The organism is Sphingomonas sp. RIT328 (genome assembly GCF_000632225.1).
Lineage (GTDB): Bacteria > Pseudomonadota > Alphaproteobacteria > Sphingomonadales > Sphingomonadaceae > Sphingomonas > Sphingomonas kyungheensis.
On the sequence record NZ_JFYV01000014.1, the window covers coordinates 1 to 57,671 of the forward strand.

The 57,671-nt window shown below is 66.8% G+C and carries 40 protein-coding genes and 1 pseudogene (1 of these 41 running past the window's edge); 19 read left to right on the forward strand and 22 right to left on the reverse strand.

The features are described from left to right. Nucleotides 1–34 precede the first annotated feature (34 nt). A protein-coding gene (locus BW41_RS08265; protein ID WP_152542201.1) for an IS3 family transposase occupies nt 35–1,206 on the reverse strand; the annotation gives its coding sequence in 2 pieces (ribosomal slippage) (nt 35–942 and nt 942–1,206; 1,173 coding nt in all). A gap of 36 nt (nt 1,207–1,242) precedes the next feature. Here BW41_RS08265 and BW41_RS08275 point away from each other — a divergent pair. Genes BW41_RS08275 through BW41_RS08285 form a run of 3 tightly spaced genes read left to right on the forward strand, consistent with a single transcriptional unit; the run spans nt 1,243 to nt 3,578 of the window. Further along, nucleotides 1,243–1,698 carry a TonB-dependent receptor domain-containing protein gene (locus tag BW41_RS08275; protein ID WP_152542202.1) on the forward strand — a complete coding sequence of 152 codons (456 nt, stop codon included), beginning with the start codon at nt 1,243–1,245 and terminating at the stop codon, nt 1,696–1,698. Between the two features lie 12 nt (nt 1,699–1,710). Continuing rightward, the gene (locus BW41_RS08280) at nt 1,711–2,604 is read left to right on the forward strand and encodes a VOC family protein (protein WP_037533563.1); all 894 of its coding nucleotides are present in this window, start codon (nt 1,711–1,713) and stop codon (nt 2,602–2,604) included. Nucleotides 2,605–2,612: 8 nt separating this feature from the next. Further along, nucleotides 2,613–3,578 (forward strand): ABC transporter substrate-binding protein, encoded by a 966-nt coding sequence (locus tag BW41_RS08285; protein ID WP_051583364.1) that lies wholly within the window; start codon nt 2,613–2,615, stop codon nt 3,576–3,578. A gap of 162 nt (nt 3,579–3,740) precedes the next feature. Here the strand turns inward: BW41_RS08285 and BW41_RS08290 are convergent, their stop codons facing one another. The 5 genes from BW41_RS08290 to BW41_RS08310 form a co-directional block, all read right to left on the reverse strand. After that, complete coding sequence (locus tag BW41_RS08290) at nt 3,741–4,520, reverse strand: hypothetical protein (RefSeq protein WP_081792984.1); 780 nt, start codon at nt 4,518–4,520, stop codon at nt 3,741–3,743. 526 nt (nt 4,521–5,046) lie between these two features. Next, a complete protein-coding gene (locus tag BW41_RS08295; protein WP_443027642.1) occupies nt 5,047–8,181 on the reverse strand; it encodes a PAS domain-containing protein in 3,135 nt (1,044 codons plus the stop codon). 553 nt (nt 8,182–8,734) lie between these two features. After that, on the reverse strand, nt 8,735–11,428 hold the full coding sequence (locus tag BW41_RS08300; protein ID WP_161773121.1) for a TonB-dependent receptor plug domain-containing protein: 2,694 nt from the start codon (nt 11,426–11,428) through the stop codon (nt 8,735–8,737). A gap of 66 nt (nt 11,429–11,494) precedes the next feature. Beyond that, on the reverse strand, nt 11,495–12,511 hold the full coding sequence (locus BW41_RS08305; RefSeq protein WP_235199697.1) for a hypothetical protein: 1,017 nt from the start codon (nt 12,509–12,511) through the stop codon (nt 11,495–11,497). 17 nt (nt 12,512–12,528) lie between these two features. Next, on the reverse strand, nt 12,529–13,707 hold the full coding sequence (locus BW41_RS08310) for a cytochrome P450 (protein ID WP_037533571.1): 1,179 nt from the start codon (nt 13,705–13,707) through the stop codon (nt 12,529–12,531). Nucleotides 13,708–13,771: 64 nt separating this feature from the next. Here BW41_RS08310 and BW41_RS08315 point away from each other — a divergent pair, with 64 nt between their 5' ends. From BW41_RS08315 to BW41_RS08325, 3 genes are all read left to right on the forward strand, one after another. Beyond that, on the forward strand, nt 13,772–14,764 hold the full coding sequence (locus tag BW41_RS08315; protein WP_037533573.1) for a LacI family DNA-binding transcriptional regulator: 993 nt from the start codon (nt 13,772–13,774) through the stop codon (nt 14,762–14,764). A gap of 72 nt (nt 14,765–14,836) precedes the next feature. Then, nucleotides 14,837–15,799: a hypothetical protein gene (locus tag BW41_RS08320; protein WP_235199698.1), complete on the forward strand. Its 963-nt coding sequence runs from the start codon at nt 14,837–14,839 to the stop codon at nt 15,797–15,799. 19 nt (nt 15,800–15,818) lie between these two features. Next, nucleotides 15,819–16,700 carry an alpha/beta hydrolase gene (locus BW41_RS08325; RefSeq protein ID WP_051583353.1) on the forward strand — a complete coding sequence of 294 codons (882 nt, stop codon included), beginning with the start codon at nt 15,819–15,821 and terminating at the stop codon, nt 16,698–16,700. A 322-nt stretch (nt 16,701–17,022) separates the two neighbouring features. Here BW41_RS08325 and BW41_RS08330 read toward each other — a convergent pair whose 3' ends face one another. Beyond that, the gene (locus tag BW41_RS08330) at nt 17,023–17,880 is read right to left on the reverse strand and encodes an SUMF1/EgtB/PvdO family nonheme iron enzyme (RefSeq protein ID WP_037533574.1); all 858 of its coding nucleotides are present in this window, start codon (nt 17,878–17,880) and stop codon (nt 17,023–17,025) included. Next, nucleotides 17,877–19,661 (reverse strand): arylsulfatase, encoded by a 1,785-nt coding sequence (locus BW41_RS08335; protein ID WP_037533576.1) that lies wholly within the window; start codon nt 19,659–19,661, stop codon nt 17,877–17,879. Before BW41_RS08335 ends, BW41_RS08330 begins: the two co-directional genes overlap by 4 nt. Before the next feature lie 167 nt (nt 19,662–19,828). Here BW41_RS08335 and BW41_RS08340 point away from each other — a divergent pair, with 167 nt between their 5' ends. From BW41_RS08340 to BW41_RS08350, 3 genes are all read left to right on the forward strand, one after another. Continuing rightward, complete coding sequence (locus BW41_RS08340; protein ID WP_037533639.1) at nt 19,829–22,204, forward strand: TonB-dependent receptor; 2,376 nt, start codon at nt 19,829–19,831, stop codon at nt 22,202–22,204. 298 nt (nt 22,205–22,502) lie between these two features. Continuing rightward, nucleotides 22,503–24,338, forward strand: coding sequence for a cation:proton antiporter (locus tag BW41_RS08345; RefSeq protein ID WP_037533578.1), 1,836 nt, complete (start codon nt 22,503–22,505; stop codon nt 24,336–24,338). Further along, complete coding sequence (locus BW41_RS08350) at nt 24,335–24,991, forward strand: OmpA family protein (RefSeq protein ID WP_051583354.1); 657 nt, start codon at nt 24,335–24,337, stop codon at nt 24,989–24,991. The genes BW41_RS08345 and BW41_RS08350 overlap by 4 nt, the downstream gene beginning before the upstream one ends. Nucleotides 24,992–25,195: 204 nt before the next feature. Here the strand turns inward: BW41_RS08350 and msrA are convergent, their stop codons facing one another. Then, nucleotides 25,196–25,600, reverse strand: coding sequence for a peptide-methionine (S)-S-oxide reductase MsrA (msrA, locus tag BW41_RS08355; RefSeq protein ID WP_081792985.1), 405 nt, complete (start codon nt 25,598–25,600; stop codon nt 25,196–25,198). A 39-nt stretch (nt 25,601–25,639) separates the two neighbouring features. Here msrA and BW41_RS21205 point away from each other — a divergent pair, with 39 nt between their 5' ends. Next, complete coding sequence (locus BW41_RS21205; protein WP_153810793.1) at nt 25,640–25,804, forward strand: hypothetical protein; 165 nt, start codon at nt 25,640–25,642, stop codon at nt 25,802–25,804. Here the strand turns inward: BW41_RS21205 and BW41_RS08360 are convergent. The 3 genes from BW41_RS08360 to BW41_RS08370 are packed head-to-tail and all read right to left on the reverse strand — an operon-like array spanning nt 25,794 to nt 28,692. Beyond that, on the reverse strand, nt 25,794–27,140 hold the full coding sequence (locus BW41_RS08360; protein WP_037533582.1) for an ATP-binding protein: 1,347 nt from the start codon (nt 27,138–27,140) through the stop codon (nt 25,794–25,796). The genes BW41_RS21205 and BW41_RS08360 overlap by 11 nt on opposite strands. Next, complete coding sequence (locus BW41_RS08365; protein ID WP_235199703.1) at nt 27,137–27,868, reverse strand: response regulator transcription factor; 732 nt, start codon at nt 27,866–27,868, stop codon at nt 27,137–27,139. The genes BW41_RS08360 and BW41_RS08365 overlap by 4 nt, the downstream gene beginning before the upstream one ends. A 2-nt stretch (nt 27,869–27,870) precedes the next feature. After that, nucleotides 27,871–28,692: a TolC family protein gene (locus BW41_RS08370; RefSeq protein WP_235199699.1), complete on the reverse strand. Its 822-nt coding sequence runs from the start codon at nt 28,690–28,692 to the stop codon at nt 27,871–27,873. Between BW41_RS08370 and BW41_RS21785 the strand changes: the two genes are divergently transcribed. Both BW41_RS21785 and BW41_RS20060 read left to right on the forward strand, forming a co-directional pair. Beyond that, a complete protein-coding gene (locus tag BW41_RS21785; RefSeq protein WP_235199700.1) occupies nt 28,669–28,974 on the forward strand; it encodes a hypothetical protein in 306 nt (101 codons plus the stop codon). The two genes, BW41_RS08370 and BW41_RS21785, sit on opposite strands and share 24 nt — an antisense overlap. Nucleotides 28,975–28,999: 25 nt before the next feature. Then, a complete protein-coding gene (locus BW41_RS20060) occupies nt 29,000–29,701 on the forward strand; it encodes a MobA/MobL family protein (RefSeq protein ID WP_051583356.1) in 702 nt (233 codons plus the stop codon). A 271-nt stretch (nt 29,702–29,972) separates the two neighbouring features. On the opposite strand, the gene BW41_RS20065 is transcribed toward BW41_RS20060, so the two are convergent. From BW41_RS20065 to BW41_RS08415, 7 genes are all read right to left on the reverse strand, one after another. Further along, nucleotides 29,973–30,251, reverse strand: coding sequence for a DUF1622 domain-containing protein (locus BW41_RS20065; protein ID WP_235199701.1), 279 nt, complete (start codon nt 30,249–30,251; stop codon nt 29,973–29,975). Between the two features lie 230 nt (nt 30,252–30,481). Next, entirely contained in the window at nt 30,482–31,876 is a 1,395-nt protein-coding gene (locus tag BW41_RS08390; RefSeq protein ID WP_235199702.1) for a L,D-transpeptidase family protein, read from the reverse strand. A 615-nt stretch (nt 31,877–32,491) separates the two neighbouring features. Beyond that, nucleotides 32,492–34,405, reverse strand: coding sequence for an alpha-L-fucosidase (locus BW41_RS08395; protein ID WP_037533589.1), 1,914 nt, complete (start codon nt 34,403–34,405; stop codon nt 32,492–32,494). 24 nt (nt 34,406–34,429) lie between these two features. Next, the gene (locus BW41_RS08400; RefSeq protein WP_051583357.1) at nt 34,430–36,868 is read right to left on the reverse strand and encodes a glycoside hydrolase family 95 protein; all 2,439 of its coding nucleotides are present in this window, start codon (nt 36,866–36,868) and stop codon (nt 34,430–34,432) included. A gap of 46 nt (nt 36,869–36,914) precedes the next feature. Next, entirely contained in the window at nt 36,915–40,151 is a 3,237-nt protein-coding gene (locus tag BW41_RS08405; RefSeq protein ID WP_037533591.1) for a TonB-dependent receptor, read from the reverse strand. A gap of 109 nt (nt 40,152–40,260) precedes the next feature. Then, nucleotides 40,261–41,283 carry a FecR family protein gene (locus tag BW41_RS08410; protein WP_051583358.1) on the reverse strand — a complete coding sequence of 341 codons (1,023 nt, stop codon included), beginning with the start codon at nt 41,281–41,283 and terminating at the stop codon, nt 40,261–40,263. Further along, on the reverse strand, nt 41,280–41,807 hold the full coding sequence (locus BW41_RS08415; protein WP_051583359.1) for an RNA polymerase sigma factor: 528 nt from the start codon (nt 41,805–41,807) through the stop codon (nt 41,280–41,282). The genes BW41_RS08410 and BW41_RS08415 overlap by 4 nt, the downstream gene beginning before the upstream one ends. Before the next feature lie 244 nt (nt 41,808–42,051). Between BW41_RS08415 and BW41_RS08420 the strand changes: the two genes are divergently transcribed. Beyond that, a complete protein-coding gene (locus BW41_RS08420; protein WP_037533593.1) occupies nt 42,052–43,131 on the forward strand; it encodes a sodium:calcium antiporter in 1,080 nt (359 codons plus the stop codon). Nucleotides 43,132–43,193: 62 nt separating this feature from the next. Here BW41_RS08420 and BW41_RS08425 read toward each other — a convergent pair whose 3' ends face one another. Beyond that, complete coding sequence (locus tag BW41_RS08425) at nt 43,194–45,020, reverse strand: DUF885 domain-containing protein (RefSeq protein ID WP_037533595.1); 1,827 nt, start codon at nt 45,018–45,020, stop codon at nt 43,194–43,196. Nucleotides 45,021–45,190: 170 nt separating this feature from the next. Here BW41_RS08425 and BW41_RS08430 point away from each other — a divergent pair. The 4 genes and pseudogenes from BW41_RS08430 (at nt 45,191) to BW41_RS08445 (ending at nt 51,502) form a co-directional block, all read left to right on the forward strand. Beyond that, nucleotides 45,191–47,077, forward strand: a pseudogene (locus BW41_RS08430) (gamma-glutamyltransferase family protein). An 11-nt stretch (nt 47,078–47,088) separates the two neighbouring features. Then, nucleotides 47,089–48,102: an acetamidase/formamidase family protein gene (locus tag BW41_RS08435; protein ID WP_037533648.1), complete on the forward strand. Its 1,014-nt coding sequence runs from the start codon at nt 47,089–47,091 to the stop codon at nt 48,100–48,102. A gap of 69 nt (nt 48,103–48,171) precedes the next feature. Then, the gene (locus tag BW41_RS08440; RefSeq protein WP_037533597.1) at nt 48,172–49,599 is read left to right on the forward strand and encodes a M20/M25/M40 family metallo-hydrolase; all 1,428 of its coding nucleotides are present in this window, start codon (nt 48,172–48,174) and stop codon (nt 49,597–49,599) included. 67 nt (nt 49,600–49,666) lie between these two features. Beyond that, complete coding sequence (locus tag BW41_RS08445; protein WP_037533600.1) at nt 49,667–51,502, forward strand: DUF885 domain-containing protein; 1,836 nt, start codon at nt 49,667–49,669, stop codon at nt 51,500–51,502. A gap of 28 nt (nt 51,503–51,530) precedes the next feature. Here the strand turns inward: BW41_RS08445 and BW41_RS08450 are convergent, their stop codons facing one another. Further along, complete coding sequence (locus BW41_RS08450; RefSeq protein ID WP_037533601.1) at nt 51,531–53,174, reverse strand: M28 family peptidase; 1,644 nt, start codon at nt 53,172–53,174, stop codon at nt 51,531–51,533. A 48-nt stretch (nt 53,175–53,222) separates the two neighbouring features. Beyond that, nucleotides 53,223–53,705 carry a hypothetical protein gene (locus BW41_RS08455; protein WP_037533603.1) on the reverse strand — a complete coding sequence of 161 codons (483 nt, stop codon included), beginning with the start codon at nt 53,703–53,705 and terminating at the stop codon, nt 53,223–53,225. Between the two features lie 232 nt (nt 53,706–53,937). Between BW41_RS08455 and BW41_RS08460 the strand changes: the two genes are divergently transcribed. Then, a complete protein-coding gene (locus BW41_RS08460) occupies nt 53,938–56,955 on the forward strand; it encodes a TonB-dependent receptor domain-containing protein (RefSeq protein WP_037533605.1) in 3,018 nt (1,005 codons plus the stop codon). Nucleotides 56,956–57,055: 100 nt separating this feature from the next. Continuing rightward, nucleotides 57,056–57,671: the 5' portion of an aspartyl/asparaginyl beta-hydroxylase domain-containing protein gene (locus BW41_RS08465; RefSeq protein WP_037533607.1), read on the forward strand. Its footprint extends 638 nt past the window's final position; the window shows 616 of its 1,254 coding nt (coding positions 1–616); the start codon lies at nt 57,056–57,058; its stop codon lies beyond the right edge, outside the window.

Sequence of the window (57,671 nt, forward strand, 5' to 3'; positions counted from 1 at the left end):
TGAGCAGCCCCCACCGGGTGGTCCGGGTTTATCGTTAGTGCATTGTTGTCTCGGCCGCCATTGCCGGGCGTAGGTGGAGCGAAGCGGAACCGGAGGCCGGTAATGGCGGTGTTGCCGCTTCCGGAGCCGGCGGTCGGTAGCCCAGGCTGCTATGCGGCCGGACGGTGTTGTAGTGGCGCCGCCACGCCTCGATCAGCACCCTGGCCTCCGCGAGGCTGTAGAAGATCTCACCATTGAGCAGTTCGTCGCGAAGCGACCCGTTGAAGCTCTCGTTGTAGCCGTTTTCCCATGGTGAGCCTGGCGTGATGTAGAGCGTCTTCACGCCGATCTGCCCAAGCCATTTCTGGACGGCGGTGGCGATAAACTCGCTGCCGTTGTCCGATCTGATATGTGCAGGCGGACCCCGGTCAATGAACAGCTCGGCCAAGGCCGCCAGCACATCTTCGTGGCGGAGCTGCCGGGCGACCACCAGCGCCAGGCACTCGCGGCTGGCCTCGTCGATGATCGTGAGGATGCGGAACTTACGCCCGTCGTGCGTCCTCGCCTCGACAAAGTCATACGCCCAGACATGCCCAGGATACTCCGGTCGCAGCCGAATACACGAGCCATCGTTCAACCACAGCCGACCGCGTTTTGGCTGACGCTGGGGCACCTTCAGCCCTTCGCGCCGCCAGATCCGCTCCACCCGTTTGTGGTTCACCGACCAGCCGGCCGCATGCAGCAATGCCGTCACCCGGCGATAGCCGTAGCGCCCGTACTGCCTGGCCAGCGCGACGATGTCGTCCGTCAGCGCCTCCTCGTCATCTGCCCCACACGGAATTTTGCGCTGTGTCGACCGATGCTGGCCGAGTACGCGGCATACCCGCCGCTCGGACACATCCAGCACCGCCCGCACCTGGTCGATGCAGCGTCGGCGCCGTGCGGGGCTCAGAAGTTTCCCTTTGCCGCCTCCTGCAGGATCAGCTTGTCCAATGTCAGGTCCGAGATCGCGCGACGCAGCCGAAGGTTCTCTTTCTCCAGATCCTTCATCCGCCGGGCCTGATCTGTCTTTAGGCCGCCATATTCCTTGCGCCAGCGGTAATAGGTCTGCTCGCTGACTGCGATGCGCCGACATGCCTCGGCAGTCGTTCCGCCCTGGCCCAGCATGATCTCAACCTCACGCAGCTTGCCGATGATCTCCTCGGGCTTGTGCTTCTTGGCAGGCATTCGTTGTCCCTTCTTTGATCCAGACTGTCATAGTCCATGGACCACTCAGAAGGGGGCAGCTCACCGTACAACCAATGCTATCGCAATTCAAACGGGACGCTCCAGAACCTGCAGGATGTGCGGCTGCCGAACGCGCCACGCTGGCGCGGCAACGTCAGCGTCCGCTACGATCAGGACATTCCCGGTACTGCCTTGGCCGGTTTCGTGCAGGTCACGGGCAACGCGCAGACCGCCGTCGGCTTCTCGTTCGAACAGGACCAGGCGTTGCGGCAGCGTGGCTATGCGACGGTCGATCTGAGCATCGGCGCGCGCACGCAGGATGACCGCTATCAGCTGACGTTGTTCGTCCGCAACCTGACCGACAAGGCCTATGCGCTCGGCCTGCAGCGCGACAACATCATCACCAATGCCGCCAATCCCGGCAACCTGCTCTACTTCACCGCCAAGGAGTCGTCGCGCTACGCCGGTGCCACGTTCCGCGCGAAATTCTGACGGGGCTCGCCGATGACCGCCTTCGATATTTCCGGGCTGCGCAGCGTCGATTTCACCGTGCCCGATCTTGGCGCGGCAGTCGAATTCTACACCGCAGCCTGGGGGCTGACCCTCGCTGATCGCCGCAGCGATACGGCATGGTTGCGGGGCACGGGCGAGGATAGGCAACTCTTGGCCCTGCATGCCGGCGAACGGGCGGCGATCCGGTCGATGACGTTCCGAGCAACGGATCGGGAGGCACAGGCACGGCTGTCCACCCGGCTGCAGGGGATCGGCTGTCGGCTCACATCGATTCTTCATACAACGGATGAACCCGGTGCCGGCGTCGCCTTCGCCGTTACCGACCCCACCGGCCGGACGATCCGTATCGTCGCCGACGACGAACGCCGCATCGCCGACCCGCCCGCGGTGGATCGCGCCGAACGGCTGGCACACGTCAATATCAACAGCGACGACGTCGCGCGCGACACCGCGCTGTTCGTCGACGGGCTCGGCTTTCGCCTGACCGACCGGTCGAAGATGATGGCCTTCGTGCGGACCAACAGCGACCATCATTCGATCGTGATCGCGGAAGCGCCGGTCAATACGCTCAACCACGTCGCCTTTTTGGTGCCGACGTGGGAGGGGGTCATGCGTGCCTCGGGACGAATGGTCGACCATGGCTTCGCGATCGGCTGGGGCGTCGGGCGGCATGGTCCCGGCGACAATGTCTTTGCGTACTTCGTCGATCCGTTTGGGTTCGTGATCGAACAGACCGCCGAGGTGTTGCAGGTCGATGACGACTATCGCGTTGGTAGCCCCGCCGACTGGACCTGGGCATCAGGTCGTACCGACCAATGGGGGATCGCGCCGCCCAAGTCCGACGCGTGCAAGGCGGCGCAACTCGCCATCCCGTTCGCCGGATGAGCGACGTGATGCACGAAGGGCGCCCGACGCTGACGATCGGCTGTACCTTCTCCGACCGGATCGAGGCCCTGCTGGACGGCCGCGTCCATATCGAAAGGTTCGAATCGATGCTTCGGTGCGTCGAGGCGCAGACGCTGTTCCGCGCGACGCTGAACGAAGCCGCGTTCGACATCGCCGAACTGTCTATGGGCAGCCACATCGCCGCGGTCGCGCAGCGGCGACGCGACTATGTCGGCGTGCCGGTGTTCCTGTCGCGCAGCTTTCGCCACGCCAATCTCTACGTCCGCACCGATCGCGGTATCGACGGCCCGGCGGACTTGGCCGGCAAGCGGATCGGACTGGTCGATTTCCAGCAGACCGCGGCTTTGTGGCTGCGCGGCATGCTCGCCGACGATCATGGCGTCGCGCGCGAGAGCATCGACTGGGTCACGGCGGGGCTGCATGCGCCTGTGTTGACCGATCGCATGGCGATGGACCTGCCCGCCGCGATCCGCGCGACCCGATCATCGTCGACGCTGGACGCGATGCTCGCCGACGGCAGCATCGATGCCGTCATCAGTCCGACCGCGCCATGCTGTTTTACGACCGGATCCGCCGCGGTACGACGCCTGTGGTCGGATTATTGTCACGCTGAGACCGACTTCTGGCACCGGACGCGCCTGTTCCCGATCATGCACATACTGGTCGTGCGACGCTCGCTGACCGTTCGGTACCCGCACCTGACCACGGCCGTGTACGACGCGTTCGCGCGCAGCCTGGAGCTGGCGCTTGCCGATCTAGCGACGCGGGACTTTCCAAAATGCGCGATGCCCTGGCTCGCACATTGCGTGCAAGACGGTATTGATGCGTTGGGCGAACAGCCGTGGACCTATGGTCTCGAACGCAATCGTGCCGTGCTGGGCAATATGCTGCGATACGCCGTCGCAGACGGGCTATGCGACGATCGAATGTCGGTCGAGGCGTTGTTCGATTAGTCCGTTATCCAGCGCTCATGGTGTGTGATGCGGGCGAGGATGACGCCAATTCGGGACGACAACTGAAGCTGAACGAACGGCGGAAGTTGGTCGATGCCATAGCGCTGCTGAGTGACCGGATATGGGTCAAGCTAGCCACCGTCGTCACCTTGAACGGCCCAGCTACATCGGCGGCGTCAGGCCATCCTTGCCGATCGCGACGAACTGCGCGTTCTTCTGATCGTCGGCCAGCTTGATGAACAGCTTCTGGCCTTTCGCGAGCGATGTCTTCTCGGTCGGTACGAAACGTACGACCGGCGTTCCTTCCGGGACGCTCACCTGCGCGGTTCCGCCCTTGTAGCCGACGGTCAGTTTCGTCGTTGCCGAGCCATTCTCGGCCGCAGTGACAGTGCCATTGGTCATCCCGCTCTGCTGCACGGTTCCGTTGGTCATGGCGCTCTGCTCGACCGTGCCGTTCGTCATCGTGCTCTGCGTAACGGTGCCATTGGTCATCCCGCTGGCGGCCCCGCTCGCTTGCCCGGCTGCCTGCTTCACTCCGGGTGTATCCCAGCCGTAATGGCCCTCACCGGCTCCGCGCATGGCCTCGGGAAAGATCACGATTTCGACCGCTTTCAGGTCGCCGTCCGGGCCGGTCGTCGCGGTGCCGATGAAGTCGCCGTTCTTGAGCGTGGCGAGGCTGGATTTGACAACCCAAGCGTATTTCGTCTGGCCGTTAAGCAGCACCGGCATCGACGCGCCGTCGTAGGTGGTAACCGTCATGGTATTCGAATCGATGGTGGCGAGCGTGCCGCGCAGTCGGCCGGGGCCGTTGGCGGGCATCGCCGCTCCGTCGGCCGAACCGTTCGACGCGGTCCGCGCAGTCGAACCCGTGGGCGTTTGATCGCAGGCTGCCAAGCCAGTCAGCGCCAGTCCGATTAGCCCCAGAGTCGCCGTTTTTGCCATCGTCGAGTTCCTCGCAAAGCTGTTTTAGCCACCGCATCCAACGACCTAAACATCTCGCGGCCGACATCGTGCCCTGCGCACGGAACAGGGTGACTTCGCATCAGGACGATGGAGATTCGAATATTCAATCCCGGCAGAGCAGGCTTCCTGCATCGTGAAGGGGATTTTGCCACTTAGGTCGGCGATGGCCGAGACGAACAAACAACCGAAATCGGGGAGCCGCAAACAGTCCGCGAACGTCTGCAAATGGGTCCTCTTGGTCGCCTTGTCATCGGAGCTAAGCTGATCGATCTTTGACCTTTGCGGTATGAGAAAGGGCCGCTGCGATTATCGCGGCTAAAGCTTCCTCAGCCTGCTGGCGCCCGGCAGGATCTTTAGCGAGCAGATCGTGCCTGATCCATTCGGGCGCTCGACGTAGGACGCTCGTGACCGAAGCAAGCTGCTCATCAGACATTGCGTTTGCAGCACTCTCTCGTTCGTTTGCGATCGGGTGTGAATGGATACACCCCTGCGGCTAGACCTTAACTTATCCTGCCACTTTGTCGGTCGACGTGGTGGGAACGGGCTCATTGCTGCGGCCAAAGCGTATGGCTGACGCCAACGCTGTGGCGTTGTATGGCTTCGGCAGAACTACACAGTCGATCTCGTTCGCCACGGCTCCGGGATCGCCGGTCGCGAATATGACGATGGCATCCGGCCGCAACGCGCGTGCTTTTTCGGCGAGCTCGCGTCCGGAAGCTCCTGGCAGGTTGAGGTCGGTGACCAGAACGTCGACAGGGGCCGTCTGCAGCGCCATCAATGCTTCTTCGGCGCTGGCGGCCTCGACCACGACGAAGCCGGCCTCCTTCAGCATCTCGCCAGTGTTGCCGCGGATCAGATCGTCATCTTCGACCAATAGGGCGGTCTGACGGATGGTCGCCGAAGATGCGATCGGCGCGGAGCAGGTGGTGACAAGTTCGGCGTTTGCAGCTGTCGTGGCAAATGTTTGCTTCCGCTGGCGCTGATTGGCCAGCACGTGCCGAAACTTTCGAGCCAACGCATCGCGCGTGTATGGCTTGGAAAGCAGCTCGACCCCTTTGTCGAGCTTGCCGCCGTGCACGATCGAGTTTTCGGTATAGCCGCTGGTGAATAGCACAGCGAGGTCGGGTAGCCGCTCACGGGCCTTGCGAGCGAGTTCCGGGCTCTTCAATGCTCCCGGCATGACCACGTCAGTGAATAGCATGTCGATTGCGACACCGCTTTCGATCACCGCCAATGCGCTGGTCGCTTCGGGCGCCTTGAGGACGCTGTAGCCAAGATCGGTCAGCATCTCGACGACAGTGGCACGAACCTCCTCGTCATCCTCCACAACGAGCACTGTTTCCGTGCCGCCAGTGACCGGTCCTGCATCGCTGACGACCTCAAGGTCCTCGGCCTCGGTCGCGCGCGGCAGGTAGAGCCGGATGGTCGTGCCCTCGCCGGGTTCCGAGTAGATCTTTACGTGACCGCCGGATTGTTTGACAAAGCCATAGACCATCGACAGGCCAAGACCTGATCCCTTGCCCTCGGCCTTTGTCGAGAAGAATGGTTCGAACACCTTGGCGATGATCTCGGGCGACATGCCCGACCCAGTATCGCTCACCGCCAGCATGACGTACTGGCCCGGCGTCACCTCGTCATGGGAGCGCGCATAGGCGTCGTCGAGATGCGCATTGGCCAGCTCGATGGTCAGCTTGCCGCGACCTTCCATCGCATCGCGTGCGTTGATCGCGAGGTTGAGTAGTGCGTTTTCGATCTGAGCGGGATCGATGAAGGTGTTCCACAGCCCGCCGGAGAAGACGGTTTCCACCTCGATTGCCTCACCGATCGCACGGCGCAGCATGTCGTCCATTCCCTGCACGAAGCGCGTGACGTTAACGACTTTGGGCTCGAGCGCCTGGCGGCGCCCGAAGGCCAGGAGCTGCGCCGCCAGCTTTGCACCACGTGACACGCCGGCCATCGCGTTGCTGACGCGTTTCTCGGCGCGCTCGTTACCGGCAACGTCGCGGCTGAGCAGCTGAAGATTGCCGCCGACCACCTGGAGCAGATTGTTGAAGTCGTGCGCGACGCCGCCTGTCAGCTTGCCAACCGTCTCCATCTTCTGGGATTGAGCAAGTTTAGCCTCAGCTTCTCGCCGATCAGCAATTTCCTGGATGACACGGCTTTCTAGATTTTCATTGAGATGTCTGAGCTGATCCTCTGCCCGTTCGCGATGCCGGACCTGCCGTGAGAGGCTTTCGGCATGCTCGCGCAAGCTCGCCTCCGCCGCGCGCTGATGTGAGATATCGGTATGGACGCCGACCCACTCGGAAATCTCGCCGGCATCGTCGAGGATGGGCAGGGCCCGAATAGCAAAGGTCCGCCATTCCCCGTCGTAACGGCACACGCGATGTTCATGCACGAACATGCTGCGGGCAGAGACGGCCTGATTCCACGCGATGACGGTTGCCGCCGCGTCATCCGGATGAACGGCCGATGCCCAGCCAAATCCCTGATATTGGTCTTGGCTCTGCCCGGTGAGCGCACTCCAGCCTGGCTGTTCGCCCACCATCCGGCCATCGGCGCTATTGGTCCAAAGCACGCCGTGCACGGCCTCCATGGCAGTGCGGAAACGGCTGTTGCTCGCCTTGATCTCTGCTTCGCGCTCGGCGCGATCGCCGATATCGATGCCGAGGATATAGACGCCGAGCGTCTCGCCGCTGTCCCCGACATGGGGTACATATCGGATCTCGGTCTGACGCGGGCCAAGGGTCCGATGATGAAATACCGTCTCCGCGACGAGCGGGCTGCCCGTCAACGCGAGGTCTAGGTTTTTTATGCGGGTGCGGTACGCCTCGTCACCGATCACTTCCCGCACGGATTTGCCGACGACTTCACCGGGCGAGATGCCGAACCAGCTTTCATAATCGGCGTTGGCGAAGCGGTAGACGTGCTCGCGATCAACGTAGGACACCAGCATCGGCACGGCATCTGCGATGCGGCGCAGCTCAGCTTCGCTCGCGGCAAGTTTTTGCTCGGTGGCAATTCGGCCGCTGTTGTCGATGATGGTGCACAGCACGCCACCAGGCGTCCCATCCGCATCGTAAACCGGCGTGTAAAACAGGCTGAGGCCCAGCGTCTGCGGGCCATTGGCGCGCTGAAAGACGATCGGCTGATCAAGGTAGGATTGCGTCTCACCCTGACGCACCGCTGCCAGTATCGGACGGTTCCAGTCCCATACTTCGGGAAAGGCGTCCGCCACCGGTGTGCCGAGCGCCAGAGGGTGACGTTCGCCAGCTATATCTCGATAGGCATCATTGTAGAACATGATGTGGTCTGGTCCCCACATCAGCACCTTGGCGACCGGCGAGTTGACGAGATTTGAGATCGTGGCCCGCATCTCGTGCGACCATGCTTCCGGCATTCCTAGCCCCGTGCGACTCCAATCGCGGTTACGGATCAGGGTGCCGCACTCACCACCGCCCACTGGCCAGCCATCCACCACCGTCTGAGAGGCGCGGCGCGGACCGTCTCGCAGCGAACACAACCCCGCTCGAACGACCTCGCTGACATTGGCATAATCACCCGTTGCCAAGCTGCTTGAGATGAAGCTCTTCAGCTCGGGGGTTAGCGATACATTGCAGGAAAGGCGCGTCGTCATCATCCGGCTTTGCGCACACACCGCGCTTGTGTCAACAGATGGCACACCTCGACATCTAAGATTACAGCTAGGCTGTACGCGCAACCACATCGGTCCGCGCAGCGTGCGCTTTGTCTAATTGGCGCGCTCATCCATTGCCCCTGGAATGCGCCTGCCCACGCGGTGATTTCCCAGCGAAGTTTCTTGGCTTCTGGTGCTCCTCACCACACTCAGCGCTCATGAATGAATGGCAGAATCTGGGAAGCGGGCAGGGCGCTCCGAGTGGCCGGTTTTGGGTCCTTACCGCCGTGTTGAGCCTCGCGTGGATCGACCTAGAGTTAGGCTGCGAGGAAAGTTCTCCTCTAGCCGTAGAAAGTGACATGTTAAGTCGCCCCGAAAGCCGTTTGGAAACGCTTTTTTGGGTTCACATGCATTAGTAGTAGAGTGATCGATAAATGATCAGCGTTCCGAAGGAGCTGGGTTTCAATTACGCCATTGCGGGCACGAATGAAAGCTGGTCGGACGACGAAAACCGTGCCTGCACCCTGCCAAGTTGCGCCGCCGCTGGCACCAGCTTTTACCACCGTTTAGAAATGGTGGCGGCGACGATGCGCCCCAACGCACTAGAATAGGTCGGGTCATAGCCGTTGGCCAGGTCGGCAAGCGGGGGTGCGCGATTGAACAGGTTGCGTGCGTTGATGCCGATGCGCAGATCGCGCGAGAAGCTGCCTGCCTCACCGCCGAAGGTATAGCTGACGTCGATGTCAAACGTGTCATAGGCGCCGATCCGGCCGACCAGCGTGCTGTTTATGTTGTCATAGGCGCCGACGTGATTCCAGTTGACGATCGCGGCCGCGCCGCCGCTGCGCCAGCCGAGGCTGCCGCGCATCTGGAACTTGACCGGGAAGCCGAGCTGGTTCTTGCTCTCGACCAAAGTACCGCCGGCCTCGCCGGTCTTGTATGTGAGGAAGTAGGTGCCGTTGGCGCCGACGGTGAAGGTGCCGGCACGATCCGTCTCGAGCGCCCACGATGCCTGGAAGTCGAGGCCCTCGGCATGGACGACGCCGACGTTGGTGCGGCGGGCGTCGACCAGCACCAGCGACGCGCTGTTGTAATCCAGCGCGGGGGATGCAGTGAAGCCGCTGTTGGCGAAGGTCTGGCGCAGCGCGGTGAACGCGGCGGTATTGGCGAAGCCGACGAAGCCCGCATAACGCGTCGGATTATTGAGATAGAGGAACAGCCGGCCGAAGCCGTCGACGATCTGATTGGTATAGTCGATGTTGAAATAGGTGCCGCTGAGTTTGAGGCCGGGAATGCCGCGCGGCGCGATGTCGACGCCGGCGCTCCACGTCGTCGCAGTCTCGGGCTTCAGGCCGGGATTGCCGCCGGCAAGTAGCGCCGCATAAACGAAGGTACCATTGGCAAGGGCTGCGGGGAATTGGTAGATGCCCGCGCCGCTAGACAGAGCGTCATTTTCCGACAGACCGGGCGCGCGGAACGACGTGCCATAGCTGCCGCGCACCGTCAGCCCGTCGACGGGACTCCAGTTGGCCCCGAACTTGGGATTGGTGGTCGATCCGAAGTCGCTGTACTTTTCGTAACGTACAGCGCCGGTCAGATCGAGGCGGCGGAACAGCGGGATCGCATTGTCGGCGCCGAAGATCGGCACGACCAACTCTCCATAGGCCGCCTTGACGGTGCGGCTGTTGCTCGATCCCGTCGTCACCGGCAGGCCAGTGACGGCGCTGCTGCTGATGAAGGTGCCGTCGAGCCGCTCCTCGCGATATTCGCCGCCGACCGCGATGCGCACAGCGCCGCCCGGCAACCTGAACAGCGCGCCGTCGATCGTCCCTTCCACGGTCTTGAGCGTGCTTTCGCCGGTGACGTTGAAGCGGCCGCTGGTGACGCGGCCGATCGTCGCGGCATTGTTACCGTCCGCGCCGGTGAACAGGTTGAGCGCCGTCGCCGGATTGGTGTCGGCGAGCGCCTGATTGAGGTAGTAATTGTTGATCTGGACGCGATCGGTGTTGTCGCGACCCTTGCCGTAGGATCCGGACAGCTGAAGGCGGAAGTCGCCGAGCTTGGCCTCGGCGCCGACGATCCCCTGATAGGTCTCCGTCTCGATGCGAGTATGGCCGTAGGGCAAAGCCTGCAGCAGGCCGGAGAATGACACCGGCGTCGTCGCGGCGATGCCGTTGGGCAGGAAGGGATTGGTCGCCGGAACGGTGATCGCGTTGAGGCTCAGCGCTTCATATTGGTCAGAATTGCGCGCGCTGTAGAAGCCCTGTGAGAAGATCTTGATGCGGTCGCCGATCTGCTGCTCGACATAGCCGAACAGGCTGGTCCGCTCGGTCTCCGGGATGAGATAGGCGAGCTTGGCGCTGTCGCACGTATTCTGCCCGGCGGTGAGGTTGCCGAGGGTGAGGCCGGTGCCGCTGCCGGCCGGCACGCGATAGTCGGTGCCGTTGACCGTCAGCGTCCCCGGTACGCCGCAATTGGTGGTCAGGCCGTTCGCCCCGCCGAAGCGACGGCGGTCGCTTGACACAAAGCTGCGGTCGGCACCGCGTAGTGCCGCGTTCCAGACATGGTCGGCGGCCATCATAGCATGGCCGCTGCCCCAGCTGCCACCAACTGCGCCGCCGGCCTGATAATCCCAATAGCTGTCGCCGCCGCCGAGCCGGAAGCTGACTTCCGCGCCGTTGAGATTCTTGCGCGGGATGAGGTTTATGACGCCGGCGACCGCGTCAGAGCCGTAGATGGCCGAGGCGCCGTCGGCGATCACCTCGACCCGCTCCAGCGCGAGCGTCGGGATGAACGAAGGGTCGACCAGCTGCCCCTGCGTGCCTTGCGTCGGCACGCGATGGCCGTCGATGATCGTCAGCGTCGCGGTCGGGCCGATACCGCGGAGGTTTGGCGCGCTCGCACGGCTGATGTTCGACGGCGCGGCGGCCCCCGAGGCGCCCTCGGCGTTGATGCCGATCGCGGCGATCTGCGGCACCTGGCGCAGCACGTCGGCGGTGGTGGTCGCGCCGGAGTTGCGGATTTCGTCGCGGCCGACCGCGATCACGCTCGAGCCGATCGGCGCGGTGCCGCGGATGCGCGATCCGGTGACCACAATATCGGCGGCGGGCGTGTCGTCGCTGGCGGCATCGTCGCTCTGCGCTGGCGGCGCGGTGACCGGCTCGGCAACCTGCGCGGCGGCGGGGGCCGCCCAGCCGAGCAGCGCGCCGGCGGCGACGGACAGGCAGAGCACGGCTTTGGATGTGGTCACGAGGGCCATTCTATCATCTCCCAAATTGTTACCTGCGCATCTGTCGCGCGCTGGCGGTTCGAACAGTCAGCGGGTGGTCGGCATCGCCCGGCGCGCTACGCGCCGCGCCGACCAGCGCGGCGCGAGCGACAGCAGCACAATCGCGGCGATCAGCAGGCCGGCGCCGGCAAGCTCGGCGCCGCTCGGCGCACGCATGCCCCAGCCGGCGGCGAGGATCAGTGCCGCGGCGACACCGGCGACGAGGCTCGATGCCCGCTCCAAGGGCACGCAATAGGCATTCTCGCGCGGATCCAGCAGGATGACGACCGAGAAGACCGAAACGATCGTCAGCGTCACCGCGATGAAGGCAATCCAGACGATCGACGGGTCGGTCCAGATGTCGATGAAGCCGAAGCGCAGCTCATTCGCCTGATCGCCAAACCCCGCCGCCGACAAAGCGGCAAGGATCGCCACCGACGTCGGCAGCGCGAACAGCTTCTCCTCGACGAAATAGCGGCGCACATCAGCCGCCTCGCCGGTCTTGCCGACCGCGGTCATTACCGACAGGCGGATGAAATAGCCGAGCGTGTAGAGCACCACCGCGACGATCGCGAGCGGCGGCAGCGCGAAGCCGCCGCGACTGTAGAGCGTGGTCAGCAGCGCCACCGCGACGATGCCGATCGCCACCCAGCTCCACCAGCGCACCCGCCGCCCAAACATCAGGTCGATGATCGGCGCGACGATCAGCACGTCTCCACGCATCAGCAGCTGGATGAACGGAATGCTGACACCCGCGAACGTGTAGGACAGCGGCACGGTGAAGATGATGCAGGCGGTGCCGATCCCCGACAGCAAGGTGAAGCGCGTCGGCACCGGAATGCGGCGGCCGAGGATGCGGACACCATGCGCGTCGCGATGCCAGCCCGACAGCCAGATGAATAGATAGGTGAGGATGAGGTTGAGGATCAGCGTCGCGGGCAGCGTCTCCAGCCCGGTCAACGGTCGCCCAAGGCCGGGATGCGGCAGTCGGGTGAGCAGCGCCGTAACAAGGATGTTCGGCAGATAGGCCAGAAAATAGAGGAGGATGAGGCCCTCTATCGGCATCGGGCGTCGGTCCGCGCTCATACCTCGTGCTCGAAGCGGATCGGCGCGCTGAGCGCCCCGATCTCGGGGAAGCGGGTCGGCTGCGGTTCGTTCGCCAACGTGAAGCCGGGGGCCGCCGACAGCAGTTCGTCGAGTGCGACGATCAGCTCAAGCCGGCCGAGTCCGGCACCGACGCACATGTGCGGCCCGCGCCCGAAGGCGAGAGAGGCAGCGATGTTGGGGCGGTCGATGCGGAACCGGTCGGCATCCTCGAACACCGCCTCGTCGCGGTTGGCCGAGGCGTAGACGAGCGCGATCGGCTCGCCGGCGGGAATAGTGCGGCCGCGGATGCAGACGTCGCGGACGGCGGTGCGGGCGAAGCCGCGATAGGGGGTGTAGAGGCGCAGGAACTCGTCGACCGCCGCGGGCAGCAAGCTTCGATTTTCGCGCAGCTGCGTCTGCAAGGCGCGATCGCGCGACAGATGCACCGCGATCGAGCCGACCATCACGCTCGGCGCGATCAGGCCGACGACCAGCACCTGGCGGATCGTGCCGATGATCAGATCGTCGGGCAGCGGCGCGCCGTCGACCTGGACCGCGAGCAGGGCGCTGGTCGCATCCGTCTCGGTGGCAAGCGGGGCGGCGCGGCGTGCGGCGACGATATCGCGCGCGACCTCGTACAGCGCCGCGCTGGCGATGCGGGTGTCCTCAACGTCATTGGATTGGACCGCGATATTATAGCGCTGGCCGATCGCCGCGAGCTGCTCGACCGCCGGTTCGGATAGGTTCATCCAATGGCCGAATACCGCGACGGGCATGCGCGACGAAAAGTCGGCGCAGATGTCGCCGCCGCCGCGCGCCACCATCGCCGCGAGCAGGTCGCGGCAGATGCGCCGGATCACCGGCTCCAGCGCGGCGACGCGCCGTTCCGACAGCAGGGGCGCGAGTGCGCGCCGATAGGGAGTATGATCTGGCGGATCGAGGTGCAGCGGCGGCCGGCGGCCGGTGAAGGCGACCTTGGGCACAACATTCTGCTGCGAAGTCAGATAGGTCTGCCAGTCGGTGGCGACCGCGGCGACGTCCTCGTGTTTCAGCAACGCCCAGAAACCACCCCAGGCGTCGCTATGCGCGACCGGACAGGTCGCGCGCAGTCGGCGATAGTCGTCGTGCGGACTGTCGAAGGTCTCTACGCTAAGGGGGTCGAAATCATGGGACATGATGATATGCTACGCTTCATGAAATCGTTTGCAAGATATTTTTCACTCGTGCGGCGGCCGTAGGATGAGCCGCAAGCCCGCCCGCATCGAAGAAGTCGCCCGTATCGCCGGCGTATCGGCGGCGACCGTGTCGCGCTATTTTAACAATCCGTCCGTCGTCGCCGCCGAGACGGCGAACCGGATCCGCGTCGCGGTGGCCGAGGTCGGCTATCTCCCTAACCTCAACGCCGGCTCGCTCGCCTCCAACCGCTCCCGGATCATCGCGGTACTCGTCCCCGACATCGCCCAGTCGATCTTCAACGACACCGTCGAGGCGATGATCGAGGAGCTGTCGATGCACGGCAACAGCGTGATGATCTCGCTGACCGGATCGGGCAACGAGCTGCTCAACAGCCAGATCGACGTCGCGCTTTCCCGCCGTGTCGATGCGATCATCCTCACCAGCGTCGTCACCGACGAGGCGACCCGCGCGCGCCTGCGCAGCCACCCGACGACGATCATCGAGACCTGGGCGCTGCCTGACGATCCGATCGAGATCGCAGTCGGCTTCTCCCACCATGCGGTCGGCGAGGCGAGCGCGCAGTTCAGCCGCGATCGCGGCTATCGCCGCCCGCATCTCGTCGTGCCGCAATCGCCCCGCGCCATCGAGCGCGCCGAGGGTTTCATCGCCGCCTGGAGTCGCCTTGGTGGTGAGACGCCGACGGTGCAGCCGGTGTCGAGCCCGAGTCACTTCGGGCAGGGGCGACTCGCCTTCCGCGGGATGAGCGACCTGCCGGCGCAGCCCGATGTCGCGCTGTGCGGGTCGGACTGGATCGCGCAGGGCCTGATCGTCGAGGCTAGCGCGGCAGGCATCCGCATCCCGGACGAGCTGGCGGTGATCGGCTTCGGCAATCTTCGGCTGGCCGGCGACATGCGGCCGACGATCACATCGATCGACATAGACGGGCATGAGATCGCGCGCGAGACGATCCGGGCGCTGCGCCGGCTTGCCGAGGGCAAGTCGGTGTCCGCGCGCCTCCCGGTCGAATTCCGCATCATCGCGCGGGAGAGTGCGTGAAACAGCTTATGAAAAGGCTTGCATGATCGAAACGCTGCTGTCATTTCTTCCCGACCTTGGAGGGGATCAGCGATGAAACAAGCTCTCTCGGCCGCGCTGTCGCTCTTCGCCGCGGCGGGATCTGCGCAGACGCCGCCGGCCAGTGCACCGCCATCACAGGCGGCGATCATGGAAGCGTTCAACAAACGACCCGATACGCCGGGGAGCGGGCCCTATCCCGCGATGAAGAACGTGGATGCGGCCTTCCCGGGCCATACCGTCTACCGCCCGCGCAACCTCGCCGCGCTCGGCCAGCGCAAGCTGCCGGTCCTGCTGTGGGGCAATGGCGGCTGTTCCGACGATGGCGCCTCGGCGCGGCTTTATCTGTCGGAGATCGCCTCGCACGGCTATCTCGTCGTCGCGGCGGGGACGATCCGCAGCGGCCCCGGCGTCGCCTGGCGCTTCGAACCGCCGGTCGCACCGCCGCCAGGCAAGGTCATCCCGCCGGTCAAGACGACCGCGCGCGATGTCGTCGCGGGAATCGATCTGGCGATCAAGGCGAATGCCGATCCGCGCAATCCGCTGCACGGCCGCATCGACACGCAGCGCGTCGCCGTGTCCGGGCATAGCTGCGGCGGGCTGCAGGCGCTGCAGGTCGCCGGCGATCCGCGCATCCGCACCGTCATCGTCAACAACAGCGGCATATTCGCCGACGGCGCGCAGCCGATCGCCGGGATGGAAGTCGACAAGAGCCTGCTCGCGGCGCTGCATACGCCGATCCTCTACGTGCTGGGCGGCCCAGATGATGTCGCGCATCCGAACGGTACCGACGATTTCCGCCGCATCGATACGGTGCCGGCAGTTTTGGTCGACCTGCCGGTCGGGCATGGCGGCACCTTCATGCAGCCGAACGGCGGCGAGGGCGCGCGGATCGCGGTCGCCTGGCTGGCGTGGCAGCTCAACGGCGACCGCAAGGCCGCGGCAATGTTCACGGGAGCGGAGTGCGGCCTGTGCCGGTCGTCGACCGTCACGATCGAGCGCAAGCGCCTTGATTAGGCGCGGTCGCGTCGCGCTGTTGCCGCTCGCGTTGCTTGCCGCCACGGCGGGCCATGCGCAGCAGGCGCCGATCGTGCAGCGGCTCTACGACGGCCCTGCGCCGGGGTCCGAACACTGGCGGTCTCCCGAACGAACGGTGAAGACCGCGACCGGTGCGATCGTGTCGAACGTGCGCGATCCGGAGTTGCTCGCCTATCTGCCAGCGCCGGACAAGGCGACCGGGCGTGCTGTCATCATTCTGCCCGGTGGCGGGCTGCGCGTGCTCGGCATTGACCGGCAGATGATGGAGGTGATCCAGCGGCTCAACGCGCGCGGCACCGCCGCGTTCGTACTCAAATACCGCCTGCTTCAGACCGCAGACGTGCCCGCGCCGGCCTCCGCGACCGGAGTCGCCGCGGCGCCGCCACGATGGCCCGACTATCCGCCGCTCGCCATCCGCAACGCCAATGCCAATCCGTCCCCGCAGGATACCGCCTTGAGCGAGGTACTGCGCTTCGCCGTCGCCGACACGCGTCGGGCGTTCGCTATGATCCGAATTAACCGGACGCGTTGGAAGGTCGATCCCGACCGCATTGGCATGATCGGCATATCGGCGGGCGGTGGCGTTGCGATCGGCACGCTGCTGGCGAATGACCCGACGGCGCGTCCCACCTTCATAGCATCGATCTTCGGTCCGGCGCTTCAGGACGTCACGGTCAAAACCGATGCGCCTCCGCTATTCATCGTCACCGAAACCGGGCACGGCCCGGTCACGGATGGCCTTGAAGCGCTGACGACGTTGTGGCGGGCGGCGAGGCGTCCTGTCGAAGAGCATATATTCGATGTGCCTCCGGGCGGTCTTGCGAACAGTTTGTGGCTTAACAGGTTCATCGAGTGGCTTGGGGAGCAGAGGATCGACTGAGTAGGCACTGAAACACCTCTCGCCGACGAATGACCGAAGTTGGCAGGCGCGATAAGGCTGCTGAATGACCGATAGTGGGTCGAAACCGCAGGAGGGCAGGGGTCGCCGCTGTTTGATTAGATTGGCCTACAGGTGATCCTGTGGTCTAACAGTTCCGCCACGTCAATCTTGCCGGCACGGCTGCACCCAAAAAGTTGTGGCGGTTAGCAGCGCCTTACGGCGCTCGCGGTACGTCTATTGCGATACTGTTCGCCTATTCTTATTACTCGCATTCTAACGATTTCGCTGGCGCTTCCTTAAAGATGTTGAAAGTTGGTCCTGCTCAACGTCTTGGAGCCGCCGTATAAGCGATCCGGAAGCCGATATGCGAGGTCGGCAGGTCGCGCTCCTGCGCCTGGAAGGCGGCGGGGCGGAAATTGGCGCAATAATTGGTCGCGCACAGATAGCTGCCGCCCTTGACCAGCCCGACCGCGGCGTCGCCCGCCACCCATTCCCAGACGTTGCCGACCATGTCGTAGAGGCCGAGGTCGTTGGCGTCGAAACAGCCGACCGGTGCGATCCCCGCATAGCCGTCGTCGCCGGTGTCGCGGATCGGGAAGACGCCTTCCCAGACGTTGGCACGCGGCCTGCCGTCGGCGAACGCCCAGCTCATCGGATCGCGCGGGCCGTGCTGGTCCCCGCGCGCGGCGCGCTCCCATTCAGCGTCGGTCGGCAGCCGCCCGCCCGCCCAGCGCGCATAAGCGGCGGCGTCGTCGCGATCGACGTGGACGACGGGCGCCTCCGCCTTGCCGGCGAGGTCGCTACCGATCCCCGCCGGATGGCGCCAGTCGGCGCCGTGCACCATCCGCCACCAGCGCGCGGCATTGTCCAGCGACACCGGCTCGAGCGGCGAGACGAACACCGCCGACGCGCCGTCACGCTCGGCGCGCGTACGATAGCCGGTCGCAGCGATGAAGCCGGCGAACTGGCGGTTGGTCACCTCATGCGCATCGATCCAGAAGGCGTCGACGCGCACCGGCGTGCCGGGCCGGTCGGGGCCGTCCTCGCCGAGCAACGTCGTGCCCGCGGGCACGAGGCGGCGCGCGTCGCCGCTCTGGCAACGCGCCGCGACCGGCGGCGTCCGCGCGCCGACCGAGACCACGGCGGCGAGCGCGAGCAGCAGCGCCGCGCGACGCCTCACGGCTTCGCCCCCGCCGTCACCGCCGGATCGGCGGGCGGCAACGGCACCACCCCCTTGGCCTTGGCATAGGCATCATAGGCCGCGACCAGTTCGGCGAGCCGCGCCGGCTCGTCGCCTGCCCGATCGCGTGTCTCGCCGGGATCGGCGGCGACGTCGAACAGCTGCCAGCGGCCGGTGCTCACCCCTTTCCGCGTATAACTGTTGTTGCCGGCGGGCAGGTAGACCGCCTTCCAGTCGCCCTTGCGCAACGCGCGGCGGAAGAACAATTCGTAGCCGATCGGCTCGGCGTCGCTCCGCACCGCCGGCGCGCCCGCCGCCAGCACGCCGCGCAGGCTATGCCCCTCATAGGGCAGGATCGGATGACCGGCGAAGGTCGCCGGCTGGCGCAATCCGGCATAATCGAGCAAGGTCGGCGCGACGTCGCGGACGTCGAGATTGGCATTGGCGATCCGCCCGTCGCCCTTCACCCCCTTGCCGGCGGCGAAGGCGCTGACGCGGATGCCGCCCTCGGTCGGATAGCCCTTGACCAGCCAGGACGGCGCCGAATTGGCCTGCGCCCAGCCGGGGCCATAGCCGAGATAGCTCGTCCCCTTGCCGATATTGGCAAGGCTGTTGTCGATGCCGAGCGCCGGATCGGGTTTCGCCGCCGCATCGGGCGTCGCGCCCGCCGGCTTCGCCCCGGCGGTGAAGCGCGGCGTCGGCGCGTCGATGACATTGCCCTCCGGACCGTTGTCGGCGAAGAACAGGATGATCGTATCGTCATAGCGGCCGAGCCGCTTGAGCGCGGCGACGACGCGGCCGACATTCTGGTCCATCCGGTCGACCATCGCCGCATAGACCTCCATCTTGCGCGCCTCGATCGCCTTGGTGGCGGGATCGAGCGTCGCCCAGCCGGCGACCTGTTCGGTCGTGTGTGCGACCGCGTCGGCGGGGACCAGCCCGAGCTGCTTTGCGCGCGCCAGCCGGCTCTCGCGCAATGCTTCGTAGCCGGCGTCGTAATGGCCCTTGTATTTAGCGATCGTCTCGGGCGGCGCCTGCAACGGCCAGTGCGGCGTGGTGAAGGGCAGATAGGCGAAGAACGGCCGTCGGTCGCCCGCCCGCGCCGCGCCGTCGAGGAAGCCGATCAGCCGCTCGGCGAAATAGTCGGCGGAATAGCGCCCCTTGGGCAAAGCCGAGGGTTTGCCGTCGTCGCGGTAGCTCGGCGCGTTGCCGGCCGCCGCCCAGGCGGCGTTCTGATCCTCGCCGAAATGGTTCGACAGGCCCTGCAACAGCGCGAAGCTATGCTCGAACCCGCGCGCCGCCGGTTCGCGATCGGGGGTCAGGCCGAGATGCCATTTGCCCGCCATCAGCGTCGCATAGCCGCCGGCGCGGAGCAATTCGGCGATCGAGGCGACGCGATCGTTGAGGTAGCCTTCATAGCCCGGCCGGCCGCGCGTCGCATCGCTGAGCAGCTCCGCCATCGTGCCCAGCCCGGCCTCGTGATTGTCGACCCCGCTCATCAGCATCGATCGCGTCGGCGAACAGGTCGGCGCGGTGTGGAAGCCGGTGAACCGCACCCCCGACAGCGCGAGCGCGTCCAGATTGGGCGTCTCGATTTCGCCGCCGAACGCGCCGAGGTCGGACCAGCCGAGATCGTCGGCGACGATGACGAGGAAATTGGGGCGCACGGCAGCGGCAGGTGCGGCCTCGGCCTGGACGGGCGCAGGCGCCATCGTCGCGGGCGCGGTGCCGGCGAGCGCGGTCCAGGCGGCGGTGGCGGCAAGCAGGGTGGCGACGGTCATGCGTCCTCCTTCGGGGGGATGATCGACCAGACGATAGCCACGCGGCCTCGACGCTCAATAAACAATTCCTACCAACTGGATGGGGATTCATCGTTTTCCGAGCCGGCGCGGCGCTCCCTACCCAAAGCGGTCGACCGCCCGTCCGGGCCATCATGGAAGAACCGCTCATGCCGCTCCCCGCCCTCGCCCCGCTGTTGCTCGCCGGCGCCGCCCTGCCTGCCGCGCCCGTCTCGGCGCCGGCGCAGGAGACGGCCGCCGATCCGCAGCAGCAGGCGGACGGCGACAGCGGATCGACCGGCGACATCTTCGTCACCGCGCGCCGGCGGCAGGAGAAGAGTCAGGACGTGCCGATCGCGATTACCGCCTTCGGCGCGGCGCAGATCGAGGCGACGCGCACCTACAATCTGCGCGACCTGCAGCAGCTCACCCCCAGCCTCGTCATCACCAACACCAATCCGCGCAACACCAGCATCAACATCCGGGGGCTCGGCAACAACGTCGCGGTGTACAACGACGGGCTCGAACCGGCGGTCGGCGTCTATCTCGACGGCGTCTATCTCGCGCGGCCGGGCCAGAGCGTGTTCGACCTCGCCGATCTCGACACGATCGAGGTGCTGCGCGGCCCGCAGGGAACGCTGTTCGGCAAGAATACCTCGGCGGGCGCGATCGTCGTCGCGACCAAGGCGCCGAGCTTCGATGTCGAGGCGGGCGGCGACGCCTCGCTCGGCAATTACGACTTCCGCCAACTCCACGCCTATCTGACCGGGCCGATCACCGATACGCTCGCCGGCCGGCTGTTCGTGTCGAAGACCGACCGCGACGGCTTCACCTACAATCGCTACGATGGCCGCTACGGCCAGAGCTTCCACGATCTCAACCTGCGCGGGCAATTGCTCTACCAGCCGACCGACCGGCTCAAGCTGCGGCTGATCGCCGACTGGGGGCGGCAGAGTTCGTTCACCGCCAATTCGATCCTGCTCGGCGCGATCCGCACTTACGACAACGGCACTCTGTTCGCGAACAACTATTACGATCGTGCCGCGCGGCTCGGTTATGTCCCGGTCGCGGCGGATGCGGGGCTGCGCACCACCGACGTCGACGCCAATCCGCGTTACCGGATGAACCAGCACGGCATCAACGTCACCACCGATCTCGACCTCGGCGCGGCGATGCTGACCTCGGTCACCGCCTATCGCGCCTGGAACTGGTATCCGCACAATGACGGCGACAGCACGCCGCTCGACGCCGGCGCCGACTTCCACCAGAGCAACGAGCAGAAGCAGGTCAGCCAGGAACTGCGCGTCGCCTCGACCGGCAGCCGCCGCATCGATTATGTCGCCGGCGTCTATTACCTCTACCAGTCGATCCGCGCCGAGGCGGTCAACCGATACGGCAGCCAGGCCGCCGCCTGGTTCCTCGCACCGACGACCAACGCCGCGGTCGGCGCCGCCGCGCTCAACGGCTATGACGTGGTCAGCCATTCGCGCCCCGTCACCGACAGCTATGCCGCCTTCGCGCAGACGATCTGGCACATCACCGGCGCGGTCGATCTCACCACCGGGCTGCGCTACACCTACGAGACAAAGTCCGGCTATTTCGACCAGACCGCCACCGGCGCCTCGCTCGCCGGCCTCACCGCGGCGCAGCAGACCGCCGCGCAGACGATCCGCAGCCGCTATGGCGTCGCCAATTTCTACGAGGCGTCGACCGAGGCGGGGCGGCTGTCCGGTCAGGCGACGCTGTCGTGGAAGGTGGCGCGCCCGGTGCTCGCCTATCTGACCTACGCGCGCGGCAACAAGTTCGGCGGGCTCAACCTCGCCAACATCACCACCACCGGTCAATATGCCGCCAATCCGGTGATCCGCCCCGAGACGATCGACAGCTACGAAGCCGGGATCAAGACGAGCTGGGCGGGCGGCCGCCTCACCGCCAATGCCGCCGCCTTCTGGACCGACGTCAAGGACTATCAGACGACGATCGTCGACATCGAGCGCAATGGCGTCAGCTTCTTCACCAATGCCGCCAAGGTACGCACCCGCGGCTTGGAAGGCGATCTGCGCGCCGCGCCGACGCGCTGGCTGTCGCTCTATGCCTCAGGCACCTACGACGATGCGCGCTACATCTCCTACGCCAACGCGCCCTGCCCGATCGAGATCACCGGCCAGACGCTGTGCGACCTCAGCGGCCGGCGTCTGCCCGGCGTCTCCAAATATGCCGCCTCGGCGGGCGGCGAGTTGCGCGCGCCGGTCGGCCTGACCGATGGCCACGACACCGACGTCTATCTCGGCGCCGACTACAACTACCGATCGAGCAGCAACACCAGCGCCAGCCTCAGCCGCTATTCGCTCATTCCGGGCTATGCGCTCGCCAACATCCGCTTCGGCATCCGCGCGCCCGACGGCCGCTTCGACATTCAGGTTTGGGGCCGCAACATCACCAACTCGGTCTATTATCTGTCGATCGGTGCCGCCAACACCGGCGCAATAACCGGTACCCTTGGCGACCCGCGCACCTATGGGGTGACGCTGCGGACCAAGTGGTGAGGCGGCCGATGTCGTTACACTCGGATGGGGAGGGTGCTTGGATAAAAATTGATATTTTAAGGGGGAGGCGGCTAGAGGCACCAAGTATAAAATTTTATCACTGTTTCGAGATCATTTGCCGTAGCTTGCGTCCTTGGCGTATCCGCCGATCTGAACCGCAGGCTTCCAGCACTGTTGTTCGATACCTCTGTCGTATATCCCATGCCGGACGAGGATACATCGGCGCAGTTGTTCCGGGCGAAGCCACCTCAGGCCGGTTACCGGTTACCTTCCCCGCACGGTGCGGTTAAACAACCCTATGGAACAACAGTCTCTCGTTATCGCGCTGATCGGCGCCCTGGGAATCGGGGCGCAGTGGGTGGCGTGGCGGACGGGGTGGCCGGCCATCGCGCTGATGCTGGCCGCCGGCGTCCTTGCCGGCCCGGTCACCGGGCTGATCATCCCCAAACAAACCTTCGGCGAATTGCTCGAACCGATGATCGCGGTCGCTGTGGCGTTGATCCTCTTTGAAGGCGGGCTGAGTCTCAATTTTCGGGAATTGCGCAAGACCGAAGGGGCGGTGATCCGCTTGATGACGATCGGCATACCGGTCGGCTGGTTGCTCGGCGCACTGGCGTGCTACTACGTCGCCGGGCTGGTCTGGCCGGTCGCGATTCTGTTTGCCGGCATCCTCGTGGTGACGGGGCCGACGGTGGTCATTCCGCTGCTCCGTCAAAGCAACATCGCCCCGCGGCCACGCGCGATCCTGAAATGGGAGGCGATCGTTAACGACCCATTCGGCGCGCTCTGTGCCGTCATCACCTACGAATATTTGCGACGCGTCGATGAAGGCGGCACCCTGCTCTCAGTCGTCGCGGCGCTGCTCGCCGCGGCGTTGGTGTCCGGCCTGATCGGTTACGGCATGGCGCGCGCCATCGCATGGGCGTTTCCGCGGGGGCATGTGCCCGAATATCTCAAGGCGCCGGTCCTGCTCGTCGCCGTGATCGGCACCTTCACTTTGTCTAACCTCATCCAGCAGGAGACCGGCCTGCTGGCGGTCACCGTGATGGGCGTCGCCGTCGCCAACATGCGGCTCGACTCGTTGCGCGATATCCATCCGTTCAAGGAGAACGTGACCGTCCTGCTGATTTCCGGCGTCTTCGTCCTGCTGTCCGCGTCGCTCGACTTCAGCGTGCTGCGCTCGTTCGAGTGGCGCTTCGCTGCCTTCCTGCTCGCCCTGCTGCTCCTCGTCCGACCTGCCACCGTCCTGCTGGCCTTGGCGTTCAGCAAGATCCCGTGGAACGAGCGGCTTTTGATCGCCTGGATCGCGCCACGCGGCGTCGTCGCGGTCGCCGTCTCCGGCCTCTTCGCGCTGCGGCTCGAGCAGCTCGGCTATGGCAACGGCAATATCCTGGTCACGCTCTCCTTCGCGGTCGTCGTCGCGACGATCATCGCCCATGGCTTCAGCATCCGGCACGTCGCACGCTGGCTGAAGGTAACCGGGGCAACCCAGAAGGGGCTGCTGATCGTCGGCAGCACCCCGTGGAGCGTCTCGCTCGCGCGGCAGCTCCAGTCCCTGGGCCTGCCGGTGATGATCGCCGATACGAGCTGGCAGCGCCTGGCCAGTGCGCGACAGGCGGCGATCGACACCTATCACGGCGAGATCCTGGCCGAGGCGACCGACGAGCGGCTCGACCTCACGCAATTCCAAGTCCTCGCCGCCACCACGGAGAATGAGGCGTATAACGCGCTCGTGTGCAGCGAGTTCGCGCACGAGATCGGGCGGGATTCGGTATATCAACTGGGGGCGAGCGGTGACGACGAGGATCGCCGCAGTCTGCCCGAAGCCCTGCGCGGACGGGCGATGTTCACCGCCGGCCATGGGGTGGATGACATCTTCCAGCGCGAGGCGGCCGGATGGACCTTTCGCAAGACGCGGATCAGCGAGCAGTTCAGGTTCGACGACGCCCGCTCGATCCTGCCGGATGAAGCGGACATGCTGTTCGTCCTCCGCAAGGACGGTCGCATCCGCTTCTTCACCCATGCCGCCCGCCCGACGCCGCAAAGCGGTGACGTCGTCGTGTCCTACGGACCCTCGCGGCATGGCGACCCCAACGCTAGTCCGTCCATTCAAGCTGGAGTGAGTGTCGCATGATGGTATCGCAATGGAACAGCCGGGCGCGGCGGATCAGCGCGGCGACCTTGCTCTGCCTCGGCATCACCGCCTGTCAGCCTGCCGGCATGCCGGCGAACGACACCGCGGCAGCGCCGGCGGCCCTTGCCCAGACCGTCGAGGACGCACCTCCGCCGGGCAACGATCAGGTCGAGGGGAATATCGAGGAGGCGCCCAAGTCGATCATCCGACCGGATATTGGGCCGTCCCCGTCTCCCACGCCGCCCGCCAAGCCGGTCGAGCTGACCATCGCGTTTCCCGCCAAGGGGTATGTAGCCGATCCGGCGGGCATGGCCCGTCTCGACGAAATGCTCGCCGATCCCGTCCTGCGCCTGGGTGGCCCGATTACAATCTGGGGTCACAGCGATTCCAGCGGGTCGGATGCGGCCAATCTTCTGTCGTCGCGACGACGGGCGGAGGCCGCACGCGACTACCTGCTGAAGAAGGGCGTTGCCGCCGATCGGATAACGGTCATCGCGCTGGGCGAGGCGCGTCCGGTCGCGCCGAACCGCCATCTCGACGGATCCGACGATCCGGAAGGGCGCGCCAGGAACAGGCGTGTCGAGATCAGAGTCGGTTTGCCGGACGCGGCCTCACCAGCGGATCAGCCACCTGAAACAACGCAACCACGGTAGCCGATATTTGTATCGGCCTGCAGGGAATTATACCGAGCCATATTTTTAGGTCGGAAGACCTTAAGCAGCGGCGCGATCTTACAAAGGTCGTCTAGCTTGCTCATTTGATATGGGGGTAGCGGAAATATAGAACGGGGAAAAGTGCATTGAACCGGTGCAAGTGGTTCTAGCGCCGCGTCGGGGCGCGCTCCGTTTTGATTGCAGTCACAACTTTGCGATCTCGTTCGCACCAGCGGTCGTACGCCGTGACAGTTTCCATTTTGGCCGGATGAAGTGGCACGTGTATCCGTTGGGTCTTCGCTTGAGATAATCCTGATGTTCCGGCTCGGCTTCCCAGAACTCGCCTGCTGGGGACACCTCAGTGACGACCTTGCCCGGCCATAGCCCCGACGCCTCGACGTCCGCGATGGTATCCTCGGCGACGGCCTTCTGAACGTCATTCGTGTGGAAGATCGCGGAGCGATAGCTCGCACCACGGTCGTTGCCCTGCCGGTTTATCGTCGTTGGGTCGTGGATTTGAAAGAAGAACTCGAGCAGTGCGCGGAAGTCAGTGCGGGCGGGGTCGAAGACGATCTCGATCGCCTCAGCGTTCCGTAACGATGGTGACACTCGTTATCCATCCAAGCCACATACAAGGCGCCGCCGTTGATGGAAGCTATTGAGCAACTCGATGCCTATTGGCCCGAGACCCCATTAGACCTCGGCGCAAACCGCCGCGCGGGGCTCTACCAGCCGCCCTTCCCGATGGGCACGTTCATGGCGAGGACGGAACAGAGCGACGAGGGGCACTTCGATATCGGCATCAGCGGATAAGCGCGGGCAAGGCGATCGTCGCCTCTAGCCCGCCACTCGGGTGGTTGCGCAACTCCAAGGTTCCGCCAACTGCCGCGGCCTGCGCCCGGGCGATCGCCAGGCCGATGCCGCTGCCGTCGGCCGCCGTGTCACCGCGCACGAACGGCTCGAACGCGCGCGGCAACAGCTCGGGTGCGATCCCGGGACCATGGTCGCGGACCTGAACGATCAGCTGGTCGCCGTGCCGCCGGCACGACAGCTCGGCACCACCGGCATATTTGATCGCATTGTCGACGAGATTGCCGAGGCAGCGGGTCAAGGCGTCGGGTTTGGCGCGGACACGCGCTCGGCATCCCGCGGTCATCCGCACCGCATGACCATAGGCGCTGGCATCGTCGGCGATGCTCGACAGCAGCGAGTCGAGATCGACCATCGCCCAGGGCTCGTGGCTCTCACCGCTCCGGGCAAGGTCGAGACCACGCCGCACCATGCGCAGCGTTGCCGAAAGGTCATCGACCAAACGCGCGCGCAGTGATTCGTCCGCAACCTCTTCCAGCCGAAGCCGCAAGCGGGTGAGCGGCGTCTGCAGATCATGGCCGATCGCTGCGAGCAATCGCGTCCGCTCCCGCACCCCGCTGCGCACCCGACGTTGCATCAGGTTGAACGTGGCCAGCGCCTCGCGGACATCGGCCGGCCCCCGTTCTGCAACTGGTTCGGCGTCGATCGAGCCGGCAAACGCCCGGGCGGCCTGCGTCAATCGCCGCAGCGGCCGGGTCGCGACGCGGCCCGCGACCAGCGATAGCGACAGGCAGGTCAGGCAGAGCAGCGCAACGAACACCGGGTCGGCGAGCACGCTCGGCGGCTTGGGCAGGATCGGCAGATCGAGTGATACGGACAGCCGACGCCCGCCCGCGATCGTGGTCAGCAGCCAGCAGTCCGACGCCACAGGCCGGCCGAAGCCGGCGGTGCGCGAATGATGGAGGAACGGATCGAGCGACCGGCAGGTGGTACGATCGGCATGACCGAGCCGCATCGGCGTGCCGCCGCCAAGCCGCTGCCGCAATTCGGCTGTGAGCATGGCGTCGACTGGCGACGGCACCGTCTGTGCGAACAGCCGCGCACCGATGATCTCGTCGCGGGCCATGGCGTCGATCGTCGAAGCGGGCGCGCGACGGAGGCGCAGCGCAATGTCCTGGGCGCTGGCGAGGACGCGGGCATCCTGGAAGCGAAGGAAGTCCGCCTCGCGCAGCCGCTGCGCGATCAGCAGCGAGGCAGCAACGGCAAGGAGCATTCCGGCAGACAGCAACAGGGCGATGCGCAGCGCGAGAGAATCGACGATCCGCCGCGGCAGGATCATGCGAAGCGGACCGTCGCGGCGAGCAGATAGCCCTGGCCGCGGGCGGTCAGGATCAGCTGCTCGCCATCGGGGGCGAGCTTGCCGCGCAACCGGCTGATCTGATTGTCGATCGTCCGGTCGAATGCGGCGGTGGCCGCACGCGCGGGCATCAGGGCCTCACGCGCGACCGGCTGGCCGGCCGCCTGAACCAGCCGAGACAGGATGTCGAACTCGCTGGTCGACAGCATCACCACGCTATCGTCCGCCGCCAGCAGCCGCCGCTTGACCAGATCGAGCCGCCACGTCCCGAACCGGGCGAGCGCGGGCTGCTCGGGCCCACGTGGCGCGCGACGCAACAGATTGCGGATGCGCGCCGTCAATTCGCGTGGCTCGAACGGCTTGGTCAGATAGTCATCCGCGCCGAGCTCGAGGCCGAGCACGCGGTCGATCGCGGCGTCGCGCGCGGTGACCATGATGATCGGGCCTTCATGCCCATCCTGCCGCAACTGTCGGCACAGTTGCAATCCATCACCGTCGGGCAGGCCGAGATCGAGCACCAGCAGGTCTATGCCGCCCGTATCCAACGCCGTGCGGATCCCCGCGACATCGCCGACTGCCGACACACGATAGCCCTCCCGAATCAGCTGCGCGCGGACAAGGTCACGAATGTCAGGATCGTCGTCGGCGATCAGCAGATGCGCCGCGGGTCGGTCGAAAGGCACGGCATCGTCCTGCAGCAACGGAACGATCGTCACCGATGCGCCATTTCGCCGGCATTCGCCAGCGTTTCATCCGCGCCGATGGCCTGATACAGGGCGATGCGATTGGACAGATCGGCCAGCATCGTCGCGGTCTGCGTCTGCCGGGCAGCGTAGAGGGTGCCCTGTGCGACGAGCGCGGTCAGGAAACTGTCGACCCCTTCGCGATAGCGCGCGTCGGCGATCGCATAGCTGCGGTCTGCGGCGGTCACCAGTCGCTGTTGCGCCTGACGCTGCCGATCGATCGTGCCGCGCCGCGCCAGCGCATCGGCGACGTCGCGATAGGCGCTCTGTGCGGCCTTGCGATAGGTCGCGAAATAATAATCGCGCTGCGCCTCGGCATAAGCCAGATTACCGCGATTGGTGCCGCCGAGCAGCGGCACGCTCGCACTCGCGCTGCCAGACCACAGGCTCGCCCCGCCGGAGAACAGGCTGGTGAGCGCGGTCGAGGCGAATCCCAACAGGCTGGTCAGCGAGATGGTCGGGAAAAAGGCCGCGCGCGCTGCTCCGATATCGTAATGTGCGGCCCTTAACTGATGCTCCGCCTCGACCACGTCGGGCCGCGACAGCAGCACCGCCGACGACAGGCCGGCCCCCGGCGTCGCGATGCCGGTGTCGAGCTCGGCGAGCGAAGCAGGCAGGGCGTCGTCGGCGAGCCGGTGGCCGACGAGCAGCTCGAGCGCATTCTGATCCTGCGCCACCTGCGTCGTATAGCTCGCGACGTCGGACTGCGCCTGCGCGAGCACCGTCTCCGCATCGGCGACATCGGCGCCGCTGACCAGCCCCTGATCGTGAAGATCGCGGTTGAGCGTCACGGTGCGCGCGCTGCTCGTCGCCTGGGGCGGCACCGTCGCGGCGTCGCTCCCGGCGTGCCGTGCTTCTGCCGCTGTGCCGCCGAGTGCCAGCCCGAACTGCCTGCCTGCTTCCTGCCTGATCCGGACCAGACCGAGCGCGAACTCGTCAACGAGGCGGAGACCGCCTGGGCGATGTGGGCCGACCTCCACGCCGCCTTCGACGATCACGCGCATCCCGCACGCGTCGCGCTGCGCGACCTCGCCGAGCGTCGCCGCGCACGCGGCGACGTGCCGATCCGCTGACACCCTCCAGACAAGGATCTTGACCATGAACGCCATGACCAACCTACCCCTGCACGACCGCCGCCCGATCAGCATTCGCCCGATCTCGGGGCGCGGGCTGATCGCCATGTCCGGCGATCGTCGCGCGACCCACGCAGGTGCCTATGCCAATTACGTCTACATCAACCGTGAGTGCGGAGATGATACCCGCGGCGTCATCGACTATCGTCACCGCGGCGATCTGGTGGCGTGCGGGCTGGAGTTGCCGTCCAGTCATCCGGCGTGGGCCTCGGAACCCGGACGGATCTGGCGCGAGGTCGACGCCGTGTGTGAAAGCACCGCCCCAGACGCGGTGCGAGCCTGGCATATCGTTCTCACCTTGCCCGATGACCTGTCGGAGCCGGAGTGGGTGCCGAAGGTGCGTGCCTTTGCACGCGATACGCTCGTGCGGCGAGGGCCTGCTGTGGCGTGGGCGATTCACGCGCAGCGTGACGCTACCGGCGGGTGGTTGATCCGCCCCCACGTCCATCTGCTGATTACTACGCGCGGCTGGAAGCACAATGCGCGCTTCGGGCAAAGCATCGCGTCGTGGCACGGTGCGGCGATCCGGAGCGCGATCCATGCCGACTGGCTCGCGCTCCTGCCGACCGGGATGCGGCAGGCGGCGACCACGCCTTATCGCTACGGTGGCTACACGCCGGCGCACCCGGATTGTTCGAGGATCGCTCACTTGTTTGGTAGCATGTGATCTACGGACGAGAGAACTCGCGATGTTTATCGGCGGCCGCCCACGGAAGCTTGAGGAATCTATGTCGCCCGCCAGCAACTTCCAACCAACAAGTTAAGGCGGCTGCATGTCCCCGCAACCATCCCAAACCACCACCAATGCCCCAGGTCCCACGGCCCGGGGCTTTCGTGCGTTCCGAGTGCCCGGCCTCACCCCAGCAGCCGCTCCCGCTGCTGCTCCACCTGCGTGCATGCAGGGCGGGGCAAGCGGGCGGGCTCGCGGATGCGTCCGATCAGTCTTCCGCGTCGCCGGCAGAGGGCGTCGCTTGGGCCGACCGGCGTTTCTGCCACGGCCACCGCCCGTCTATTTCGACTTCGAGCGAAAAACTCAGGAAAGTCCGGATCAGGACGATGCCGGCGAGGACCAAGAGGCTCTCCAATGTCGGCTCGACCGCCACTGTATTGATGATGTCCGCCGCGACAAGAAATTCCAGACCGAGCAGGATCGACCGGCCAAGTCCCGATCGGAAATCGGCGATCAATACTGCCCGGTCGGTCGCGCCTTTGATCATCCCGATGAGGGAACGCCCCCAGCGTGGCGAACGCGCCGACGACGATGATCGCGGTGCCGACGATCTCGACGGCATTGGTCGCAAGGTGGATCCAGCCGCTTTCGCTCGTGAACATCGCACCCCTTGCCCTTACGGGATCGACCGCGCGGATCGCTGCGCGACGCCATCGTCGTCAAGGCAGCGACGCGTCGCGCTATCCGTTCCCGGATGCACGACGCGCGACGGGCGGCTCACGGCCCCTCGTCGCTGGCGCGGGTCTCGACGCGTAGCGCCTTGCCCGCCTTGAAGCCCAGCGCCGCGCCGACCCGGTCATCCCAGCCATAGGGATCGTTGCGCACGATCGGTTCGCCGGCATCGTCGAACAGCACCGTCTGGTAGAGCATCCGCACCGGTATCTGCTTGGGCAGCTTGACGAACGTCTCCTTGCCGGTGGCGCGTGCCTGATGCCATTGATCGGTCACGCCCTCGTCATGCGCGAGGATTTCAGCGAAACCGAGCGCGTCGTCGACGCGCACGCAGCCGTGACTGCGCTGCCGCTGGATCATCGCGAACAGCTGCTTGGCGGGCGTGTCGTGCAGGTAGATCGCCTGGTCGTTGAGCATGTCGAACTTGACGAGGCCGAGCGAATTCTTCGGCCCCGGCTGCTGCACCAACCAGCCGTCCTTGCGCGCGATATTGTTGGCCTTGAGATAGGCCGCGCCCTTCGCCGCCGTCTCACCCTCGATCGAGCGCGGGATCGTCCAGGTCGGGTTGGCGACGAGGCGGAAGATCGGCGAGCCGAGTTGCGGCGTCTCGCGGTCGGGTTCGCCCACCACGACCTTGCGGCTGTCGGCGATCTTGCCGTCACGCCAATAGGTCAACCGTGCCGCCGCGAGATTGACGTCGATCCGCGTCGCGGGCGGTGTCCGTTCGAGCCAGCGCAGTCTTTCCATCGCGATCGCAATGGCGCGCGCGCGATCGGTATCGGACATGTTGAGGATCGCGAGCACCGCGCTGCCGATGACGCCGTCGGGCTTCATGCCGTAATCGGCCTGCATCTGCTGCACCGCCTTGGCCATCGCCGGCGTATATCGATCGCCCTGCGCCGATCGCTGATCGAGATAGTCGAGGACCACCAGTTCACGCGCGATCGTCGCGACGCGCGGATCGACCGCGCCGGGCTTGATCGCCTCGCCATTGACGGGGATCGCGGGGGTCGGCGTGCCGGGCTGCTGGCGCAGCGCGAGATAGGCTTTCGACAGGCGCGTGTAATTCTGATCGGCTGGCGCGAGGCTGGCGAGCCAGCCTTTCACGTCGTTGGCGCGCAGCGCATTGGCCAGCCCGGCGCGCAGGTCGGGATTGGGCCGCGGCACCGTATACACCTCGTATAATTTGGTCGGATCGGTGGCGCCGCGCGCCAGCGCGGCGGCATAGGCGAGCGCCTGCTGCGTTACGCCGGCCTCGTCACCTGCGTTGCTGGCGAATGCCATCTGGTCGAGCCCGTGCGCCGCCCGCGCGTCGATCGCCTGGCGCAACTGCTCGCGCGTCTCTTTGGTCCATTGCGCGGCGGCCGCGGATGCGCCCGTAGTGGCGCTCGTCGTTTGATTGTCGGGGGCGACGCTGATGCTGCATCCCGCCAGGAGCAAGGCGACTATCGATAACTGACCCAATTTCACAATCACATCCGACTCCTGTCGTTACGCTGGCAGAACGCACGGGACGGGTGTCTGCTCCCCCACGCGCGATCGCCATGGGTGGTGGCTCCTGAGGGCCAGCCTGCTGCCGTCGTAAGCCGCATGACCGCACCTGTGACGACCGGCGCGCGGCACGGCCGGCGACGCCGGATTGACCGCGGCCCATTCCAGCCTCCGGGCGCAATGTGCACGATGATTTGGCCGTTGCCTCGTCGATCCAAGCCGAACGCCTGTCAGCGTGCGATCCTGTATCGGATTGCTTCGCCTGGCTGGCGCGTCGTTCTCCGTCTCGAAGCGGGTGGTCAGCACGATCACCTGCCCGTAGCGTCTGTCGACAGACGGGTCATCGCGATATCTCGACGAGGTTTCTTTCGCCCGGACCTTGGTGGGGTCTTCCCGAACCTGCGCCGGGGCGCCGGGGGGGGCGCACCTTATGGACCAGCCATAGGCTGGCCGCGCCTCGCGGAGAGCCGAGACGTCAGGTCGATGCAGGAGAATGGTTGCGCCGCCATGCGACCGTCACCGTCACCGTCACCGTCACGGTCACACAGCGGCGAGACCCCACGCTCAACGCCTCAGGATGGAAAGATCGGCGATCGCGATAGCGCCGGCGGGCCGTGCGGTCTGGTGGAAGACGAAGCGCAGCCATGTCACAGCCGCACCGGACGCGAAGGCAATATGCTGCGGTGACAGTGCGTTGACGATATTGGAAAACTCGCCGTCTGCGAGCGGATGCCACCTGCTGCCGTCGGGACTGGCCTCGACCGTATAGCGTTTGGGCGGCGCGGCATCGTCCATGACGGCGCGTGAAGGCGTCAGGATGAAGCCGGCGAGGCGCTGCGCGGTATGGAAGCGAAGCGTGACCGCCGCCTCTGCCGGGCCGCCCGACACCGGCATCCGCCAGACCGTCCCGGCATCCGCGTCGAACAGCGCCTGCACATCCGGCGCGGAACTCGACACCAGCGTCCACTCCGCCGGTGAGACCGCGTTCTGATCGGGCGCGGCAGGGCGCGCGACCGGCAGTGGGGGCACCTGCCGGAACAGGGCGATCTCGCTGATCGCGGGACATGCCGGCGCTTCGGTGATGCGCAGGCGGAGGCGACGGGCCTGTACGGGCGCGGGCAGGCGGACGATGCGTTGCGCGGCGATACAGGCACCTGCGGCGACCTCGCCCCAGCCGCTGCCGTGGTCGAGATCGATCGCGAAGCGGGTGACGCGCACGCCGAGCGGCAGAAATTCGCGCAAGCGGATCAGGTCGAAGGCGCGTCCGGGCGGCAGCTCGAGGACCAGCGATGGCGTATGGACGGCATCGGGCGTCGACCAATAGCTGCTCGGATCGCCGTCCAGCACCCGCGCCGCGGCATAGGCGCTGCCACGGACATGGTCGGCCTGCGCGACGGCACCCCGGGCGAGATCGTTCGCGAAGGTGGCGCGCTGCGCATCGCCGAACGACCGCAGCACCGCGCAATCGCTGTCGGCGAGCCGGCCGCGCCGGTCGGGCGGCAGGTTGAGGATCAGATTGGTGCCGCGCGCGACGGACTCGTCGTACAGCCGCACCAGCCGCTGCGGATCCTTGACCTTCGAATCCTCGTCTTCATGGTAGAACCAGCCCGGCCGGATCGAGGTATTGGTCTCTGCCGGCCACCAGAGCGGGCCGTCGCGCAGCCCGGCATTACCCTCCGCCTGGCTCGGCTTGTGGTTCGGCATGGTCGGCCAGCAGGGATCGCCGGCGACGCCATCCTCATTGCCGACCCAGCGCGCATCCGATCCGAGCGGTTCGAAGGTGCAGGCCATCGGCTGATGGCGATGCACCAGCGCGACGATCTCGGGCCAATTGTAATAGGCCTCGGCGTCGATCTTCCGCGTCTCGCGCGCGCCGCCATAATAGCCGTCGCCGCCATTGGCGCCGTCGAACCAGAATTCGAACAGCGGGCCGTAGCGGGTGCAGAGCTCGACGATCTGTCGCCGGTAATAATCGATATAGGCGGGCCGGCCATAATCGGCATGATTACGGTCCCATGGCGACAGATACAGGCCGAAGGCGAGCCCAGCCCGGCGGCAGGCCCGTTCGAATTCGCGGACGACGTCGCCCTTGCCGCCGCGGAACGGGCTGTTGAGCACGCAATGCTCGGTAAGCCGGGTCGGCCACAGGCAGAAGCCATCATGGTGTTTGGCGGTGAGGATGAGGCCGCGCAAGCCGCCCGCCTTGGCCGCATCGACGATCTGATCGGCCGAAAAGTCGGTGGGGTCGAACAGCGCCGGGCTTTCGTCGCCATAGCCCCATTCGCGATTGGTGAAGGTGTTGATCGAAAAGTGGACGAAGGCATATTGCTCGCGCCGGTGCCAGGCGAGCTGGCGGGGCGAGGGCGTCGCACCGTAGGGGGCCGGGGCGGCCGGCCCAGGCGGTGACGCCTGGGCGAGGCTGATGCCCGCGCTGGCGAGGCCCGAGGCCATGAGGGTGCGACGCGATAGGATCGGCATGAAAGGTCCTGAAGGGAGGGTCGGTCAGGCCGCGGTCGCCGGAGCGGGCGGCACAGGACGCAGGGTGATCGCATAACGCAGCCAGCGCCGCGTGCGCACGCGGGTAACGCCGTCATCGCGCCCGAAGTCGCAGCGGCGGTGACCCTGTCGGATCATCGCCACGGCGAAGCCCGGCGGCGCGCGCAGGACGAGCGCATCGCTGCCTGCCGTCACCGTGGCGTGGATCGCGGCCGGCTGCCACGCGATGTCGACGGTATGGCCGCCGCGTGCGCGCAGGCCGGTGACATTGCCCGATCGCCAGCCCGCCGGCATTGCCGGCAGCAGCGCGACGACATCGTCGTGGCTCTGCAGCAGCATCTCGGCGATGGCGGCGGTGATGCCGAAATTGCCGTCGATCTGGAAGACGGGCCGCGGCTGCATCGGATGCGTGTCGAGCAGATTGGCGGCGACCGCATGGCCGAGGAAGGCGGTCAGCGACCGGGCGGTATCCTCGCGCCGGCCGAGCCGCGCCCAGATCGCCGTCGCCCAGGCACGGCTCCAGCCCGTGCTCGATCCGCCATGCGCCTCGCGTCGTGCGAGCGACACGGCGCCCGCGGTCGCCAGCGTCGGCGTGCGCTGCGGCGTCAGCTCGGCGCCGGGATAGAGCGGGTAGAGATGCGAGACGTGGCGGTGGCCGGGGTCCTGCTCCGCATAATCTTGCGACCATTCCTGCAACTGGCCGTAGCGGCCGACCCGATAGGGCTCCAACCGGTCGAGCAGCGCGGTCAGCCGCGGGGCGAGATCGCTGGTGTCGCCGACCAGCGCGGCCGCGGCGATGCAATGCCGGAACAGCTCGCGGATCAGCGCGAGGTCCATCGTGCAGCCCGCGCTGATCGCCGCGGTCTGGCCGGGCGCGACGACGAACAGGTTCTCCGGCGAGATCGACGGTGCGGTGGTCAGCCGCGCGCCGGCCGGATCCGCGGCCAGCCATGCCGCGCAAAAGTCGGCGCAGCCGCGCAGCAGCGGGAAGCCGCGCTCGGCGAGGAAGCGGCGGTCGCCGGTGAACTGATAATGGTCCCAGACATGGCGGGCGAGCCACGCCCCGCCCATCGGCCAGTTCGCCCAATTGGGGCCGCCCGCGCCTTCGCCGACCGGGTTGGTCATCGCCCACAGATCGCTGTTGTGATGGACGCACCAGCCGGGCAGCCCATAGAGCGTGCGCGCGGTGTGCGCGCCATTGACGGCGAGCCGCTCAATATGATCGATCAGCGGCAGGTGGCATTCGGAGAGATTGCAGCTTTCCGCCGGCCAGTAATTCATCTGCACGTTGATGTTGGTGGTGTAGTTGCAGCTCCACGGCGGCCGCAGCTTCGCGTTCCACAGGCCTTGCAGGTTGGCGGGCATCGTCCCGGCGCGCGAGGCGGCGATCAGCAGATAGCGGCCGAGGTGGAACAGCCGCTCGACCTGCGCCGCCTCCGCATCGTCCGCCGCATCGGTCAACGCCAGCGCGGTGCGCCGGTAGAGCGCCTGATGATCGCGCAGATGGCGCGTGCGCAGCGTCGCGAACGGTCTGCCGCCGGCCGCCAGGACGCGCGTCGCCTCGGCGACGACGGTCGCGGCGGGCGTGTCGGGCATGCGGTCGAAACCGCGGAAGCCGGTCGCCGCGGCGATGCGGATGACGATGGCATCGGCGCCGGTGACGTGCAGCGCATCGCCCCGGCTCGCGACGCGGCCGCCCTTGGTCTCGACCGACAGGATCGTCGCAAAGGCCATGCCGTGGCCGGGCCGGTCCGAATAGGCGACCGGATCGGCGACGTCGCGATAGTCCGGCGCGCAGCGTGTCGGCGCCTTGCCGGTGAGCGTCACGCGGTCGTCCTGCGCGACCGCCTCGCCCTGCAACAGCGTCGCCAGCGCGATCCGGCCGTCGAGCGCGCCGGCGCGATCGGCGGTGAGGCGCAGGACGAGGATCTGATCGGGATGCGAGGCGAACAGCTCGCGGCGAAACGTCGTACCGGCGCAGCGGTAGGAGACGGTGGCGATGCCGCGGTCGAGATCGAGTTCGCGGCGATAGTCGCTGACCGGCGCATCGTGCGACAGGTCGAGCAGCAGGTTCGCCATCGGCGCATAGCTCTGGCTGAAGGCGCCTTGCAGGCGCTTGCTCAGCCGGTCGGCCGCGCGCGGATCGCCGGCGAAGACCGCGTCGCGCACCGCGGCGAGTGCGGCGCGGCCGTCATGGTCGGGCCGCTCCGCCGGCTGGCCCGACCACAGGCTGTCGTGATTGAGCGCGATCACCTCCTGCGCGACGGCGCCGCCCATCATCGCGCCGATCCGGCCGTTGCCGACCGGGTGGCCGAGCAGCCACTCGCTGGCGGGCGTGGTGGCGACCAGCCGATGCCCGCGCCGCCCGGCGGGCTCGCCGGCCTGCGCCGCCTCGTCCACGGCGGTCAGGCCGAGCAGGAAGGCCGCACCGCCCCCGACGAGCAACTCGCGTCGCGACGCATCGGCCGGTGCGGCGGCGGGGTGAGGATCATCAGAAATTGAGTGTCGCCCCCATGTTGATCGATCGGCCGAGCGCGTCATAGACCGACGGCGAGGTGTTGACCCGCTCCGCCGCTTCGAGCGGCGGGCTGGGCCGCACCGGCGGATTGGTGTTGAAGATATTGTTGACGACGACGCGCAGCGTCAGGCTGCGCGATACGGTAACGCTGGTGCTGAGATCGAACAGATCATAGGCCGGCAGATATTTGTATGCGTCGGGAACGCTCGCATCGTCGGCGCCGAAGATCGGATTGCCGTCGAGCCGTGAATTCTTGAGCCCCGAATTGTGCCGCCAGTTGAGCGACACCAGCCCCTGCGTCTTCGCGCTGTCCGGCGAGGCGAGCGTTACGCGGACATTATGCTGGTAGCGGCGGTAGCCCTGGCCGGCATAGGGGCCGAACAGGCCGACGACGTTGAAGTCTGTGTCCGGCAGGCCGAGGTCGCCGCCCTTGGCGGTCTGCAACGTCGCGACATAGCTGGTCGACAGTTTCGCCCAGCCGCCGAGCCGCCGATCGTAATTGGCCGAGAAGTTGAAGCCGCGCGCGTTGGTCTTGCCGAGATTGCTGTAGCCCTGATTGATGTAACCGCTCGTCGATCCCGTGTTGCTGAACAGGCTGCCGTCGGCATTGCGGACGAGCTGGCCGCAGAAGAAGTCGTAGCCCGTGTTGGCGCAGGTCTGCAGGAAATCGATCGCGCGATAATAGCCGATGCCGTTTTCGATCTGGATGCTGTAATAATCGGCGGTGAGCGACAGGCCACGCAGCCAGTGCGGCGTCACCACCAGACCATAAGTATAGGTATGGGCGATCTCCGGGGTGACGAGACCCTGCGAGCCGTTGCGGACGGTGCAGAGATTGTCGGGACATTGCGGGATCGTGCCATATTGCGCGGCGGTCACGCCGCTTCTCTGGCAGACGGCGAGGCTGGCGGATGGCGTCGCACCGGCGCACGGATCGCCCAATGTATTGGCGTCGAGCGTGCCGTAGCTGACCGAGGCGTTGGACGAGAGTTCGTAGATGCTCGGCGCGCGCGTCGCCTTGTTGTAGCTGGCGCGCAGGAGCAGGTCCTCGACCGGGCGCCAGCTGCCGTCGATCTTGTAGGTCGAGCGCATCTTGTCGACGCCGGAATAATTGGAGCCGCGGATCGCCGCGCCGAAGCTCAGATCGCGGACGAACGGCCGGTCGCTGACCAGCGGCACGTTGATCTCGCCATAGATGTCGAAGGCGTGGTTCGACAGGCTATTGGCCGTCGATCCGAAGGCTGCGGTATAAGCGGCGTCCGGGTTGGAGCGATAGGTGTTCCTGCGATATTCGGTGCCGAGCGCGACATTCACCCCCTTGCTCGAGAACGGGCTGCGGATGCCATATTCGCCGAGGTCACCGGTGATATTGGCATTGCCGACCCATTGTTCGTAGCGTTCACGGAACAGCCCGCCGCCTTCGGCATAGGAGACATAGTCGATCGCCGCGGCGCTCGGCCCGGCGGTGGTGAAGATATCGAGCGGGACGCAGCCGGGATTGCTCGCCGCTGCGGCGCAAGTCGCGACGCCATTGACGTCCACCACCTGCAAGGCGTTGGCGACTTTGACCGGATCGACGCGATTGAGCTGGCGCTGGCGATACAGGGTCGTCGAATAGACCCCGCCGACGTCATAATGCCAAGCGCTGCCGAGATCGCCGCGGACGCCGGCGACGCCGCGATAGATCTCGTTGCGGGAACGGGTGATCTGCGGCGCGCTGAAGCGATAGCGCACGTCCGTGGTGACGCTGGTCGCGGTGCCCGCCGCCGTGCCGCACAGCGATTGCGCCTGCTGCGCAGACAGCAGCGGATTGTCGCAATTGATGCTGTACGCCACCGACCCGGGTTGGATCGTCGCCGGTGCCGACTGGCTGGTGGCGTCCGACCGGAGATACAGGCCGTTGGCGTAGAGCTGGATCGCCGGCGACACTTCGTAGTTTAGGAAGACCGCGCCGTTGTAGCGGGTATTCTGACGCTGGAAATAGAAAGCGTCGTTGTAGTTATAGCCGTTGGTGCCGGTATACGGGGCAAAGGCGCGCGCGCCGTCGGCGGCATTGGTGAAGATGGCGCCGGTCTGGGCGGGGCCGGACAGCGCCTGAAAATAACCGGCCGGTGTCGCCGACGAGGGGGAGGCGCAGACCACGGTCTGGCCCGACAGCGTGATCGGACAGACCGAAAAGGAGCGCGAGGTGGCGAGCACCGGCTCGACTTGGCTGTACGCCCCGAACAGCGCGATATTGCCGCGACCGCCGGCGAAATTGTGGCCGATGCTGATATTGGCGTCGAACCGGCCGCCGTCGTTGCGCGCGCCGGTCGGCACGGCGAAACCCGAATTGCGTGCCGCCTGGGCGGCGATGTTGTCGCGATTGTCGGCGTTGTAGAAGCCGTAGTTGATATTGGCGTTGAGCCCTTCGAAATCCTTGCGCAGGATGAAGTTGACGACTCCGCCGATCGCATCCGAGCCATAGACCGCGGAAGCGCCGCCGGTGAGCAGGTCGACGCGCTCGATCAGCCCGACCGGTATCACCGACGCGTCGATCCCTTCGGTCACGCCGATCCGCTGACCGTCGATCAGCGTCAGCGTGCGGTTGGTGCCGAGGCCGTGAAAATCGAATTGCTGGCGACCATTGCCGTTCGACAGATTGGTGTCGCTGTTCTTGATCGCGGGTACGCGGTTGAGCACCTCCTGCACGCTGAACGCAGATTGCAGCTTGATCTCGGCCTGGCCGACGCTGGTCACCGGTGCGGTCTCGACGAGGTTCTTCGAGCGGATGCGCGATCCGGTGACGACGACATCCTCGCCATCCGGGCTCGGATCGTCCTGACGATCGGCCTGCGCATCGACCGGGCCGATCGTATCGCTCTGTGCGGTCAACGCGGCCGGCACCAGGCCCGCGGCGCGGCTGATGACATAGACGCCCTGCGGCGTCCGCGCGACGGCGAGCCCGCTGCCTTGCAACAGCCGGTCCAGCCCTGTCTCGACGGTCATGCTGCCGACGAGCGGGGGGGCGGTGCGCGTGCCGAGCAGCGCTTCGTCAAAGGCGAGCTGGATATGCGCCTGCCGCCCGAACATGCGGAGCGCCTGGCCGAGCGATTGCGCCTTGATGGCGATACGAACCGGACGCTGTTGCGCGACGGCAGGCGATGCGATCGTCATCGTGGCGAGGGCCGCCAGGCTGACGGCGGTGAACAGATGGCGACATCCGGCCATGTATCGAAACCCCTCTTATGTTGTGTTTTTATGACGCACGAGGGCTACGGATGCTCAGCACGTTGCGCGAAATTAACGACCTTTCCGTAAATTGGTATGGGATTGGTTGTTACCGCGCGACGAGCGTCACTGTGTCGCGACCGGTTTCGACGCGGGTCGGCAGGGTCGCCGCGACCGCCTGGGCAAAGGCGTCGCTGTCACCGGCGTTGAACACGCCGCTGATCCGCAGGTCGGCGACCGCCGGCGCGACCACGATCCGGCGCGCACCGGCAAAGCGGTTCATGCGCTCCGCCGCGATGCCAAGCGGTTCGGCGGTGAAGCTCAATTGCCCCTCGTCGAGCCCGTCCCCCGCGGCGAGCGGCGTGATCGACGCCGCGGCCGCACCCGCCGCCAGCCGCAGTTCGCTGCCCGGCACCAGGGCGCGCTCGGCGGGGACGAGCCGGTCGCCGCGGCGGGCCAGCGTCGCGACCGGGCCGCGCCCGGCATCGTGGAGGATGGCGACATGGCCCTCGAACAGGCCGACGCGGATTTCGCCGGTCAGCGCCTCGACCGAGAATTCGGTGCCGGTGGCGACCACCACGTCGCGGCCGACGTGGACGGCAAAGGGGCGCAGCGGGTTCTTGGCGACCTTGAAGCGCGCGCGGCCGCGCACCAGCGTCAGGTCGCGGCGCTGATCGGTGAAGGCGGTCGAGACCACGCTGTCGGCGTCGAGCGACAGTCGCGAACCGTCGGCGAGCGCGACGACACGCCGCTCGCCAATCCCGGTCCGGTAGACGGCGCCGCCCTGCTGCTGCCAGAGCAAGGCCGCCAATGCGACGGCGACCAGCGCCAGCGCCGCTGCGATCGCCTGCCACGGCGTCCGGCGCAGCACGGCGAGCGGACGCCGCGCGGCGGCGCACGCCATCGCGTCGCGGGCCTCGTGGCGCAAGGCGATCAGCTCGGGCGTCTCGGCGTCCGCCTCGATCCCCGCCCATAGCGCCAGCGCCTGATCGAGATGCGACTGACGGTTCGCATCGCCGGCGAGCCAATCGCGCAAGGCGCGATGTTCGGCGGGGCTGAGGTCGCCTGCGTCGAGCCGGATGCACCAGCCGATCGCCGCCTCCCGGTCCGCCATCGCCGCGTCGCCGCTCATCGCCGTTCCTCCGCATTCGCGAGCAGCGCCTGCATCGCCTTGGCGATATGCTTCTCGACCGCGCTGACCGAGATGCCGAACGCCGCGGCGATGGCTTTGCGTTGCAGGTTCTCGAGCCGGTAGAGGATGAAGATCTGGCGGGTCCGGTCGGGCAGGGTGGCAAGCGTCGTCGCGACGCAGCCCACGCTCTGCCGCGCGGCGAGCAGGCGTTCGGCGTCGAACGTGTCGACGTCGGCGCTGCCGTCTTCCGCCCAAGACTGGATATAGCGCACCCGCGTCGCCTCGCGGCGGACGTGATCGCGCAACAGATTGGCCGCGGTCTGAAAGATATAGCCTTCGGGATTGCCGGCGACGCGTCCGTCCATGCCGCTGATCCGCACGAACATGTCCTGCACCAGATCCTCGGCGAGCGTACGATCGTGCAGGCGGCGCAGGAAGAAGGCGAGCAGCGCCGGCCGCATCTGCCGCAGCACCGCGAGCAGGTCGGGCGTGCCCCCCGCCGGATCGGATCGTACCAGTCGCATGATGGTGAGACGTACGGGCGGGCGATACACTCAGCAAATATTTGCGGACGATCGATCCTCTGATTGCTTGGAATCGGTCCGGTTCCGGCAGTTGAGGCGATGTGGTGGTCGGCGCGGTGACCGACACGATCGCATCGGTCGTGCAACCGGCCCCGTATTGAAAGCTGGATCGTCCAGGAACGCTTGTTCAGCCGGTTCGCTATGGTCGATCGCCTGTCGCTCGCAGGCACATCGAAAGTCACGCATGTTCAACGGTCTCAGCCTACCGGTCCTGCTCGCGATCTTTGCCGGCTGTGCGGGCGTGATTTGGGTCGCCGGCGTGAAACTTGCCGATACCACCGACATCCTCGCCTCGCGGCTTCATCTCGGCAAGGCGCTGGGCGGCATCATCGTGCTCGCCGTCGCCACCAACCTGCCCGAGATCGCGATCACGGTCAGTGCGGCATTGGCTGGCAATCTGGGGGTGGCGGTCGGCAACATCCTAGGTGGCATCGCGATCCAGACGGTCGTGCTCGTGGCGATGGATGTCGCCATGACGGAACGAATGCCCCTGACCTACCGTGCCGCCAGCCTCACGCTGGTCGTGGAAGCCGTACTAGTCGTCGCGGTGCTGATCGTGGCGATCATGGCGACGCAATTGCCCGGTACGCTGATCGCGGCCCGCCTGACTCCCGGGGCGGTGTTGATCGCGGTTCTGTGGGTGATCGGCGTTTGGCTCTCCAGCAAAGCCAGCAAGGGGCTGCCATGGCACGACACGAGCGGCACTGCTCCCGACGGGCAGGAGGAACCCAAGGGTCACTCGCAGGCCAAGAAGGACGATGCATCCGGTCGGAAGGGTGAGAGCACGGTCCGCGTCGCCTTGGTCTTCGGCGCGGCTGCGCTGGCCACGCTGGCGGCCGGTGTGCTGCTGGAACGTAGCGGCGATGCCATCGCCGAGACCATCGGGCTCAGCGGGGTCCTGTTCGGCGCGACGGTACTGGCGGCGGCGACGTCGCTACCCGAATTGTCGACCGGTATCGCGTCGGTCCGGATGAAGGACTATCAGCTCGCGGTCAGCGACATTTTCGGCGGCAATGCCTTTCTCCCGGTCCTCTTCCTGGTGGCCGTCGTCATTTCCGGCAAGGCGGTGCTGCCAGACGCGCAGGCCAGCGACATCTATCTCGCAGGTCTCGGTGTCCTGCTGACCTGCGTCTACGCCGCAGGCCTGATCTTCCGGCCCAAGCGGCAGATCTTGCGGATGGGGATCGACTCCCTGACGGTGCTGGTCCTCTACGCTCTCGGCGTGGGCGGCCTGTTCGCGATCTCCGGAGGAAACGGCGGCTAGGCCAAACTCCCGAACCGCATCTCTGCATGAAGGCCGCTGACCACGCCCATCCGCCGCGCCGGTCAAATCGCGCGGGCGCGCTCCTCGACGATCCGTTGCAGCATCGAGAGCGGCATGGCGCCGGCCTCCAGCACGTCGTGGAAATGTTTGAGATCGAAGCGGTCGCCGGCGATCGTCCTGGCGGTTTCGCGGGCGCGCAGCCAGGCGGCGTGGCCGATCTTGTAGCTGCACGCCTGACCGGGCGAGACGCAATAGCGCTCGACCTCGCGCTGCGAGCGGCCGGGCGCGAACCCGACGGTGTCGACGAGGTATCGTGTCGCCTGGTCATGCGTCCACTGCTTGGTGTGGATGCCGGTATCGACCACCAGACGCGCGGCGCGGAACAGGAAGGACTGGAGATAGCCGGCGCGCTCCACCGGTGAGGCATAGCCGCCAAGCTCGTCGGCGAGCTGTTCGGCATAAAGCGCCCAGCCTTCGAGATAGGCGTTGAAGAAGGCGATCTTGCGCAAGGGATGCGTCGGCGCGCGCTGCGCCGTCGAGATCTGCAGGTGATGGCCCGGCACGCCCTCGTGATAGGTCAGGCTCGGCAGCGTGTATTTCGGCCAGTCGTTCACGCTCTTGAGGTTGATCCAGTAGATGGCGGCGCGCGAGCCATCGAGCGGCGCGCGGAAATAATAGCCGTTGGGGGCGCCGTCCTGGATCTCGGGCGCGACGCGGCGGATCTCGAGCGCCGCATTGGGCGGATTGCTGAACGCCTGCGGCAGCCGGGCCTGCATCGCCCGCACGCCGGCGTTGAGGCTGGCGAGCAATGCGGTGCGGCCCGCATCGTTGTCGGCAAAGAGCTGCGCGGGCAGGCGGTTGAGCTGGTCGAGGCGGGCGCCGACGCTGCCCTGCGTCAGCCCCTGGCTGCGCAGGATCGGATCGAGCTGCGCGGTAAGCTCCGCGACCTGTTGCAGGCCCATGCGATGGACTGCCTCGGGTGACAGATCGGTGGTCGTCGATTGCGCCAGGGCGGCGGCATAGATCGCCGCGCCGTCGGGGATCGCCCAGATGCCGGCCGCCGACCGCGCCTTCGGGCGCAGCGCGCGGAGCAGCGCGATCTGACGGTCGAGCGCGGGATAGACCTGCGCGGCGACGATCCGGGCGGCGCGGGCCTGCCAGTCGCCGGGGATGGTCGCCGCGGCGGTGCGGCGGGTCAGCGACTGGACCAACTGGCTGTCGGCGGGCGCGGGGGCGCGCAGCTTCGCCATCTGGCCGAGCGTGAGATCGAGCGAGAAATCGGGCGCGACCCGGCCCTTCGCGGCTTCGCGCCGCTGCACCTCGGTCTCATTGTCGAGCTGGCGGCCCATCAGCGCCAGCCGGTCGAGATACGCCTCCGCATCGTCCGCGGTCTTGACCGGATGGGTCGAGGCGAGAAAGTCGGGCAGCGAGAAATAGACACCGTCCTGCTGCGAGATCGGATAGGGCCCCTGCGGCGAGGCGAGCCCGAACCGCTCCGGGCCGACCATGTTCGATTCGATATTGTAGAGGACGACCTCGCGATCGATCCGCGCCTGCGGCGACAGCGAGGCGGGATCGACCGCGGTGATCAGCGCACGCGCGCGGCGGTTGCGGGCGAGATCGTCGGCGATCGCCTTGTAGCTGTTGTCGCCGAGCGTGTGGCGCAGGGCGGCATTCTTGCCGGTATCGAGGCCGAGCGAGGTGGCGAATTCGGGCGACTGGCGGACCGTCTCGTCGAGCACCTGATCGAAGGCGGCGTTGAGCCGCGCGTCACCCGCCGACGCCGGCGTCGCATTGGCAGGGGCGGCCTGCGCGAGGGCGGATCGGGCGGGCAGCAGGCTCAACCCGGCGGTGGCGGCGGTGGACATGATGAAGACGCGACGATCCATGCCGATGATCCTGATGTGAGGCTCGAAACGCCGCACGCTAGGCGACGACGATCGGCCTGCGCAACCCGGTTGCGCGCCGGCGGCCGCCCTATCGCAGCTACGTCAAGCAACCCCTTGTGCACGCGGGCGAAGCTCGCGAGGATCAGCGATCAACGTCGGGAAGATCCATCATGCATCGTCGTACGTTCCTTGCCGCCCTGCCGGCGGCGGCGCTGGGTCCCGCTGCCGGCGCGGCGGCGGGGCAGGACGGCCGCGGCGTGCCGGGCGGACAGGGCGCGCCGGGGCCGGGGCAGGGGGGCGCGCGGTCACCGGCGGCGCCGGCGCTGCCGCCCCGATGGGAGGCGGGCGCCGATCGCTTCCTGCGCCCCGACGTGTCCGCCGGTGATCGCCCGGTCGGCGCGAGCTTCGCGTCGCGCACCGCCGCTTATGGCCTGCACGGCGCCGCCGGCACCGCGCACCCGCTGGCGACGCAGGCGGGAATTGACATCCTGCGCCGCGGTGGTTCGGCGGTGGATGCCGCGATCGCGATCAACGCCTGTCTCGGCATGCTCGAACCGACGTCGAGCGGCATCGGCGGCGATGCCTATGCGATGATCTGGGACCCCCGGCAGCGCAAGGTCGTCGGACTGGCGGGATCGGGCGCGTCGCCGCGCGGGCTGAGCCTGGAGACGGTGCGGGCGCGGGCGCGGGGCGGCGCGCTGCCGCCGCTCGGCGCGGTGTCGGTGTCGGTGCCGGGGGCGGTGGATGCCTGGTGGACGATGCACCGGCGCTACGGGCGGCTGCCGTGGGCGCAGCTGTTCGAGCCGGCGATCGCCCATGCCGAGGCGGGGGCGCCGGTGCCCGACATCATCGCTTATTACATCCGCCGCAGCATGGCGGCGTTCCGCCGGCCGGGTAACGGCATCGAAGAGACGGCGAACGCGCTGCGCACCTATGGCCTCGCCGATGGCAAGGGACCGGCGGCGGGGCAGGTGTTCCGCAATCCCGATCTCGCCCGCACCTATCGCGCGATTGCCGCCGGTGGCCGCGACGCCTTCTACACCGGCGATATCGCGCGGACGATCGACCGCTATTTCAAGCGGATCGGCGGCTGGTTGCGCTATGAGGATCTGGCGGCGCACCATTCCGAATGGGTCGAGCCGCATCGCACCGGCTATCGCGGCGTCGACGTTCACGCGCTCGGCGCGAATACGCAGGGCATCGCTACGTTGCAGATGCTCAACATCCTCGAGACGTTCGACCTCGGCGAGGCGGGTTTCCAGTCGCCGCTGTCGATCCATCTCCAGGCCGAGGCCAAGCGGCTCGCCTATGAGGATCGCGCGCGCTTCTAAGCCGACCCGCGGTTCAGCAAGGTGCCGGTCGAATGGCTGATCTCGAAGGACTATGCGCGCCAGCGCGCAACGCTGATCCGGCCCGATCGCATCCTCGATCCCGTCTATCCCGGACAGGCGCCGAGCCATGGCGACACCACCTATTTCAGCTGCGCCGATGCGGACGGCATGATGGTGTCGATGATCCAGTCCAACTTCCGCGGCATGGGATCGGGGCTGGTCGCCGACGGCCTCGGCTTCATGTTCCAGGATCGCGGCCAGTTGTTCAGCCTCAAGGACGGTCACCCCAATATCTATGCGCCGGGCAAGCGCCCGTTCCAGACGATCATCCCCGGCTTCGCGACGCGGGGACGCGATCCGTGGATGAGCTTCGGCGTGATGGGCGGCGACATGCAGCCGCAGGGCCAGACGCAGATCATCGTCAACCGGGTCGACTATGGGCTGGAGATCCAGTCGGCCGGCGATGCGCCGCGCTGGCATCACGAGGGGTCGTCGCAGTCGATGGGAGAGGATGCCGCCGGGCTCGGCCCGCGCGGCCTGCTGCGGCTCGAGACGGGCGTGCCGCACGCGACGCGGCAACGGCTGGCGGAGATCGGCTGGACGATCGGCGAGCCCGACGGTGGTTTCGGCCGCTACGAATGCGTCGAGCATCGGATGGACGGCGACACCCGCGTCTATGCCGCGGCGAGCGAGATGCGCGCCGACGGCTGTGCTTTGGCCTATTGAGGGGGATGACGATGCGATATTGGACGACGGCGCTGCTCGCCGCGACGACCATGCCGGCCGCCGCCGCGACCTATGAGCTGAAGGCGACGCCGCAGACGGTCGCCTGGGGCCATTATGACGCGACCGACACGCCGGTGCTGACGATACGGTCGGGCGATACGGTGGTGATCCACACGCTGCTCACCAACAGCCCGGCGGGGCTGGAGAAGGCGGGCGTCGCGCCGGCCGATGTCGAGCCGGGGTTGCGCGCCGTCTATGACGGCGTGCCGGCGAGCGCGCGTGGGCCGGGCGGGCATATCCTCACCGGCCCGATCGCGATCGAGGGCGCGGAGCCCGGCGATATGCTCGAGGTGCGCATCCGCAAGATCGATCTCGCCATTCCCTATGCCTATAACGCCTTCCGCTACGGTGCGGGATTCCTTACCGACGATTTCCCCTATGCGCGGATGAAGATCGTGCCGCTCGACGCCAAGCGGATGATCGGCCGGTTCGCGCCGGGGGTCGAGGTGCCGCTGGCGCCCTTCTTCGGCAGCATGGGCGTCGCGCCGCCGCCCGCCTTCGGCCGCTACGATTCCGCGCCGCCGACGATCAACGGCGGGAATATGGACGACAAGGCCCTGGTCGCGGGGACGACATTGTTCCTGCCCGTTCACGCCACGGGGGCGCTGTTCCAGGCCGGTGACGGTCATGCCGCGCAAGGGAATGGCGAGGTCGACATCACCGCGCTGGAGACGTCGCTGACCGGCACGTTCGAATTCGTGCTGCACAAGAAGACGGCGATTGCCTATCCGCGTGCCGAGACGCCCAAGGCCTATATCGCGATGGGCTTCGACGACGATCTCAGCCATGCGACGCGCAAGGCGCTGCGCAACATGATCGACTTCCTCGTCGCCGAAAAGGGCATGAGCCGCGACGACGCCTACATGCTGGTCAGCGTCGCCGGCGACGTCGAGGTCACCGAATTGGTCGATCGCAACAAGGGCGTCCATGTCGTGCTGCCCAAAGCGCTGTTCACGCAGCGATAAAAACCGGCCGGCGGCTTCCGGCCGCGCGCCGATCGTGCATTATGGTCTGCAATCGTTGGGGGACATATCATGAGACTGGGGCATCGGATCGTGTTCGGGGCGGCGGCGCTGGCCGTGCCGCTGGCGGCGAGCGCGCAGGTCGCGCCCGCCCCGCCATCGACGCTGCGACCCGATCAGCAGGCGTTCCGCGCGCTCTACCAGGAGATGGTCGAGACCGACACCAGCATCACCACCGGCAGCTGCACCGCGCTCGCCGACAAGGTGGAGGGGCGGCTCAAGGCGGCGGGCTATACCGACGCGGCGATCACGCGCTTCGCCGTGCCCGATCATCCCAAGGAGGGCGGCATCGTCGTGGTGCTGCCGGGCTTGTCCAAGACGCTGAAGCCGATGCTGATGATCGGCCATATCGACGTCGTCGTCGCCAAGGCCGAGGACTGGACGCGCGATCCCTATAAGATGGTCGAGGAAAACGGCTATTTCTACGGCCGCGGCACGTCCGACATGAAGGCGATGGACGCGATCTGGGTCGATTCGATGATCCGCTTCAAGCAGAGCGGCTATACGCCCAAGCGGACGATCAAGCTGGCGCTGACCTGCGGCGAGGAGACCAGCTGGGCGTTCAACGGCGTCAAATGGCTCGCCGAGAACAAGCCCGATCTGATCGCGGCGGAATTCGCGCTCAACGAGGGCGGTGGCGGGCGGACCGACGGCAAGGGCCGGCTGGTGATCGCCAACATGCATGTCGGCGAGAAGGCCGCGGTCAATTACCGGATCGAGGCGACCAACCCTGGCGGCCACAGTTCCGCCCCGGTGCGCGACAATGCGATCTACGAACTCGCCGACGCGATCGGCCGGATCCGCGACTATGACTTTCCGGTGCAGATGACCGATACGACGCGCGCCTATTTCCGCGTCGCGGGCAAGGCGCGCGGCGATGCGATGGGCGCGGCTATGGTCAAATTCGCCGCCGATCCCACCGACAAGGCGGCGGAGGCGATGCTCAACAGCGACAAGAGCTATCATTCGATGCTGCGCACCACCTGCGTCGCGACGCTGCTCGACGGCGGCCATGCCAACAATGCGCTGCCGCAGCGTGCCGGGGTCAACATCAACTGCCGCATCTTCCCCGGCGTCTCGTCCGATGCGGTGCGCGCGACGCTGGCGACGGTCGTCGCCGATCCGCGGATGACGGTGAAGCAGGTCGACGATCGCGGCCCCGCCGCGGTGCCGCCGCCGCTCGATCCCAAGATCGTCGGGCCGGCGGAAAAGCTGCTCGCGCGTTATTATCCGGGCGTGCCGCTGGCGCCGCTGATGTCGACCGGCGCGACCGACGGCATCTATCTCGAGGCGATCGGCATCCCCTCCTACGGACCGCCGGGCCTGTACGGCGATCCCGACGGCAATGGCGCGCACGGACTCAACGAGCGGGCGATCGTCAAGGCGGTCTATAGCGGGCGCGACTATCTCTACGACCTGATCAAGGTCTACGCCGGCTGAGGCTGCTGCCTCCTGCTGGCGCCGACCTCCCTTTGCCCGCTGCGGCTATCCTCATCCGGAGACCCATGTGATCCGATCTTCCCACCGCGCCGCGATCCTGGTCCTGCTCGCGACGCCGACGCTCGCCGCCGCACCCGTCGCGCCGCCGCAGGCCATCGCGCCCGCCGCGGCCGCCGACGATGCGCGGCTCTATGCCTTCCTCGATCAGGAATTCGCCGCCGAGCTGCGCGACCGCCCGCAGCTCGCCACGCAATTGGGCATTAAGGAAGGCCAGGACCGGCTCGACGACATCAGCGACGCCGCGGCCTTGCGGCGGCTCGTCGCGCGCCGGGCGAGCGTCGCGCGGATGAAGGCGCAGTTCGTGCGCGCGCGCCTGTCGCCCGCGGCGCAGGCGAATTACGACATCTGGGCGTTCGAGCTCGATCGCGCCGAACTCGCCTACCGTTACCGGCAATGGTCGCCGCCCTTTTATTCGTTCCTCTATTCGCTGCACGCGCAGCTCCCCAATTTCCTGATCAACACGCACACCGTCCAGGATGCCGCCGACATGCGCGGCTATATCGCGCGGCTGCGGGCGATCCCGGCGGTGCTCGACGAAGCGATCGCGCAGAGCCGGGTCTCGGACCGCGCGGGCATTCGCGCGCCGCGGTTCGAGATCGAACGGGTGATCGCCGGCAGCCGCGCGATCGTCACCGGGGCGCCGTTCGACGCCGGCACCGCCTCGCCCTTATGGGCCGATGCGCAGGCCAAGGTGTCGCGCCTGCAGACCGCGGGCAAGATCACCGCGCCCGAAGCGCAGGCCCTGCTCGCCGACGCGCAGGCGGCATTGCTGACGATCCGACCCGCCTATCAGCGGGTGATCGCCTGGGCGGACGGCGACCTCGCTACAGCGCCGTCGGGACGGGTCGGGGCGCTGACGTTGCCCGACGGCCAGGCCTGGTATGCGGCGGCGCTGAGGCTCAACACCACCACCGACCTCACCGCCGACCAGATTCACCGCATCGGCCTCGACGAGGTCAAGCGGATCGAGGGCGAACAGGATGCGCTGGCGCGGCAGGCGGGCTTTGCCGACCGGGTCGCTTATTATGCGGATCGCGCCAGGCGCCGGCCGCCGCAGCCGTGGACCGACGCCTCGCGCGCCGACTATCTCCGCAACGCCAACGCCGTGATCGCGCGCAACCGCACCTTGCTCGCGCCGCTGTTCGGCACGTTGCCCGAATATCGGATGGAGGTGGTGCGCGAACCCTCGTTCAGCGAGGTCGCGGGCGGCGCCGCGCATGCCGCCGGGCCGAGCCGCGACGGCGCGCGACCGGGCCGCGTCTACGTCCATCTGCTCGGCACCACCGACGATCCGTCGCCCGACGCGATCGTCGACCTGATGTGCCACGAAGGCGTGCCCGGCCATGTCATGCAAGGCGACATCCAGGTCCGGCAGAGCGGCGGGCCGAAATTCCGGCAGGCGACGCGCTATGTCGCGTTCGGAGAGGGCTGGGGCCTCTATGCCGAAGCCTTGTGCAAGGAGATGGGCGCCTATCCGGACGTCGCGTCGGATTTCATGCGGCTCGAGGCGGAGCTGTTCCGCGCCGCGCGCCTGGTCGTCGATACCGGGCTGCATGCGCAAGGCTGGAGCGAACAGCAGGCGGTCGATTACATGGTGGAGAGCGGGCGCGCCTCGCCGGATCAGGCCCGGTCGGAGGTGCGCCGATACATCACGCTGCCGGGGCAGGCGACCGGATACAAGATCGGCATGCTCAAGATCATCGAATTGCGCCGCAAGGCCGAACGCGCGCTCGGCCCGAAGTTCGACATCAAATCCTTCCACGATCTGCTGATCGGCACCGGCTCGCTGCCGCTGTCGGTGCTCGAACGGCAGGTCGACGACTGGATCGCCGCGCGCGCCTGATCGCGCGGCGGGGCGGCGGAGCGGTGCCTTAGCCGCCCGGCCGCTGCGCCGCGCTCGCGTCGCGGACCGTCTTGAACTCTGAGCCTGCGTTCCACGTAGGCCAGGCGTCGCCCGCCGCCAGATCGAAGCCGATGCGGCGCAGCAGATCGACGTCCGCCGCGGCGCCGTCCAGCTTCCAGTCGCGCGACCAGGCGTCGCAGGTCTGGTGGTAGCAGCGCATATAGTCGTCCAGCCAGCGCTGCCCCGCGGCGCGGCCGCCCGTGACCAGATCCGGCGCGCCGCTGATCGCCATCAGCAGCAGCGTCGGCACGCCGCGCCGCGCCAGCGAGAAATGATCGGCGCGGTAGAACAAGCCCCGTTCGGGCAGGGCCTCCGGCGTCACCGTGCGGCCCTGCGCCGCCGCGGCGGCGGTAAGGCGCGCCTCGAGCGCATTCTGTCCGGCGCCGACGAGCAGCACGTCGCGCGACGACCCCGCCGTCTGCAGGATGTCGAGCGTCAGATTGGCGACCGTCTTCTCGATCGGAAACAGCGGATGCGCGGCATAGGTTTCCGAGCCGAGCAGGCCGCGCTCCTCGCCGGTCCACAGCGCGAACACCTGCGTTCGGGCGGGGCGGGGCGCCTTGGCGGCGGCGCGGGCGATCGCGAGCACCCCGGCGACCCCGAGCGCATCGTCATTAGCGCCGGGCCGGATCCGTCGCCCCGACGCATCCGGCGCGCCCTCGCCATAGGCGTCCCAATGCGCGCCGTAGATCACCGTCTCGTCGGGACGGCCCTGTCCGGTGCGTTTGGCGATGACGTTGCGGCTTTCGGCGCGGGTCACCGCGACCGGCAGATCGGCGGAAAAGCCGCTGCCCTTCAGCGCGATCGGCCGGAAGTCCGCGCGCCGCGCCGCGACCTTCAGCCGGGCGAGGTCGAGCCCGGCGTCGGCGAACAATCGGGTTGCGGCCTCACCCGCGATCCATCCCTGCAACGTCACCCGCGACGCGGACGGCGCGGCGACATCGTAATTCTCGCCACCGGGTGCGGTGACGGTGGCCCAGCCATAGCCGGCGCCGGCGGTGTCGTGGACGATCAGCGCGGCGACCGCCCCCCGCCGTGCCGCCTCCTCGAACTTGTACGTCCAGCGGCCGTAATAGGTCATGCGCCGATTGCCGAACCGGCCGAAGGCATCCTCCCCGGCGGTCGCTTCGAAATCCGGATCGTTGACGAGGAAGACGGCGACCTTGCCCGTGAGGTCGACGCCCTTGAAATCATCCCACTGCCGCTCGGGCGCGCTGACGCCATAGCCGACGAAGACCATCGGCGCGTTCCTCACCGTCGCGCGGTCGACGGGGCGGACGGTCGACAGATAGACGTCGCGCGCGCTCGTCCATGCGGTGCCGTTGGCGGTGACGGCGCCGGCGCCGAGCCGGGTGCGGATCAACGGCACCGGCTGGGTCCAGCCGCCGTCGGGACCGCCGGGTTCGAGCCCTGCCGCCTTGAATTGCGCGACCAGCCAGTCGACCGTCTTCGTCTCGCCCGCGGTGCCCGGCGCGCGACCTTCGAAGGCGTCCGACGCCAGCACCTTGACGTCGGCGGAGAGGCGGTCGGCCGATATCGCCGGCGCGCCCGGCGTGGCGGCCGCCGCCGGCGCGGCGAGAAGCAGGGCGGCGATAACGGCATGTGATGTCATGGTGATTCGATCCGGAACCAGTGTGGGGGAGCGCGATTCGAGGACCGCTCAGCGCAGGCGACGCACCCGCACCGACCGCCGCCCCGGCGCCGTCGCGACATAGCTGCCCAACGATCCCGCCTTGATCGTCACGGTATCGCCCTGGCGCAGCCCGACCATCGTAGCCTCGGTCGTCTCCCACATGCCAGCCCCTTGTAATGTGAACCGCATCAGCCCGCCCGGCAGACCGGTTGTCGTTTGCAATACGCCGACAAGTTGTTTCAGCGGCTCGTCCGCTTGACCGTCCCCGAACAGGCGAATGGACGGCAGCGAGAAGCCAAACAGATCACGCTTCGCTTTCTGTACCTCGCCACGCTCCAGCACGACGAAATCCTTCTTCGTCTTGGCGTCATCGATCGCCACCACGGTACGATCGTAACAGGCAAGTCGTTCGGCATCGATTTTGATGGTTCGACAGTCGCTCATCTTTTGCAGCAAGTCCCGGCCGGGCGCTGGATCGGCCGCCATGGCAAAGAGGATGATGGACAGCATGACGTACCTTTCAGAAGGAATATTAGGTCAGGGTCTATTAGGTAAATGACGTAGGATGATCGGCGGCAAGATGATACGATGTGACTGAAATGTCACGTTTGATTTGTCTTCGTCACAGATGGGCGATTCAATATTGTGAACGTTTCGCGACCCTGCGACTGATCTGCTGCGACCGGCCAAAAAGGCACGGCGCTGCGCCGACTTACGGGAAGCGGCGATCAAAGGGGTAATTATGACGCGACGCCATCGTTCTTATCTGCTCAACTCGACCCTGCTCGTCGGTGTCGCGCTCGTCGCGTCGCCGGCCCTGGCGCAGACGGCGCCCGCCACGCAGGAAACCCAGCAACAGACGGACGATCCCAATACGCCGCCGCCGGCCGCGGAAGGGCAGGACATCGTCGTCACCGGTACGCTGATCCGCAACCCCAATCTCGTCTCGTCGAGCCCGGTCAACGTGGTCTCCGAGAACGAACTGACGCTGCGCAACGTCAACAATGTCGAGCAGATCCTGCGCGAACTGCCCGGCTCGGTGCCGGGCATCGGCTCGGCCGTGAACAACGGCACCGGCGGTTTCTCGACGGTCAACCTGCGCAACCTCGGCTCGCAGCGCAACCTCGTGCTGCTGGACGGCGACCGGATCGTGCCGGCTCAGTCGGGCGGCAGCGTCGATCTCAACAACATCCCGACCGCGCTGATCCAGCGCCTCGACGTCCTGACCGGCGGCGCCTCGACCAGCTATGGCGCGGACGCGGTGTCCGGCGTCGTCAACTTCATCACCAAGAAGAACTTCTCGGGCATGGAGGCCTCGGCCAGCCAGCAGATCACCGAGAAGGGCGATGCCAATTACTTCCGCGCGGACCTGACCGTCGGCGCCAATTTCGACGACGGCCGCGGCAACGCCGTGCTGAGCCTCGGTTATCAGGAAGCCGATCCGCTGTATCAGGGCGCCCGCGACATCTCCGTCTACGGCATCGATTCGGGATCGGGCGTCGCTTCGGGCTCGTCGCGGACCAGCGTGCCGACGACGCTGACCTTCAATCGTGCACAGGCCGCGCTCGCCGGTGTGCCGACCTCGGGCAATCTGCAGGTCAATCCGGCCGGCACCGGGCTCGTCGCCTTCTACAACGGCTTCAATTTCAACCCGTACAACATCTTCCAGACGCCGTATAAGCGCTACAACTTCTTCGGCCAGGCCAATTACGAGATCAACGACAATCTCGAAGTCTATACGCGTGGCCTGTTCTCGAAGAATACGGTGCAGCAGATCATCGCCCCGTCGGGCGTGTTCGGTGAAAACCTGACCATTCCGGGCAACAACCCCTACCTGCCGGCGGCGATCCGCGATCAGCTCTGCCTCGCCAACAGCATCGCGCTGGGCGCGACCTGCAACACCAACACCGCGATCCCGCTCGGTGCGGTCTATCGCCGGTCGGTGGAGCTCGGGCCGCGCGTCTCGACCTACACGACGACGGTGTTCGACTATAAGGCGGGCCTGCGGCTGCGCTTCTCCGATCACGTCAAGCTCGACGTGTCGGGCGCCTATGGCGAGAGCGACCTCAACCAGTCGCAGACCGGCTACGTGCTGCGCAGCCGTGTCCAGCAAGCGCTCAACGCGACGAACACGACGACCTGCAACAACACGGCCAATGGCTGCGTCCCGGTCAACCTGTTCGGCGCCGCCGGTTCGATCAGCTCGGACCAGGCGAACTTCCTGAGCGGCCAGAGCAGCATCGCCGTCCACACCGCGCTGTCGCAGGCCAAGGCCGTGCTCAACGGCGATTTCGGCACCACCTCGCCGTTCGCCAACGAGCCGATCGCCTTCGCGGCGGGCGGCGAATATCGCAAGTACAGCTACAGCCGCGTGCCCGATGCCTATGCGCTCAGCCCGGGTGAGCTGGGCGGTGCGGGCGGTGCGGTGCTGCCCTTCTCGGGCAGCTATGACGTGCGCGAGGCGTTCGGCGAATTGATCGCGCCGCTCGTCGCCGACAAGCCGTTCTTCCACTCGCTGACGCTCGAAGCGGGCGTCCGCTATTCCGACTATAAGGTGCAGGCGACCAACAGTCCGAAGTTCTCGGCGACGACCTACAAGGTCGGTGGCAGCTTCGAGCCGGTCGAAGAGATCAAGTTCCGCGGCAACTACCAGCGCGCGGTGCGTGCGCCCAACATCGGCGAACTGTTCTCGCCGGTGGCGACCGGGCTTGACAACCTGTCGCCGGGCCTCGACCCCTGCGTCGGCGCGCTGCCGTTGACCAGCGCCAATCTGGCGCTGGCGTGCCGCAACCAGGGTGCGCCCGCATCGAGCATTGGTTCGATCAGCGAGCCGATCTCGGGCCAGCCGAACGTCACCGGCGGCGGCAATCCCGACATTCGTCCGGAGATTGCCAAGACCTATACCGTCGGTGTCGTCATCCAGCCGCGCGGCGTGGTGCCGGGGCTGAGCGTCGCGGTCGATTATTTCAACATCAAGATCGAAAACGCGATCGCATTCGCGACCCCGGCGGACATCCTGTCGGCCTGCTTCGGGTCGAGCCCGGCATCGATCACCGCGGCGCAGGCAGCGTCCTCGGCCTGCACCAGCATCCGCCGCAATTCGGCGGACGGCAGCCTCAGCGGCTCGTCGGCGTCGGTCGCCGGCCTGCCGCAGCCGCTGACCAACCGCGGGCGTCTGCGCACCGACGGCATCGACCTCAACGCCAACTACAAGCGCACCCTGGGCGAGATCGGCCTCGACGTGGGCTTCCAGGGCACCTGGACCAACCACAATTACTTCCGTGCGTCGGAGACGTCGTACGATCGTGATTGCGTCGGTTATTTCAGCACCAGCTGCGCCTCGATCCAGCCGGCCTTCGCCTGGAACCAGCGCACCAGCCTGAGCTTCGGTCCGGGCACGCTGTCGCTGCTGTGGCGGCATATCGGTGCGGTGAAATATGAGGCCCTCGCCCCCGACGCCGCGCTGCGTCAGGTGACGACGCCGCTGTTCTCGGGCGTCGTGACCGGGCCGACCCCGCTCGCCGGCGGCACCTACAACTTCAACCGCATCGGCGCGTACAACTACCTCGACCTCAGCGCGCAGGTCGAAGTCAACGACCATCTCACCTTCACGTTCGGCGTGCGCAACATGCTCAACAAGAAGGCGCCGCTGGTCGGCTCCACCGCGGGTTCGACGTCGTTCAACAGCGGCAACACCTATCCCTCGACCTATGACGTCCTGGGACGGCTGTTCAACGTGTCGGGCAAGCTGCGCTTCTAAGCGCTGGCGTCGCACCGATCGTTGCGGAGGGGCGGCTCACTGCGGGCCGCCCCTTTTTTCGTTGATCCCAAGCCCCTGCTGCGCGAGGCTTCTTTAGACAATGACCGACTTATCATCGCGCGCCCGCACCCTGGTGGCCCAGTCGATCGCCGCCCGCGAGCGCGGCGATGCCGCCGGCGAGCGACAGCTGCTCGATGCCGCCCTGGCGCTCTTGCCCCGGCATCCGCAGCTGTTGAATGCCCGCGGCATGCGATCGCTCGCCGACGGCGCGCTTGCCGAGGCGCTCGGCTTTTTCGCCGGCGCGGCGGCGGAGGATCCGCAAGCCGTCATCCTCTGGATCAATCAGGCGACGGTCCATCGCATGATCGGCGACGACGCGGCGGAGCGCGATATGCTCGAGCGGGCGCTGTCGATCGACCGGCTCAACTTCACGGCGCAGCTGCGCATGGCGGAATTGCACCAGCGGTGTGGGCGCGAGATCGACGCCGCGCAAGCCTGGTCCGGCGTGGTGCAGATGGCCGCAGCGATGCCGGAACGCCCGCCCGCCATCGACACGGTGCTGGAACGCGGGCGCGCCTATCTCGCCGATCATACCGCCGCCCTCGGCCGCCGCATCGACGACGCGCTTGCCGGCAATCCGTCGCGGCGCATGGCCGCCTGCGTCGATCATATGCTGGGTCGGCGCGCCATCTACACCAACCAGTGCGCCGGCATCC

What these genes read in the sequence shown, in the direction of transcription:
- BW41_RS08275 (WP_152542202.1), top strand. Translation starts at nt 1,243, where the DNA reads ATGGACCACTCAGAAGGGGGCAGCTCACCGTACAACCAATGCTATCGC.
- BW41_RS08280 (WP_037533563.1), top strand. Translation starts at nt 1,711, where the DNA reads ATGACCGCCTTCGATATTTCCGGGCTGCGCAGCGTCGATTTCACCGTG.
- BW41_RS08285 (WP_051583364.1), top strand. Translation starts at nt 2,613, where the DNA reads ATGCACGAAGGGCGCCCGACGCTGACGATCGGCTGTACCTTCTCCGAC.
- BW41_RS08290 (WP_081792984.1), bottom strand. Translation starts at nt 4,520, where the DNA reads ATGGCAAAAACGGCGACTCTGGGGCTAATCGGACTGGCGCTGACTGGC.
- BW41_RS08295 (WP_443027642.1), bottom strand. Translation starts at nt 8,181, where the DNA reads ATGATGACGACGCGCCTTTCCTGCAATGTATCGCTAACCCCCGAGCTG.
- BW41_RS08305 (WP_235199697.1), bottom strand. Translation starts at nt 12,511, where the DNA reads ATGCCGATAGAGGGCCTCATCCTCCTCTATTTTCTGGCCTATCTGCCG.
- BW41_RS08310 (WP_037533571.1), bottom strand. Translation starts at nt 13,707, where the DNA reads ATGTCCCATGATTTCGACCCCCTTAGCGTAGAGACCTTCGACAGTCCG.
- BW41_RS08315 (WP_037533573.1), top strand. Translation starts at nt 13,772, where the DNA reads ATGAGCCGCAAGCCCGCCCGCATCGAAGAAGTCGCCCGTATCGCCGGC.
- BW41_RS08320 (WP_235199698.1), top strand. Translation starts at nt 14,837, where the DNA reads ATGAAACAAGCTCTCTCGGCCGCGCTGTCGCTCTTCGCCGCGGCGGGA.
- BW41_RS08335 (WP_037533576.1), bottom strand. Translation starts at nt 19,661, where the DNA reads ATGACCGTCGCCACCCTGCTTGCCGCCACCGCCGCCTGGACCGCGCTC.
- BW41_RS08340 (WP_037533639.1), top strand. Translation starts at nt 19,829, where the DNA reads ATGCCGCTCCCCGCCCTCGCCCCGCTGTTGCTCGCCGGCGCCGCCCTG.
- BW41_RS08345 (WP_037533578.1), top strand. Translation starts at nt 22,503, where the DNA reads ATGGAACAACAGTCTCTCGTTATCGCGCTGATCGGCGCCCTGGGAATC.
- BW41_RS08350 (WP_051583354.1), top strand. Translation starts at nt 24,335, where the DNA reads ATGATGGTATCGCAATGGAACAGCCGGGCGCGGCGGATCAGCGCGGCG.
- BW41_RS21205 (WP_153810793.1), top strand. Translation starts at nt 25,640, where the DNA reads ATGGAAGCTATTGAGCAACTCGATGCCTATTGGCCCGAGACCCCATTA.
- BW41_RS08360 (WP_037533582.1), bottom strand. Translation starts at nt 27,140, where the DNA reads ATGATCCTGCCGCGGCGGATCGTCGATTCTCTCGCGCTGCGCATCGCC.
- BW41_RS20060 (WP_051583356.1), top strand. Translation starts at nt 29,000, where the DNA reads ATGAACGCCATGACCAACCTACCCCTGCACGACCGCCGCCCGATCAGC.
- BW41_RS20065 (WP_235199701.1), bottom strand. Translation starts at nt 30,251, where the DNA reads ATGATCAAAGGCGCGACCGACCGGGCAGTATTGATCGCCGATTTCCGA.
- BW41_RS08395 (WP_037533589.1), bottom strand. Translation starts at nt 34,405, where the DNA reads ATGCCGATCCTATCGCGTCGCACCCTCATGGCCTCGGGCCTCGCCAGC.
- BW41_RS08405 (WP_037533591.1), bottom strand. Translation starts at nt 40,151, where the DNA reads ATGGCCGGATGTCGCCATCTGTTCACCGCCGTCAGCCTGGCGGCCCTC.
- BW41_RS08410 (WP_051583358.1), bottom strand. Translation starts at nt 41,283, where the DNA reads ATGAGCGGCGACGCGGCGATGGCGGACCGGGAGGCGGCGATCGGCTGG.
- BW41_RS08415 (WP_051583359.1), bottom strand. Translation starts at nt 41,807, where the DNA reads ATGCGACTGGTACGATCCGATCCGGCGGGGGGCACGCCCGACCTGCTC.
- BW41_RS08420 (WP_037533593.1), top strand. Translation starts at nt 42,052, where the DNA reads ATGTTCAACGGTCTCAGCCTACCGGTCCTGCTCGCGATCTTTGCCGGC.
- BW41_RS08425 (WP_037533595.1), bottom strand. Translation starts at nt 45,020, where the DNA reads ATGGATCGTCGCGTCTTCATCATGTCCACCGCCGCCACCGCCGGGTTG.
- BW41_RS08435 (WP_037533648.1), top strand. Translation starts at nt 47,089, where the DNA reads ATGCGATATTGGACGACGGCGCTGCTCGCCGCGACGACCATGCCGGCC.
- BW41_RS08440 (WP_037533597.1), top strand. Translation starts at nt 48,172, where the DNA reads ATGAGACTGGGGCATCGGATCGTGTTCGGGGCGGCGGCGCTGGCCGTG.
- BW41_RS08450 (WP_037533601.1), bottom strand. Translation starts at nt 53,174, where the DNA reads ATGACATCACATGCCGTTATCGCCGCCCTGCTTCTCGCCGCGCCGGCG.
- BW41_RS08455 (WP_037533603.1), bottom strand. Translation starts at nt 53,705, where the DNA reads ATGCTGTCCATCATCCTCTTTGCCATGGCGGCCGATCCAGCGCCCGGC.
- BW41_RS08460 (WP_037533605.1), top strand. Translation starts at nt 53,938, where the DNA reads ATGACGCGACGCCATCGTTCTTATCTGCTCAACTCGACCCTGCTCGTC.